The following is a 44872-nucleotide window of genomic DNA, read 5'->3' as shown; positions in this document are numbered from 1 at the left end:
CAACCCGCAAGCAGGCGGCAGCGAGGCTACGAGCCAGGTCACCAGCGGCCAGGATCCCAACCACCGCAACAGCGGCAACACCACCCTGACACTGAGGGAGGCTAGTGATGAGTCGGGGTTTTGGTTCTGCTTCGCGCTGACGGCGGCTCGTTGGGGCAGGTCGGGTGGGTGCGCCGCCTGGAACCTGGTGCGGCGGGGAGGCGACGCGGCAGGTGTGGCTGTGGGGCAAAAGGAGCGGGCGCGGAGGCCGCGGGTGCGGGCGAAGGCGGTGCGGCGGGCGAAGGCGGTGCGGCGGGCGCCGGTAGGGCGAACGCCGGTAGGGCGAACGCCGGTAGGGCGGGCGCTGGTGAGGGGCTCGGGTGGGGGCGAAGCCGGGGCGGGGGCGGCGGTGCAGAGGATGCCGGCGCGGCGGCCCGGTAGGACAGGCACCGGTGCGGCGGGCGGGCGACGCGGGGTCGGAGGGCGCGGGGTCGAGCGAAGCCGGGGCGGCGGGCGGCGGTGCGGAGGGTGCGGGTGCGGGTCACGTGCTCACCGAAAGCGCCAGCGCGGAGGAAGCGGACGTAGGCGGCGCGGGTACCGATGATGCGGAGCGCGAGAGCCGCGAGCGCGAGGGGTGCGCATGCGGGAGTGCCGGGCGCCGCCGCTGCGGCTCCCGGCACTTCTGCTCCCCCGCTCAGGCTCAAGCCGTCCACTCGGGGTTGCGGCCCAGGTACCTCAGCAGCGTTGCCACTGCGTCGTCGGCCGGGGAGGGGTCCAGCGCCGGGGCGTATGCGAAGCCTCGCAGGGGCTCTGCCAGCTGGTGGGCCACCGGGAGGAGGTGGGCCGCCAATGCCGGCGTCAGCGGGGACTTCTGGCCCGTTGCCACCGCGATGTCCCATGCGTGGACCGCCGCGTCCAATGCTGCCGCTCCGACCGCTACCGGGGCCGGGAGGGCTCCCTGGGGCAACGGGGTCGGGACCGCCTCGGCGCCCCGGGACACCGTTGCGAACGCCGCGGTCGCCGCCGCCAGGGTGGGCTCCAAGAACTCCGAGGCCGTCACCGAAAGCGAACCCGAGGGGGCGAACGGGTTGAAGTCCGGGCCGCCCGTTCCGGTGATCGCCGCCGCGTAGCCGAGCTGGTCGCCTGCCGCGTGCTGGAGGACCTGGGTGACGTTCCACTCCGCGCACGGCGTCGGGACCGACCAGTCCGTCACGCCCGCGATCGCCGCGCGCAGGGCTTCGTGGGCGGCCTCGAGAACCGGCCAGCCGGCCTGCACGCCCGCGAAGAACTTGCGGATGTCCGCCACCAGGACCTCCGTGGCTTCGTGCGCCGCGTAGTGGCCCGCCGCGTCGCGGGGGCCGCCGCCGGTCGCCGTGACGTCGTAGGTGTTCCAGCTGACGATGTTCGCGTGGTCGCGCTCGGCGAACCTGCGGATCGACTGGAAGTCGCCCTTGAACATCGCCAGGGCCGTCGGGACCGTCGTCGGGCCCTCCGGGTGCGCCGTCGCGCGGGCGTTCTCGTAGTAGAAGCGGATCGACGAGCCGCCCGTGCGGGTCAGCCAGTACAGCGCCACGTTCGCCACCACGAACTCCGGGTCCAGGTGCTCGCCGAACAGCTGGGCGTTCCACGCCAGCAGGCCCAGCGGCGAGTCCGTCAGCGCGAACGCCAGCGTGTGCGGCTGCTGGCTGTGCAGGATGTTGAACGAGAACATGTTCTCCGAGAACCACTGCAGGTGCGCCAGCGCGGCCTGGTCGGCCTCGCTCAGGTCCGCCATCTCCGCCGGGTCGCCCGACGGGAACGAGAACAGCTGCGTGACGTGCACGCCGACGACCTTCTCCGGCGCGAGCCGCCCGATCTCCGGCGAGATCATCGACCCGCCGTCGTTGCCGACCGCGCCGTACTTCTCGTAGCCCAGCCGGCTCATCAGCTCGGCCCACGCCGCCGCCGTGCGGTGGGTGTCCCAGCCCGCCGAGCGGGTCGGACCCGAGAAGCCGAAGCCCGGCAGGGACGGGATGACCAGGTGGAACGCCGGCTCATCGGCCGACGCCGGCTCGGTCAGCGGGCCGATCACGTCCAGGTACTCCACGATCGAGCCCGGCCAGCCGTGCGTCAGCACCAGCGGCGTCGCGTCCGCCCGCGACGAGCGGACGTGCAGGAAGTGGATCTCCTCGCCGTCGATCTCCGCCACGAACTGCGGGTACGCGTTCAGCCGCGCCTCGAACGCCCGCCAGTCGAACTTCTCCAGCCAGTACTCGGCCAGCGCGCGGACCCGCTCGTTCGTGACGCCGTACTCGGCGGGCAGCTCGTCCGGCCACAGCGCCCCGCGCAGGCGGCTCTCCAGGTCCGCGAGGGCGGCCTGCGGGATCTCGACGCGGAACGGGCGGAGGGCGGGGACCGTCATGGTGAACTCCTCGGAAGAGTGGAACGGAATGCTTCGTTCCGAACTGTATCAGACCGGAACGATCCGTTCCAGTGGTAATCTCGGCGGATGCGCGAGACAGACACCGCCCTGCCCGGCCGCCGCGGTCAGGCCGCCCGCAACAACCTCGTGATCCTCGACGCCGCCCGGCACGTCTTCCTCGGCGATCCGAAGGCCCCGATCTCGCAGGTCGCCGAACGCGCCGGCGTCGGCATCAGCGCGCTCTACCGCCGCTACCCCAGCAAGGAAGCCCTGCTCTGCAAGATCTGCCACGACGGGCTGCTCATGTACATCGGCGAGGCCGAAGTCGCCGCGGAGGAGCCGGACGGCTGGGCGGCGCTGACCGGGTTCCTCGCCCGGGTCGTCGAACTCGACGTGCACTCCCTGACCGTCCACCTCGCCGGCACGTTCACCCCGACCCCCGAGATGGGCCGGGACGCGCGGCGGGCGGGCGAGCTGACCAAGCACCTGGTCGAGCGGGCGCACGCGTCCGGGCGGCTGCGCGCGGACGCCGTCGCCGAGGACATCGGCATGATCCTCGAGTGCTGCGCCGCCATCCGCGTCGACGACCAGGACCGGACGTCGGAGCTGCGCCACCGGTACCTCGCGCTGCTCGTCGAGGGGTTGTCGGCGAACGGTCCGGATCTGCCGGGCCCGCCGCCGCGGCCGGGTGAGATGAACGGCCGCTGGCGTCCCTCCTGACGGCGGCGCCGCAACGCGTCCGGATGGCGGTAACGAATTCCGGGAGTGCGACGACTGATCAGCGTCGGCTGTCCAGAAAAGACCCCAATGCACCATCAGTCAGAGCGGCATTCCCGGACCGGAACAGCGAGATGACGACTATGCAAAGAAGCTGGCGACGGACCACGATCCTGTCTTCGGTGGCCGCACTGGCCACGGCGTTCATCGCAATCGCCCCCGCCGCGCAGGCGGACACGCCCACCAGTTCCGTCGAAGTCAGTCCCACCACGGTGCTTCCGGGACAGACGTTCACGGTCACGCAAACCATTCACAACGACCGCGATTTCACGGTGACTTTCGCGAAGGGCGCCATTTACGGCACGCCGACCGCGATCGTCGACGTCGCCGATATCGTGTCCTGCACCAACACCACGGCGGTCGGCTGTTTCCAGGCCGGCAGCAGCTACCGCGCCGCCTTCGGCGACCTCGAGGCGGGCGGCACGAAGACCACGGTGTGGACCTTGCGCGTCAAGGACACCGCGACGCCGGGGCAGTTCACGCTGCAGCACCAGTTCGTCGGGGACAACTACTCCTTCGAAACCCTCGACGGCCCCGTGATCACCGTCGCCGAGCCGTCCACGCAGGCGGACGTCAAGGTCGCGCTGGGCGCCACCGGGCACGGCGGGCTGAACGCGCGCATCGACTACACGGTGACCGTGACGAACAACGGCCCGGCCGCGGCGACCGGAACCCGGGTCGTGGCCACGTATCCGGCCGGTCTGTCGTTCGCCAGCGGCAGCGGCTGCACCCACGTCAGCGGCACCCGGACCGTGAACTGTGACGTTGCTTCGCTGGCCAGCGGCACGTCGGTGACGCCGAAGTTCTCGGTGAACGGCGGCCTGCTCGCGCTCGGTTCGTACACCACGACGGCGAAGCGGACGGCGAGTTCGCCCGCGGATCCCAATGCCGCCAACGACAGCGCGTCGAAGACGTGCTCGGCGCTCACCGGGCTCATCGTGACCTGCTGAGGGTTCGCGAGAGGTGAACCGGGCTCGTGTCCTCCGCCAGGGACACGGGCCCGGTTCGCGTTTTCAGCCCGTGACCGAGGCGTACAGCTTCGCGATGTCGTCGTCGAAATAGGCGCTGTAGGAAACGTCCGGGGTGTCGCCGCCGAGCTGGTAACCGCCGATCACGCCGATGACGGCGCCGTCGGTGACCCACGGCCCGCCGCTGGTTCCGTCCGGGAAACCGGGGCACGCCACGCGCAACTGATAAGTGTCGGAACGCGTCGTGTCGCCCGCGCAGACCACCGGGGAATCGGTCGTGTCGGGGTAGCCCGTGAGGGTGATCCGGTGCTCGAATCCGCGATTCGTGCCGAGCACGTTCGCGCCGGTGAGGCTTTCCAGCGAGGCGGGGTTTCCGGCCTGCCGGACGGTCAGGAACGCGAAATCCAGATCGGGATCGTTCGACGACGTCCAGCCACCGGCGACGGCCACCGAGGTCACCGCCCACTGTCCGAACGGCGCGACGCCGTCGTGGTAGCCGGGGGCGAAGGTCATGCCGTCCCGGACGCAGTGCGCGGCGGTGAGGACGAGGTCGCCCGCCGTCGAGTGGACGACGCTCGCCGTGCAGAAGTGGCTTCCGTTCGCGAACAGCGCACCGACCGGGGACGCGGCGGGCTTCGCCGGTGCTGCGGTGGGGGTGGTGGGGACGGGAGTGGTGGTGATCGCGCCCGCGGCGTAGGCGTCGTCGGCGGTCGTGCCGGTGCCGAGGACCAGCCCGGTTCCCAGGACCAGCAACGCCGCCGCGGCCGTCAGCGCGGTGCGGGGAAACTTGATCGCCACCGGTCCAGATCACCACAGGGACGCCGTGTCCGCAGCGTGCGCGGGCCGATGCACAGCGACCTCATAGTGACCTCACAGCGCGGCACAGGCTCGGCTGCCGCGAGGGTCACCCATCCTCACCTGCGCTCCTGACTGTCCGCACAGGCCGAGGAACCCACATTCGGCGCCTCCCGCGCACCCATCCCCCTCGGTACGGTGACCGCATGATGCGGAAGGCCGTCGCCGTGCGGCGGGACGAGATCGTGCGGGCCGCTCTCGCGCAGATCCGGTCCCGGGGGATCGCCGGGGTGCGGGCCGCCGATGTCGCTCACTCACTCGATGTCAGCACCGCGCTGATCTTCTACCACTTCGGGACCCTCGAAACGCTCGTCATCGAAGCCTTCCGGCAGGCCGCCGAGCACGAACTGGGCAAGCTGGACCACGAGCTCGGCAAAGGCGGCCCCGCCGACAAGCGGCTGCGCGCCGTCCTCGCCCTGTACGGGCCCACCAAGCACGACAACTGGCCGCTGTGGATCGAAGCCGGCGCCGCCGCGATGCGCGACGCCGCCCTGCGGGCCGTGCTGCAGCGGCTCGACCTGCGGTGGCGGGACGCCGTCGTCGCGCTGATCGCGGAGGGTGTCGGGGCCGGGACCTTCCGGTGCCCCGATCCGCACGGCGCCGCGTGGCGGCTGACCGCGCTGCTCGACGGGCTCGCCGTCCAGGTCGTCGCCCGGCAGGGCACGGTCACCACCGGGGACTGCGAGCGGTGGGTCGCCCAGGCGATGGCGCACGAGCTCGGGTGTTGACCGGGGGATCAGGAGGGGCGATGAGCGGAACGGCGTTGCTCGAAGTGGCGTGGACCGACCCCGTCACCGGGTGCCGCGGCTACCTGGTGATCGACCGGCTCGTGCGCGGCGTCGCCAGCGGCGGGCTGCGGATGCGCCGCGGCTGCTCGCTGTTCGAGGTCCGCGGCCTGGCCCGCAGCATGACGCTCAAGGAAGGCCTCAACTACGACCCCGACGGCCGCTACATCCCCCTCGGCGGCGCCAAGGGCGGTATCGACTTCGACCCCTACGACGAGCGCGCCCGCGACGTCGTCGCCCGGTACCTGCACGCCATGCGGCCGCTCATCGAGCAGTACTGGACCATGGGTGAGGACCTGGGCCTGCGCCAGGACGTCATCGACGGCGTCATCGCCGAAATCGGCCTGCTCAGCCCGGTCCAGGCCGTCTACCCGCTGCTCGAAGACCGCGACGCGGCGACCGCCCGGCTCGCGGAGGCCTTCCGGATCGAGGTCGGCGGCCTGGGGCTCGACGAGCTGGTCGGCGGCCTCGGCGTCGCGCAGGCCACGCTCACCGGGCTCGAGCTGCTCGGCATGGCCGACCGGCCGAACCGGGTGGTGCTCCAGGGGTTCGGCGCGATGGGCGGCGCCACCGCCCGCTTCCTCGCCGACGCCGGGCTGCGCGTCGTCGGCGTCTCGGACGTGCGCGGGGTGGTCGCCAACCCGGACGGCCTCGACGTCGAGAACCTGCTCCGGCACCGCGACCGCTTCGGCGGCATCGACCGCGACAACCTCAAGCCCGGCGACGAGCTGCTGCCCCCGGAAGCGTGGCTGGACGTGCCGGCCGAGGTGCTGGTGCCGGCGGCGATCTCCTACTGCATCGACGCCGACAACCAGGCCAAGATCGGCGCGCACCTCATCGTCGAGGCCGCGAACCTGCCGGTCACCCCGGACGCCGAGGAGCTCCTCGACCGGCGCGGGATCCGCGTGGTGCCGGACTTCGTCGCCAACTCGGCGACCAACTCCTGGTGGTGGTGGACGCTGTTCGGCGACGTCGGCGCGGACGCCGAGGAAGCCTTCGGCAAGGTCCGCGCCCGGATGCGCGGCCTGGTGACCGGCATGTTCGAGGTCGCCACGCTCGACGGCCTCAGCCTCCGCGACGCCGCGCTGCAGCTGTCGGAGAAGAACCTCGAGGCCATCCAGGCCCGGTTCGGGTGAGGGAACGAATCCGCCCCCAAAGTAGTTGAGCGTTGTATGAAACTCGGCATCTACAGCTTCGGCGACCGCGCGCCGGACCCGCGCACCGGCGACCAGCCCACCGTCGCGCGGACGCTGGCCAACACCCTCGAGCGGATCAAGCTCGCCGACGACCTGGGCCTGGGCTTCTACGGCCTCGGCGAGCACCACCTCGACCAGTACGCGATCTCGAACCCCGGCACGGTGCTGGCCGCCGCCGCGAGCGTGACGAGCCGGATCACCCTGAGCTCCGCCGTCACCGTGCTGAGCACCGAGGACCCGGTCCGCCTCTACCAGCAGTTCACCACCCTCGACCAGCTCAGCCACGGCCGCGCCGAACTGCTCGCCGGGCGCGGGTCGTTCACCGAGTCCTTCCCGCTGTTCGGCAACGACCTCGGCGACTACGACGAGCTCTTCGAGGAGAAGCTCGCGCTGCTCCTGCGCATCGACCGCGAAGACCCGCTGACCTGGTCCGGCAAGTTCCGGCCGCCGCTGGAGAACGCGCGGATCCTGCCCCGGCCGTACGGGGAGCGCCTGCGCATCTCGGTCGGCACCGGCGGCAACCCCGAGTCGTCGATCCGCGCCGGCCTGCTCGGCCTGCCGGTGGTGTACGCGGTGATCGGCGGACAGCCCGAGCGCTTCGCCCCGCTCGTCGACCTCTATCGCCGCGCCGGGGAAGCGGGCGAACAGCAGGACCTGCACGTCACCATGGGCGCGATCGGCTTCATCGCCGAAAAGTCTCAGGACGCCAAGGAAACCTTCTACCCGTACTGGCTCGAGACGATGAAGTACGGCGCCCGCGCCCGCGGCTGGGCGGTCCCGACGCGCGCGGAGTACGACGAGTTCACCCGCGACGCGAACGCGCTGTTCGTCGGCAGCCCGCAGGAGATCGCCGAACGCCTGATCGCGGTCGGCAAGCTCACCGGCGCGGACCGGTACGCCATGCAGATGGACTGGTCCGGTGTCCCGCACGCCGAAGTCATGCGGGCCATCGAACTGCTCGGCACCGAGGTGCTCCCGCTGGTGGAAAAGGAGTTCTAGACGTCGTTCGCGGCGATGTAGCCGAACGTCATCGCGGGGCCGATGGTCGACCCCGCGCCGGCGTAGCTGTGGCCCATCACCGCCGCGCTCGCGTTGCCCGCCGCGTACAGGCCGGGGATCACCGAGCCGTCCGGGCGCAGCACGCGCGCCCGGGCGTCCGTGCGCATGCCGCCCTTCGTGCCGAGGTCGCCGGGGACCAGCCGCAGCGCGTAGTACGGCGCCTGCTTCAGCTGGGCCAGGCAGGAGTTCGGGGTCACCGACGGGTCCGTGTAGTAGTGGTCGTACGCACTCGCGCCGCGGCGGAAGTCGGGGTCGGCGCCGGCGCGGGCGAAGCCGTTGAAGCGGTCCACAGTGGACTTCAAGACGGCGGACGGCACGCCGATCTGCGTGGCCAGGCCCTGGACGCTCGACGCCTTGAAGACCGCGCCCGCGCTGTACCAGGCGTCCGGGAACGGCAGCAGCGGCGCGATGTCGCGGAAGAGGTACCGGTTGCGGTAGTTCTGGTCGACGATCAGCCAGGCCGGGATGTCCGGGGCCGCCGGGTTCTTGTCGTACATGGTGTGCACGACGTCGCTGTAGGGCGCGGCTTCGTTGACGAACCGCTGCCCGGCCTGGTTCACGATCAGCCCGCCGGGCAGGGTCCGCTCGGCCAGGCAGAAGTACGGGTCGCCCGGTGTCGGGATGGCCGGGCCCCACCAGGCGTCGTCCATCAGGTCGAGCGCGGCGCCGGCCCGCTGCCCGGCGCGGTGGCCGTCGCCGGTGTTCTCCTTCGCGCCGACGGTCCAGTCGGTGCCGATCGGCTGCCGCTGGTACTGCGCGCGCATCGCCGCGTTGTGCTCGAACCCGCCGGAGCCGACGATCACCCCGCGCCGGGCCCGCACCAGCCCGCTCGGCGTCACCACCCCGGTCACCGCGCCGTTTTCGACGTTCAGGTCGACGAGCGGGGTGTTGAGCAGCACCGGGACGTTCGCCCGCTGCAGGCCCACGCGCAGGCCGGCGGCGAGCGACTGCCCCATGGTGAGCGGCTTCTGCCCGGCCAGCGCGGCAGCGGTGCCGCGGGCGAGGCACTCGGCGGCGACCGCGGCACCCTTGGCGTTCACCAGGGCCAGGTTCAGCCACTTGTAGTCGGCGCTGAAGACGACGAGCCCGGGCGGGGTGGCGAGGTAGGGCGGGTTCAGGTTCGCCAGCTCGGCGCCGAGCAGGTTCCCGTCGAACTGGTCCGGCTCGATCGACCGGCCGTTCGGCAGCCCGCCCGGCAGCTCCGGGTAGTAGTCGCTGTAGCCCTCCATGAAGCGGAACCGCAGCGGGCTGTTGGCCAGGACGAACGAGATCATCGCCGGGCCGTTGCGCAGGAAGGCCTCCTGACGCGCGGCCGGCACGTCCGGGCCGACGACGGCGGCGAGGTACTGCGCGGCCTTCGCGGGCGTGTCCGGGACGCCCGCGGCGAGCAGCACCTGGTTGTTGGGGATCCAGATGCCGGCCCCGGACCGGGCCGCGGACCCGCCGAAGGTCGGCGCCTTCTCGAGCACGACGACGCTCAGCCCGCGTTTGGCCGCGGTCAGCGCGGCGGTCATGCCGGCGGCGCCGGAGCCGACCACGACGACGTCGTACTCCCCCGCCGGCGCCGCGGCGGCCGGGGCCGCGAGCCCGGCGGTGACGGCGAGGCCCACCCCAGCGGCGCTGCCACGGAGGAGCTGGCGGCGGGTCAGGTCGGCATCCATGGCGACTCCTCGCTCGCGGGAACGGCGAGGGTCATGGTCTCCGGCACGGCCCCGAACTGGAACAGGTTCTACCCGAGTGGAGCAGTGCCGCCCGGCGCGGCTCGGCCGCCGGAGTCAATGGGAACGGGCATTCGGCGCAGGCTCACCCCCGCCAGGTCACCGGCACCTCCTCCGGCCCGCGCACCGACAGCGGCGGCCGCCAGGTGATCGTCTCCCACGGTACCGCCAGGTCCAGCCCCGGCAGCCGGTCCAGCAGCGCCCGCAGCGCGATCTCCCCTTCGAGCCGGGCGAGTGCCGCGCCCAGGCAGAAGTGGATGCCGTGCCCGAAGCCGAGCTGCGGTGCGTCCTTCCGGCGGATGTCGAACGCCGCCGCCGACGGGAACGCGTTCTCGTCTCGGTTCGCGGCCCCGACGTGTGCCAGCACCGCCTCCCCGCGGCGCACCAGCACCCCGCTCAGCGTGACGTCCTCCAGCGCGACGCGCAGCAGGGACGAGTCGACCGGGCCGTCGTAGCGCATGATCTCCTCGACCGCCCCCGGCGTCAGCGCGGGATCGGCACGCAACGCCGCCAGCTGCTCCGGGTGCCGGCTCAGCAGGACGATCCCGCAGCCGATCAGGCTGACCGTCGTCTCGTGGCCGGCGAGCAGCAGCTGGGTGGCCAGGTCGATCAGCTCCGGCTCGGTGAGCCGGTCGCCGTCCTCGTCGCGGGCGTGCACCAGCGCGCTCAGGAAGTCGTCCGCGGGCCGGGCGCGCTTCTCCGCCACCAGCGCGGCCATGTCCTCGGCGCCGTCGCGGCGGGCCTGCTCGACGTCGGCGGGCGCGTGCTGCATCGGCGTCACGATCACGCGCGACCACCGCGCGAACCGCGCGCGGCCGGCGAACGGGACGCCGAGCAGCTCGCACATGACCAGCGTCGGCAGTGGGAAGGCGAACGCCTCGACCAGGTTCGCCGGCGGCCCGTGCGCGATCATCGCGTCGACGAGCTCGTCGGCGATCTCCTGGATCCGCGGCCGCAGCGCGGCGATCCGGCGGACGGTGAACGCCTGCGCCGACAGCCGCCGCAGGCGCGTGTGGTCGGGCGGGTCCAGGTTCAGGATGCTGTGCTCGCCGGTCGAGAAATCGCCCGGCTCGATCAGGCACGGCGCACCCGGGTACAGCAGGTTGCGGCTGAACCGCGGGTCGGAGAAGACCGTGCGGACGTCGTCGTAGCGGGTCACCAGCCAGCCTTCGTGCCCGCTGGGGAACGCGATCCGGGACATCGGCGGGTGCCCGGCGTAGACCTCCCCCATCGGGACGGCGGGGTGGTCCTTCTCGGCGGGGTAGACGGCGGTCATGCCGCCGATGATGGGCGCCCTTCCCGGCGTCGCGGAAGGTGCCCGGCCACGGGAAACCCGTCCGGACGCCGGAAACCGCCCGGACGGCCTCACCCGCGGGGTGTCCTATGTGGACATAAGCAGTAAGTTGACGTCCTCCTCAAGTTGTGGCTAAGTTGAGAGCGTACTCAACTTGAGGAGGTTGCTTTGCCGAAAGTGCTCGCCGTCCTGGGGGCCGGCCCCGGACTGGGCCTGTCGATCGCCCACCGGTTCGGCCGCGAAGGCTTCACGACCGCGCTGGTTTCCCGCACCGACACGCGGCACGCGAGTTACCGCGCGTCCCTGGCCGGGATCGATGCCCGCACCTACACGGCCGACGTCACCGAGGAAGACGGGCTTCGCGACGTGCTCGTCCGCATCACCGCCGACGCCGGCGAGATCGACACGGTGTACTTCGGGCCGGCCGACGCTACGGCGGGCCCGGGCATCACGCCGCTCACCGAAGCCGGTGCCGGCACCCTGCGCGCCACGTTCGATTCCGTCGTGCGCCCGGCGGCGCAACTGGTCGAAGCCGTGCTGCCGGGCCTGGTGAAGCGCGGCTCGGGGTCGTTGCTCTTCGCCGGTGGCCTGAGCGGCAAGTACCCGATGCCGATGCTCGGCAGCCTCGCCCCGGCGTCGGCGGCGCTGCGGATGTACGTGCTCACGCTGCACGAGGCCCTGCGCGAAACGGGCGTCCACGCCGGGATCCTCACCATCGGCGGCCTCATCGAGCGCGGCGACATCCACCGCGCGTTCACCGCGCAGGACCACGGCTTCAGCGTCGGCACGCTCGATCCGGACGACATCGCCGAACGGGCGTGGCAGGTCTACACCGAGCGGGAAGCCGAAGCGGAGTTCAACGCGATGGCGGCGGTCTAGGCGAGATAAGCGAGTTCCGGGTGCGCGGCGGCGTAGGCGTCGAGCAGCCGCCGGGCGACCGGCACCGAGCCGACCAGCGGGTGCAGCGCGAACGCCCGCAGCGCCGCCGCCCGCGAACCCGTCGTCGCCGCTTCGATCACGGCCCGCTCGACGGCCTTGACCGTCGTCACCAGGCCGAGCGCGTGGTCGGCGAGGGGCCCGGTGGCGAGCGGGCGGGCGCCGCCGGCGTCGACGGCGCACGGAACCTCGACGACCGCGTCACCCGGCACACCTGGCAGCGCGGAACCGTTGCGGACGTTCAGGATCAGCGTCGTGCGTTCGCCGTGCGCGAGGGCGCGCATCAAGGCCAGCGCGACCTTCTCGTAGCCGCCGCCTTCGAGGTCGTCACGCTCCCCTTCGCGCGTTTCGGCCATGTACGTCGCTTCGCGTTCCAGGCGCGTGCGTTCCCACGAAGCCAGCGAAGGTTCCGCGTAGAAACCGCGTTGCTGCTCGAGGAGGAACGCCCCGCGCGACTCCGAACCCGCGGCCTCGCGGGCGAAGTAGTAGTAATGCAGGTATTCGTTGGGGATCGCGCCGAGCGTGCGCAGCCAGTCCGCGCCGAAGAGCCGGCCCTCCTCGAACGACTCGCACGCGGCGGAGTCGGCCAGCAGCCGCGGCAGGACGTCCTCGCCGCCGACCCGCACCGAGCGGAGCCAGCCGAGGTGGTTGAGCCCCGCGTAGTCGAACTTCGCCGCCGCCGCGTCGATCCCGAGCGCCCGGCCGACGCGGCGGCAGAGCCCGACCGGCGAGTCGCAGATGCCGATCACCCGGCCGCCGAGGTGCGCGGCCATCGCTTCGGTGACCAGCCCCGCGGGGTTGGTGAAGTTGATGACCCACGCGCGCGGCGCCAGCTCGCCGACCAGCCGCGCGAGGGCGACCGCGACCGGGACCGTCCGGAGTCCGTAGGCGATCCCGCCCGCGCCGGCGGTTTCCTGGCCCAGCACGCCTTCCGCGTGCGCGATCCGCTCGTCCAGCCGGCGGCCGCGCAGGCCGCCGACGCGGATGGCCGAGAACACGAAGTCCACATCGGACACCGCGGTGGCGAGGTCGGTGGTGGTGAGGACCCGTGGCGCGTCCGCGACGCCGTCCGCCTGCTCGGCCAGGACCCGTTCGATCGCCGCGAGGCGCCCGGCGTCGACGTCGTGCAGGACGAGCTCGGTGACCTCGCCTCCGTCCAGCAGCGCCCCGTGCACCAGCGGCACGCGGAACCCGCCGCCGCCGAGGATCGCCAGCCTCATGGGCGGCCGCTTCGCTCGTTCGAGTCACAGCCGTGCCGCATTCGCCGACCCTAGCAGCCGGGAGCACGCAATCCGTGGCCGAAACGGCCCAGCTCTTGCGATTCTCCGTTCGCTGACGCAGGCTCGGGCCGACCACCCGAGTGATCGCCGTGGAGGCGCCCGTGCCGGCTGAGCCCACCCCCGAAGTCGACGTCTTCCTGTCCGGCCTGCTGTTCTTCGACCTGGTCTTCACCGGGCTCGAACGCCCGCCGGCGCCGGGCACCGAGGTGTGGACGGGCGGCATGGGCTCGGGGCCGGGCGGGATCGCGAACTTCGCCGTCGCGCTGAGCCGGCTCGGCCTGCGGACGTCGCTGGCGGCGGCGTTCGGCACCGACGTCTACGGGCGCTACTGCTGGGACGTGCTGGCCCGCCAGGAGCACATCGACCTGTCGCGGTCGCGGCGGTTCCCGGAGTGGCATTCGCCGGTGACGGTCTCGCTGGCCTACGCGGACGACCGCGCGATGGTCACCCACGGCCACCCGCCGCCCGTCCCGGTCGCGGAGCTCGCCGGTTCGCCGCCGCCGAGCCGGGCGACGGTGGCGCACATCGGCCTCGACACCGCCGAATGGGTGCACAGCGCGCACCAGTCGGGCAGCCTGGTGTTCGCCGACGTCGGCTGGGACCCGTCCGAGGCCTGGTCGCCGGCGCTGCTGGAGCAGCTGGGGTGCTGCCACGCGTTCGTGCCGAACGAGATCGAGGCGATGCGCTACACCCGCACGGACACGCCCGAGGCGGCGCTGGCCCGGCTGGCGGAGCTGGTCCCGATCGCGGTGATCACCCGCGGCGGCGAGGGGGTGCTGGCGGTGGACGGGACGACCGGCGAGACGGCGGCGGTCCCGGCGCTGCCGGTCGACGTGCTCGACGCGACGGGCGCGGGCGACGTGTTCGGCGCCGGGTTCGTGGCCGCGACGCTGACGGGCTGGCCGCTGGTGGAGCGGCTGCGGTTCGCGTGCCTGACGGCGAGCCTGTCGGTCCAGCACTTCGGTGGCGCGCTGGCCGCCCCGGGCTGGCACGAGATCGCGCAGTGGCACGCGCGGACCCGCAGCCCGGAGTACGCGTTCCTGGACGACGTGCTGCCGTCCGAAACCGTGGCCGGCACCCGCCGCGGCCCGGTGACCCTCGGCTTCGGCGACGACGCCTGGCGCTGACCCGGCCCAGGTGCCGGCCCTGACCAGCTGATGGACGCCGAGCCTGCCTTCCACGTGGACAGCGCGCTGCTGCCGGGGATGGCCGAGGTCGACTGGCTGACGGCGTCGGCCGCGAGGAGACGCGAGAGCACCTCCCGCGCTCTCGCGTCTCCTCGGCGGCTAACCGTCCAAACGGGACCAGAACGCGGTCAGGGCGCGCACCACCGGGTGCGGGTCCGTCACCGGCCACCAGTGCCCGGTACCGGGGAGCTCGGCGATCTCGGCACCGGCGGCCTCGCCGGCGAACCGGTGCTGCGCGGGAGTTCCGCTGGCCTGGTCGGCGTCCGCGAGGGCGATCAGGGCCAGCCCGGGCCGTTGCCGGGCCTTCGCGAGGTCGCGGCCCGCCTCGGCCATCGCGGGCTGGGCGGCCGACCGCAGGAGCGAGAGCACCGCCCGCCCCATGCCGTCGTCCATCCCGGCGGCCACGCGTTCCGCGGCCGGGCCGGTCATCCCGAGCGCGGTGACGACCGCCAGCCGCTGCTCGAAACTGCCGCCGAAGATCTCCTTCACCGAGGCCTCGCCCGCCCCTTCCTGCTGCCACACCTGCGCCCGCGCGTGCCAGACGTAGTCCGGCGCGAAGAGGCCGAGCGCGTCCGAGGCCCAGCTGCGGATCAGGTCCGGGCGGGTCATCGCGATCCGGGCGACGTGCGCGCCGCCCCAGTCGTGGCCGACGAGGTCGACCGGTTCCTTGAACTGCTCCAGCCGCGCGGCGAGCCACTCGCCGTAGCCCGCCACCGTGGCGGAGAAGCCGTCCGACGCGGGCACCCCGAAACCGGGCGGGGACAGCGTCACCGCGTCGTCCCGGCCGAGGGCGGCGATCAGCGGTCCCCACACGCCTGAGTTCTGCGGGTTGCCGTGCACGAGTACCAGGGGAACAGCCATCTCCACTCCTAACTTGCGTGCATGTATGCAAGTAAGTGTAGCAGCGGCCGACGCCGGGCGGTCATGGCCGGAAACTACGGCGCGACGGCGAACGCCGCGCGGACCGAGCGCGTCGCCTCGCGGATGAGGGCGGGGACGTTGCGCACCGGGGGCTGGGCGATGAGCTGCAGCCCGGTCCCCCGGACCAGGGCGACGACCAGCACAGCGGCCGCGGCCGGGTGCACGTCGGACCGGACGGACCCGTCGGCGACGCCCTGGCGGACCACGTCCGCCAGCAGCTGCCGGAAGTCGGCGTCCCGGCGGGCGAACAGCGGCGCCAGCAGGGGGTCGGCCGCGATCGCCTCGCCCCACAGCTGCAGGAAGGCGCGCGCCGACGGGGTGCGCCGCACGACGTTGCGCAGGTACGCCTCGACGATCCGCACCAGGTGCTCCAGGCCGTCCCCGTCGTAGGCGGGGACGTCGAACCGCTGCGCCGCGTCGAGTACGGCTTCCAGCAGCCGTTCCCGGCTGCCGAAGTGGTGGTAGACGATGCCGCGGCTGTAGCCGGCGGCTTCCCCGACCTCGGCGAGGGTGACGGCGCGCGAGCCGCTGCGCGCGATGAGCGCCATGGCCGCGTCCAGCACGCGCCGCTCGGTCTCGGCGCGTCGTTGCTCCTGCGTTCGCCTCGCCGGACGATCGGTCATGCGCGGTGCTCCCCTGCCGGGCGTAGTGGTCGACGAAGTGTGCCACGCTCCGCCGACCACCGGGCCGGCCGGACCTACCCCACCGACACCCGCAGGATCTTGTTGTGGCTGTTGTGCGGTGTGCTGTCCTTGTCGCCGTCCACGCTGGTGGCCAGCCACATCTGCCCGTCCGGCGCGGGCTCGGCCGTGCGGAGCCGGCCGTAGGTGCCGTTGAAGAACGTCTGGAAGTTCGTCAGCGAGCTGCCGCTGATCACCGCGCGGTAGAGCCGCGCTCCGCGCTGGCAAGCCACGTACAGCGCGTCACGGATGATCGTGATGCCGCTGCACGAACCCTGCGCCACCGGGTACGTCTTCTTCGGCGCGATGAACCCGTCGCACGAACCCGACGTCCCTTCGCAGGACGGCCAGCCGTAGTTGCCGCCCTTCACGATCAGGTTCGTCTCGTCCATGACGCTGTTGCCGAACTCCTGCTCCCACAACCGGCCTTGGGAGTCGAACGCCAGGCCCTGGACGTTGCGGTGGCCGTAGCTCCACACCGCGTTGTGGAACGGGTTGTCCGCCGGGATCGAGCCGTCCGGGTTGATCCGCAGCACCTTTCCGTTGAGGCTGCCGGTGTTCGGGGCGTTGCCGCTGTTCTGCGCGTCGCCCGTGCCCGCGAACAGGTAGCGGCCGTCCGGGCTGAACCGCAGCCGGCCGCCGTTGTGGAACTTGTTGCGCGCGATGCCGGTCAGCAGGACCTGCTCGGTGCTCGTGGTCAGCGAATCGGCGGCCGGGTCGTACTTGATCCGCACGATCCGGTTGTCGCTGCCCGAAGTGTGCATGATGTAGAGCCAGTGGTCCGAGCCGAACGACACCGGGTTGATCTCCAGCCCGGTCAGGCCGCCTTCGCCGTCGGTGCTCTGCACGTCCGGGACGGTGCCGATCGTCTTTTTCGCGCCGGTCTTCGGGTTCAGGTGGACGATGGCGTGCGCGTCACGCTGGTTGTAGAGGATCGTGCCGTCCGGCAGGGTCACCAGGCCCCACACGACGTCGTCGTCCGTGCCGACCTGCGTGGCGCCGCAGACCCCCTGCGACGGCGTGCAGTTCGACCCGCCGGTGGTGGTGACGTCCAGGACCGGCGTGCTCGGGTCGCCGAGGTTGCCGTTCCCGTCGACCGCCCGCACCTGGAGGTGGTAGGCGGTGTTCGGGGTCAGGCCGCCGAGCGTGGTGCTCGCGGTGTCGGACGTCCCGATCTGCGTGGTGCCGTGGTAGATCCGGTAGCCGGTGACGCCGACGTCGTCGGTCGACGCCGTCCACGCGAGCCCGATCGAGGTGCTGTTCACGGCGGTGGTGTGCACGTTCGTCGGCGCGGACGGCGGCGTGTGGTCGTCCGACGGCGGTGTCTTCACCTGGAGCGTTCCGCTGGCCTGGGAGACGTTCCCGGCGGCGTCGCGGGCGTTGACGTAGAAGCCGTAGCTGCCGTTCGGGCCGAGGTTGCCGCAGGTCGCGGTGAGCGCGCCGGTGGTGCCGGCGCAGAGCTGGCCGTCGCGGTAGACGTCGTAGCCGGTGACGCCGGTGTTGTCGGTCGCCGCGGTCCACTCGATCGTGGCACTCGTGGGGGTGACCCCGACGAGCGTCGGCGTGCCGGGCGGCGACGGCGACTGGACGTCGCCACCCGAACCGTAGACGCCGAATTCCTGCAGCGAATAGCCCTTCGACGAGTCGGTGCGGCAGCGTTTCGTGCCGTACACCCGGACGTACCGGCCGGTGCCGTCGAGGGCGGTGAGGTCCTCGACGCCGCCCTTGCCCGCGTCCGTCGCGTAGATCTTCGTCCAGGTGACGTGGTCGGTGGACGTGTCGATTTCGTAGGCGGTGGCGCAGGAAGCGTCCCACTGCAGCCGGACGCGGCTGACGTGCACCGCCGCGCCGAGGTCCACGTAAATCCACTGTGGATCGACGCCGGCCGCGCTCGCCCAGCGGGTCGAGCTGTCGCCGTCGACCGCGTTCGCCGCCGGGCAGCAGCCGCCCGACGAGGACGCGGTGACCGGCTTTCCCTGTGACAGCAACGGGTCCGCGGCGGCCGCCGGGGTGCTCGCCGCGGCGGCGAGCACGACCGCGATCGCCCCCGCCCGGATCAGTCGACTCATACCGTCCTCCATGGCTGATGACGACGGCGGAGGTCGGGAAAACCCTACGAGCACGGCGGTCCGGTGGTCAACCGGCGTCCCGGCCAACGGGCAGCACCCGGCCGAGGAAACCGCGGATGTACCCGGCGATCGAATCCAGGTGCGTCTCGAGGGCGAAATGGCCGGAATCGAGCAGGTGGATTTCGGCGTCGGGCAGGTCGCGGGCGTAGGCGCGGGCGCCGTCGGCGATGAAGATCTCGTCGTTGCCGCCCCAGACGGCGAGCAGCGGCACCCGGCTGGTCCGGAAGTACTCGTGGAACTTCGGGTACAGGCCGATGTTGTGGTGGTAGCCGGCGAGCAGCGCCTGCTGGATCGCGGCGGCGCCGGGCCGGTCGAGCAGCGCCTGGTCGTGGATCCAGACGTCCGGGCTGACCAGCGTGGGGTCGGGCACGCCGTCGAGGTACTGCGCCTTGGTGGCTTCGAGGGTGACCATGCCGCGCAGGTCGTCCTCGGTCAGCGTGCCGGCGGCGAGCTTCTGCGGGAGCCCGGCGCCGAGGCCGTCGACGTAGGCGTTGCCGTTCTGGGTGACGATCGCGGTCACCCGATCGGGGTTCGCGGTCGCGATGCGCAGGCCGACCGGCGCGCCGAAGTCCTGGATGTAGAGCGCGAAGCGGCCGAGGCCGAGCTGGTCGAGCAGGCCGAGCGTGAGTTCGGCGAGCGCGTCGAAGGTGTAGGTGAACTCGCTGGTGGACGGGGCATCGGAGGCACCGGCGCCGAGGTAGTCCGGCGCGACGACGTGGTAGCGGTCGGCCAGGGCGGGGATGAGGTGCCGGAACATGTGCGAGCTCGTCGGGAAGCCGTGGAGCAGCACGATCGTCGGCGCGTCGGCGGGGCCGGCCTCCCGGTAGAAGAGCCGGTGGCCGTCGACGGTGGCGTAGCGGTGGTGCACGGTTGCCTCCCTGCGTCTCATGGTTACTTGCTCATTTATCCATGAGACGGCGTAGGCTGTCAACGGTCGGGGACACTCGGGGGACGGACATCGGGAGGCGGACATGGTCACGGCGGCACCGGGCGAGGACCGCTCGCCGGCGTTGGCGCTGGTCAACACCCAGCGCGTGGCGGCGGACGACCTCGCCTCACCCGGCTCGGCGGTTTCGTGGCTGGGCTCGCGCGGGCTGGCGGCGGCGGTGCCGGACGCGGCGTCGCTGCGCCGGCTGACGGAGTTGCGTTCGGCGGTCCGCGAGCTGCTGGCGGCGCTGGCCTCGGGCGGTGCGCCCTCCCCGGCGGCGGTGTCGGCGGTGAACGCGGCGGCCCGCGCGGACGGGGCCGCGCTCGCGCTGACCTGGGGCGACGGGCCGGCCCGGTCGTGGGACAGCGCCCGGCCGGGCGGCCTCGACGCGGCGGTGGGGGCGCTGGCCCGCGACGCGATCGAGGTGGTGAGCGGCGAGCTGGGGCCGTTGCTGCGGCCGTGCGAGGCCCACGGGTGCATCAGGTACTACGTCCGCGAGCACGCCCGCCGCCGCTGGTGCTCGACGACCTGCGGCGACCGGGTGCGCGCTGCCCGGCACCAGCGATTGGTGGTCGAGCAGCGCGACGGATCCCGCTGAGGCCCGCCGGAAGGTCGGGCGCGAGTCAGTCGACCAGGGCGCCGCAGCTGACGTTGACCGTGGCGGCCGTCATCGAGGCCGCCCGGTCCGACGCGACGAACGCCGCCACCGCTCCCACGTCGGCCAGGGTGGCCGCGCGGCCGAGCATCGTCTTGCCCGCGATGTTCTCCTCCAGCTCCGCGCGGCCGGCGAAACCGTCCGGGATCGTCTCCGGGATGCCACCGGTGCGGAGCGTCACCGTGCGGATCCCGTGCGGCCCCAGTTCGGCCGCGAGCTGGCGGCGCATCGCCTCCAGCGCGTGGAACGCCACCTGCAGCCCGCCGACCGAGAACTCCCGCGCCGGGTCGCCCGCGCCGCCGAAGAACAGGATCGCCCCCGATCGCCGGCCGATCATGTGCCGGGCGGCCGCGCGGGCGGTCAGGAACTGGGTGCGGACCGCCGTCAGCACCGGGCGCTCGTAGTCCGCGAGGGCCATCTCCACCAGCGGGGTGCCCTGGACGTCGCCGTGGCCGATCAGGTTGAACGAGACGCCGATCCCGCCCTCGGCCGCCACCGCCGCGGCGTGCTCGTCGACCGCGCGCTCGTCGAGGGCGTCGACCTCCGCCGTCTCGGCCCGGCAGCCGGACGCGCGGATCCGGCCGGCGACCTCCTCCAGCCGGGAGCGGGTGCGGCCGGCGAGGAACACCCGCGCGCCCTCCTCCGCGAAGGCGGTGGCCACCGCCGTGCCGATCCGCCCCGCGGCGCCGTAGACGATCGCGTTCTTGCCGGCGAGCAACGTCATGAAGTCCTCCCGAGTGTCCGGTTTTACCGGTGCGTCGAACGGGCGCGCCCGGAATCGACACGTCAGGGCCGCGGAACCCCGACCGGGTTCGGCATCGTGACCAGCCCGCGGTCGATCACCGCCCGGCTCAGCGGCACCGCCAGCGCCAGCAGCCGGTCGACGTCGGGGCCCAGCGCCGCCACCGGGGCCGCCGCCAGCCGGTCCGTGTCGTCCTCGACGCCGCGGCGCAGGGCACGGCCCGCCTCGGTGAGGACGCCGTCCGCGTCGAGGATGCCGCGGGCCCGCAGCCGCTCGGCGGCTGCGTCCCACTGCGCGTCCGTCCAGCCGCGGTGGGGCTGGATGTCGGCGCGGGCGAGCACGCCGTCCCCGATGTGGGTGAGCGTCGTCTCCAGGCCGCTCAGCCCGGCGTGGACCGCCGCGAGGACGTGGCCGTCGCCGCGGTGCTCACGCAGGATCGTCGCGGCCAGCCACAGGCTCGACAGCGCGTCCGCCGGCTTCGGCACCGCCGCCCACGCCGCCGCGAGCGGGCGGCCGCCGAACTCGCACGCGTCCACCGCCCGCCACAGCAGCGCGCTCAGCTCCGAGACGTCGTCCGCGACCGTGCACAGCGCCGACGCCACCGCGGCCATCCGCGAGCCGACGACGGCCTCGGGCGAGGCGAACGACCAGGCGTCCGGCAAGGCCCGCGCCACCATCGACGGCGCGAAGCCGAACAGCATCGCCGTCGCAGCTTCGGGGCCGATCGGGCCGAGAGGAGCCAGCCGCCCCGCGAAGTAGCCCATCCAGTAGCCACGCAGGCCGGCCGCCTTCGCCGCTTCGGCCGTCTGAGGCGCGAAGTAGACGACGGCGTGCAGTGGTTCCACAGCCGCCCAGAGGCGACGAGCTGTCATGGGCCCTCCTCACGGGGTCAGCCGGTGCCGTCACATGCTCCCGGATTTCACCCCCAGGCGACCGGCAGTTCCCGGACCCCGTACACGAGCGTGTTGTGCTTGAACTCCAGCTCCTCCCGCGTCACCCCCAGCCGCAAATCCGGCACACGCCGGAACAAGCCCGTCAACGCTTCCTGCAGCTCCACCCGGGCCAGCTGCTGACCCACGCACTGGTGCGCTCCGAAGCCGAACGCCACGTGCGTCCGGGGCGACTCGCGGCCGAAGTCCAGCTTGTCCGCGCCCGTGAACACGGACTCGTCCCGGTTCGCCGAGTTCAACGCCGCCACCAGCCACTCGCCCGCCCGCACCGACCGGGCGCCGATCTGCACGTCCGCTGTCGCGTATCGCAGCACGCCCCACTGCACCACCGACAGGTACCGCAGCAGTTCCTCCACCGCGCGGTCCGGCGAGGCGAGCGCGCCGGCGAGCAGGCCCGGGTTCTCCAGCAGGACCAGTGTGCTCAGCGCGATCATGTTGGCCGTCGTCTCGTGGCCCGCCACCAGCAGGCTCAGGCCGAGCACCACCAGTTCTTCCATGGTCAACGCGTCGGAAGCACCGGATGACAGCCTGCTGAACAGATCGTCCTGCGGATTCCGCTGCTTCGAGACGAACAACTCGGCGAGAAACCCCGAAAGCGTGTCGTACGCCTCCTCGCCTTCCTCACGCGTCGCGTCCGTGCTCACCAACGTCGCACTCTGGCGCTGGAAGTGCGACCGATCCTCGTACGGCACCCCGAGCAGCTCGCAGATCACCAGCGACGGGATCGGCAACGCGAAGTCCTGCACCAGATCCGCGTGGCCGGGCCGCGCGAGCATCGCGTCGAGGTGGCTCTCCACCAGCGAACGCACGTACCCCCGCAACGCCTCCACGCGCCGCACCGTGAACTCCGCGATCACCTTCTTCCGGAGCCGGGCGTGCGCGGCCCCGTCGAGCTGGATGATCGAACCCGGGCTGACTTCGAAATCCAGGTCCGCGTTCGGGTTCACGTGCACCGAAGACGCGCCGCGCGAGCTCAGCGTGCGGTCGGCGAGCACCGCGCGGACGTCGGCGTACCGGGTCACCAGCCACGCGTCCATGCCCGCCGGGCAGCGCACCTTGGCCGTCGGTGCGGTTTCCCGGAGGGTGGCGAAGGTCCCGGGCGGGTCGAACGGGCAGCCGGCCGGCCGGGTCGTCGGGAGGGCCGGGGTTTCGGGAGCGGCCGTCACGGCGGATCCCCTCTCTCTTCCGGTGGTTCCAACACTTCCACCATGGAGAGAACGGCGGCCGCGCGCCGCCCATCCGACCCGGATGGCCTAGCGGGCGCCGTACGCGCCGCCGTTCACGGGCACGACCTGGCCGGTGACGTGCGCGGCGTCCGGCGCGGCCAGGAACGACACCGTGGCCGCGATCTCCTCCGGGCGGCCGGCCCGCCCGTTGAACGCCAGTGCGATCCGCGGCTCCAGCCACTCGTCGGTCAGCGTGCCGTGGAAGAACTCCGTGTCGAGGACGACGCCCGGCGCGACGACGTTCGCCGTGCCCGTGGCGCCCAGTTGCCGCGCGAGGTCGGTGTTCCACGCCTCGATCGCCGCCTTCGCCGCGCCGTACGAGCCTGAGCCCTGCTTCGCCGCGATGGAGCCGAGCGTCACAACCCGCACGTTGTCCGCGAAACGCGGCTTCAGCGCCGCGGTGACGAGCACGGCGGAGAGCACGTTGGCTTCGAAGTTCGCCTGCCACGCGTCGGCGAGGCCCTTCAGGTCGCCGGCCGCGGGTGCCTCCCGGACCCGGTCGGTGTTGCCGCCGGCGTTGTTGACCAGGACGTCCACCCGCCCGGGCAGGTCCGCCAGCGCGGCCTGCACCGCCGCCGGGTCGCTCGCGTCGAAGGACACCGCCCGCGCGCCGATCTTCTCCGCCGCCGCTTCGAGGACGTCCTTGCGCCGCCCGGTGACGGTCACCCGCTCGCCCGCCGCCGCGAACCGGGCGGCGATCGCCAGCCCGATGCCGGTGCCGCCCCCGGTGACCACGATTTCCCGCTGTTCGCTCATGCCGCCATCTTCGCCGAGAACTCCCGGCGGCCACCGGATTTTCCCGGCGAGCGGGACACGGGACCCAGTTCGTTAGGAAACTTTACGAACAGGTCTTGACGCACCGGCGAACCCCGGCGAACCTGGACGCACGCCGCAGTCATCGTCCGCCCAGTCCCCCGGAGGCAGCATGACCCGGCGCGCGCTCGTGCTCGTCGTGACCCTGTTCCTCGCCCTGGCCACCGCCCTCGCCGGCGGGAGCACGGCCAGCGCGGCGACCACGCAGCCCACCTTCCTCACCTTCTACGGCTGGTGGGACAACACCCCGCCCGGCGGGGACATCTCCTACCCGCAGATCCACGACACCGCGGGCGGCAAGGGCACCTACGCCGACCCGATCACCTTCGCCACCAGCAGCGACGAACTCAAGCCCGGCACCAAGGTCTGGGTGCCGCGGGTGAAGAAGTACTTCATCATGGAGGACGGCTGCGACGAGTGTTCCGACGACTGGAACAGCCACGGCCCGAACGGCGGCCCCGGCCTGCGCCACATCGACCTCTGGCTCGGCGGCAAGGGCGGCAGCGCCTTCGACGCGATCGACTGCGAAGACGCGCTCACGCACTACAACGCCGACAACACCCCGGTCATGGAGCCGGTCGTCGTCGACCCGCCCTCGAACGAGCCCTACGACGCCACGCCGATCTTCGACACCAGCACCGGTGCATGCTGGGGCGGCGCGCAGCCGAACACCACGGTCGGCCAGTACAAGAACAACTCCACCGGCACCTGCCTGGCCGCGCCGAGCAGCGGGAGCACGCTGAAGGTGGCCGCCTGCACCGGGACCGCCGAGCAGCGGTTCACCTTCCACGGCGCGTTCCTGGTGCTCGACGACAAGTGCGCGGGCATCTCCGGCAGCTCGATCGTGCTCCAGACCTGCACCGGCGGCCCGGCCCAGCAGTGGTCGATCAACCCCGACGGCACCATCTCCGACATCCAGACGAGCAATAAGTGCTTCCGCGCCTCGGGCACCACCCTGACCGCGGGCAGCTGCTCCGGCACCCAGGCCCGCTGGACGTTCACCGCGGCCGGCACCCCCTCGGGCCTCAGCGTGACGCCGTCGTCGGTGTCGGTCGCACCCGGTGCTTCGGCGACGGCCACCGTGACCTCCACCGACGCCGTCACGCTCTCGGCGAGCGGCGCTCCGGCGGGCGTCACCGTGGCCTTCTCCCCGACGTCGGTGCCCGCGGGCGGCTCCTCGACCGTCACGGTCGCCGCCGCGGCCACCGCGTCCCCCGGCTCGGCGACGATCACCCTCACCGGCGGCACGAAGACGGCGTCGCTGGGTGTCACGGTGACCGGCGGCTCGGAAAGCCTGCTCTCGCAGGGGAAGACCGCGACGGCGTCCTCCACCGAATCGTCGTCCTACCCGGCGAGCGCGGCCTTCGACGGCAACGTGACCGGCACGCGCTGGGCGTCCAAGGAAGGCAGCAACGCGGAATGGCTGCGCGTCGACCTCGGCGCCACGAAAGCCGTCTCGCACGTCAAGCTGACCTGGGAAGCCGCGTACGGGAAGGCGTACAGCATCCAGACCTCGCCCGACGGCACCACCTGGACGACGATCTACAGCACCACGACCGGCAACGGCGGCACGGACGACCTCACCGGCCTGACCGGCACCGGCCGGTACGTGCGGATGAACGGCGTCACGCGCGGGACGTCCTACGGCTACTCGCTGTACGAGATGCAGGTGTACGGCGCGGCCTAGTTGCCAAACCGGCAACGAGGTTTGCCTTCTCGGGGACGTCGCCCGCATGCTCGGGGGACGTCCTTGAGGAGGAACCATGTCCCACGACCACCCGATGACCGTCGACGCCATGCTGAAGCAGGACTTCTGGGAAGCGCTGTACCAGCGTGACGAGCACCGGATCTGGAGCGGGAACGTCAACGCCAACCTGCGCACCGAGGTCGAAAGCCTGAAACCCGGGCATGCCCTCGACCTGGGCAGCGGCGAGGGCGGCGACGCGATCTGGCTGGCCAAGCACGGCTGGACGGTCGACGGGGTCGACATCTCGACCACCGCGCTCGCCCGCGCGGCGGAGGCCGGCGCCGAGGCGGGCGTGACGGTGAACTGGCTGCACCGCAACATCCTCGAGTGGCGGCCGGAAGCGCAGTACGACCTGGTCTCCGCGCAGTACATGCACCTGCCGCCGGACCTGCGCCGCGACGTCTTCACGGCGGCCGCGGCGGCGATCCGGCCGGGCGGCTCGCTGCTGGTCGTCGGGCACTCGCCGAAAGCCATGCGGCAGTTCGACGGCCAGAAGCCGCCGGAGGAGCTGTACTTCGAGCCCGAGGAGATCACCGGCTACCTCGGCGACCCGTGGCAGTGGGTGGTCGAGACGTGCGAGACGCGCGGCGAGGGCCACCACACCGACGCCGTCTACCGCGCGCGGCGCCTGGACGCGTGACGTGCGAAGGCCCGCTCACCTCCCCCGACGGCGGTGAGCGGGCCTTCGTCGCGGATCAGGCGAGCTCGAGGCCGTAGGCCTGCAGCTCGAGGGTGAGCGGGTAGAAGTAGCTGGTCACGGTGTCGCCGCCGGACAGCGTGCCGAGCCCCTTGGAGCCGTCGTAGGCCGGGCCGCCGGAGTCGCCGTGGTCGGTGTGCGCGGTGGTGCCGAACTCGTGGTTGAGCACGCCGACGTCGAAGTTGACCGACTCGTCGACCGAGGTCACCTCACCGCTGCCGCCACCGGTGGTCGAGCCCTGCTTCTGCATCTGCTCGCCCACGGTCGGCGTCGCCGCGCTGGTGATCTGCTGGCCGGTGTTGATCTCGCCGGGGCCGGAGCCGTTCGGGCGGGTCAGCAGGCCGGAGTCGGCGCCGGGGCAGTCGCTTTCGACGACCTGCGCGCCGGAGACGTCGCCGCCGGACCAGGTGCCGCCGAGGTTGGTGCAGTGGCCCGCGGTGAGCAGGAACGGCGAGCCGCCGCGCGTCACGTTGAAGCCGAGCGAGCAGCGGCCCTGGCTGTTCTGGATCGCGTCGCCGTCGGCGATGTACAGCGACAGCTTGCCGGTGCGGTACTCGACCCGGACGCTGTCGCCGTACTTCGCGGCGGCCGCGGAGACCTTGTCGGCGGTCTCCTTGCTCGCCGCGTCGTACACCTTCACCACGACCTGGTTGGTCTTCGTGTCGATGCCCCACGCGGTCTGCGGCACGTTCTTCACCGCGTCCAGCTGATTCTTGACACCCGTGAGCGCCGCGAAGGTGTGCTTGACCTTCTTCGCGGTGAAGCCGGCGGCCTGCACCCGCTGCACCGCGGCGTCGTCGACGACGTTCACCACGGCCTTGCCGTTTTCGAGGTAGATGCCGCCGGACGCGGCACCGAGCGCGTCCGCCACCTGGGTGGCGCCGGCGATGGCGTTGGCCTGCAGTTCGGCGAAGGCCAAGGGGGACGCGGTGGCCGCCGAGGCGCAAACACCGCTGGTCAGCGCGGCGGCCGACCAGACGGCGAGGGTCTTGAGGGCGGTCTTCCGGGGAGTCATCAACTTCCTCCAGGTTGCCGTTCGAAGCCTGTGCCGACACCTTCGTTGCCAGGCAACCAACGCACTACCGACGAAGGTTGGTTAATAACCAATGGATCCGGACATACCTCTCAGACCGCCCCGAACGGCGTAACGCGTCTCCCCTTCCGGCCTACTCGCGCGGCCAGCGGACGTGGTCCTCGTACCCCGGGTTCTTCCGCAGGTACCCGGCGATGAACGGGCAGACCGGCACGATCGTCCGGCCGTGGGCGACGACGTCGTCGAGCGCGCCCGCGGCCAGGACCTTGCCGAGGCCCTGCCCGGCGAAGGCGTCGTCGATCTCGGTGTGGGTGAACACCGTGAGGTCGCCACGCCGGTCGTACTGCGCGATCCCCGCCAGCTTCTCGCCCTGCCACAGCTCGTAGCGGTTCTCGTCCGGGTTGTCGGCCACCCGGTTTTCGTCGGTCATCTGCTCTCCTCGCTCGCCGGACTCCCCCATCGTGCGACGGCCCGCCACCGCGTGCCGATCGGGCCGGGAAGCCCGCTGGGCCGGCCGGGGGAAGCGCCCGTCCCGTTCGTGTGCATCCCGGCTGTTCCCCTTGGCGGACACCGCGGCCGGCTGGTTGCCTCGCGGTGTGCCTGAACAGCCGTTCGTCCTCCCCGAGTTCTACCTGCCCCACCCGGCGCGGCTGAACCCGCACCTGGAGCGGGCGCGCGAGCACAGCAAGGCGTGGGCCCGCGAGCTGGACATGATCGACGTGCCGCAGCACGGCACGGTGATCTGGACCGAGCACGACCTCGACGCCCACGACTACGCGCTGCTCTGCGCGTACACCCACCCCGACGCCGGCGCCGCCGAGCTCGACCTGATCACCGACTGGTACGTCTGGGTCTTCTACTTCGACGACCACTTCCTCGAGCTGTACAAGCGCACCGGCGACATCGAGAGCGCCCGCGCCTACCTCGACCGGCTGGAGCTGTTCATGCCCGCCGAGGGCGAGATCACCGCGACCCCGGAGAACCCGGTCGAGCGCGGCCTCGCCGACCTGTGGCACCGGACGGTCCCGCAGCGGTCGGCCGGCTGGCGGCGCCGGTTCGCCGCCAGCACGAAGGCGCTGCTGGACGAGTCGCTGTGGGAGCTGGCCAACATCAACGAAGGCCGGCTCGCCAACCCGATCGAGTACGTCGAGATGCGGCGGAAGGTCGGCGGCGCGCCGTGGTCGGCGAACCTGGTCGAGCACTCGGTGCACGCGGAGGTCCCCACCGCGATCGCCGCGTCCCGGCCGATGGAAGTCCTGCGCGACTGCTTCGCCGACAGCGTCCACCTGCGCAACGACCTGTTCTCCTACCAGCGCGAGGTGCAGGACGAGGGCGAGCTGTCCAACGGCGTGCTCGTGTTCGAGAAGTTCCTCGGGCTGGGCACCCAGCAGGCGGCCGACGCGGTCAACGACCTGATCACCTCCCGGCTGCACCAGTTCGAGCACACCGCGCTCACCGAGGTGCCCGCGCTGCTCGACGACCACTGCGTCGACCCGGAGGCGCGCGCGGCGACGTTCGCGTACGTGAAAGGCCTGCAGGACTGGCAATCCGGTGGGCACGAATGGCATCTACGGTCCAGCCGGTACATGAACGAAGGCGCGCTGGCCGGCCGCGGCACGTCCGCGGCGCGCATTTTCGCTTCGGTGCTCGCCACCGCACCGCAACGGCTGCGGGCGTACGGCTCGACGCCGTTGCGCGCGACCGACGTCCCGCGGCCGTCGCTCGACCTGCCGTTGTCGCCGCGGCTCAGCCCGCACCTTCCCGCGGCCCGCGCCCGGAACGTCGACTGGGCCCGGCAGACCGGCCTGCTCGACGGCGTGGTGTGGGACGAGCGGAAGCTGCGGGCGGCCGACCTGCCGCTGTGCGCGGCGGGCATCCACCCGGACGCGACGGCCGACGCCCTCGACGTCACGAGCGACTGGCTGACCTGGCGCACCTACGCCGACGACCACTACCCGCTGGTGTTCGGCGCGACCCGCGACCTCGCCGGCGCGAAGGCGGCCAATCGCCGCCTGTCGGCGTTCATGCCGGCGGACGGCGCGCACCTGCCGGCGCCGACGACGCCGCTGGAAGCGGGCTTGGCCGACCTCTGGCCGCGCACCCCGGCGGAGAGCCGGCCCGCCGTGCGCCGGGCGGTCGAGGCGATGGCGGCCGGCTGGCTCTGGGAGCTGGCGAACCAGGCCCAGAACCGCATCCCGGACCCGATCGACTACGTCGAGATGCGGCGCCGGACGTTCGGTGCGGACCTCACGATGAGCCTCGCGCGCGGCCACGCGGTGCCGCCGGCCCTGCAGCGCCTGCGTCCGGTCCAGACGCTCGAGCACGCGGCGGCGGACGTGGCCGGCCTGCTGAACGACCTGTACTCCTTCCGCAAGGAAGTCCAGTACGAAGGCGAGCTGCACAACGCGGTGCTGGTGGTGCGGAACTTCCTGGACTGCACGGACGAGCGCGCGGCCGAGGTGGTCGCCGACCTGATCCACGCCCGCCTGACCGAGTTCGACCACGCGGCGGCGACCGAGCTGCCGGCCCTGTACCGCGACGACACGACCGAGCAGGCGCTGCTCGCGTTCGTCCAGCAACTGCGCGACTGGATGGCCGGGATCGTGCACTGGCACGAGAACACGGCCCGCTACACCGAACCCGAGCTCGGCTACCACCCGACACCGGCCCCGGTGCCCACCACGGTCTTCGGCGGCCCGACCGGCATCGGCACGTCCTCGCTCCGCATCTCCGCTCTGCTCCCGACCCCCTGAGTACACAAACCGACCTGCCGGGGTCGCTGAACGGCGTTGCCCTGGCCACTCCGCCGGGCGTTCCCCGCCGGTGAAGGTGATACTCGGGGCGTGAGCGGCTTCAGCCTGCGGTTCCTCGGCCATTCGACCGTCCGCCTGGACCTCGGCGGCCGGGTCCTCCTGACCGATCCCGTGCTCACCGCGCGCGTCGGCGGGCTCGTCCGGGTCGTTCCCCCGCCGCCGCCCGAAAGCTACGCCGATGTCGACCTCGTCCTGCTGTCCCACCTGCACGGCGACCACCTGCACCTGCCGTCGCTCAAGCTGCTCGGCACCGGCACCCGGATCGTCGTCCCCCGCGGGGCGGGCTCGTGGCTCGGCAGGAAGGGCTTCCGCAACGTCGAGGAGATCGCGCCCGGCGAGACGCTCACCGACGGCGGCGTCACCGTCACCGCCACCGAGGCCGTCCATTCCGGACACCGGTGGGGCCCGCGGCTGACGCACGGGCCGCAAAGCCCCGCGCTCGGCCACCTGATCGAAGGCGACGGCAAGAAGGTCTACAACGCCGGCGACACCGACCTCTTCGACGGCATGCGCGACCTCGGCCCGGTCGACGTCGCCCTGCTGCCCGTCTGGGGCTGGGGACCGAACCTCGGCCCCGGCCACCTCGACCCCGCCCGCGCCGCCCAGGCCGCCGCGCTGGTCCAGGCCCGCGCGGCCGTCCCCGTGCACTGGGGCACCCTGGCGCTCCCCGGCGCCCGGCGCACCGCCCGGATGCGCCGCCTGCTCGCCGATCCGCCGCGCGTGTTCGCCGCCGCAGTCGACGGCCGGACCGAGGTGCTGTTCACCGAGCCGGGCGCCGACGTCGTCCTGCCCGCGCCGAAGGACCGCTCGTGAACTGGACCGACCCCGCCGCCATCGGGTACCCCGCGGTGTTCGGCGGCGTGCTGCTCGGCTCGATCGTCCCCATCGTGCCCACCGGCGCGGTCGTCGGCGCCGCGGCCGCCGTCGCGACGACGACCGGCCACCTCTCCCTGCCGCTCGTGATCGTCCTCGCCGTCCTCGGCGCGTACGTCGGCGACGTCGTGACGTTCGGGATCCCGCGGCTCGGCAGCGAAGCCGCCTTCCGCTGGATCAGCCGCCGCCAGCCCGCCGAACGGCTCGAGAAGGCCCGTGAGCAGTTCGCCCGCCGCGGCTGGCAGCTCATCGTGATCGGCCGGCTCGTCCCGGCCGGGCGCATCCCGGTGCTGCTCGCCGCGGCCGCGCTGAGCTACCCGTGGCGGCGCCTGCTGCCCGCCGCGCTCGGCGCCTGCGTGCTCTGGGCCGGCGCGTACGCCGTGCTCGGCATCGTCTCCGGCGGCATCTTCGACTCCCCGCTCATCGCGACGCTGCTGGCGACCGTGCTCGTCCTGCTGGTCACCGTGCTGGCCAACCTGATCGCCCGGTGGCGGCGCAAGACGAAGGAGCCGGTGTGACGACGACCGCGCCGAAGGGCCGGCTGCTGCGCGGCGGCCGGGCCGTCGCCCGCGCGGTGGCGGTCTGGATCGCGGTGACCGGTGCGCTGCGCCTGCTCGACGTCCTCCTGCCCGGCTTCCGGATGACGCACTGGTGGCAGCCGACGGTCTGCGCGCTGCTGCTCGCCCTGCTCACCGCCGTCGTCTGGCCGCTGGTCATGCGGATCGCCTACCCGCTGGCGTTCTTCACCTTCGGCGGCTTCGGGTTCCTGCTGCTCGGCGCCGGCACCCTCGCCGTCTTCCGCACGGTGCCCGGTGTCGAGGTCGCCGGCTTCCGGGCCGCGGTGATCGTGACGCTCGGCATGGCCGCGGTCGGCGCGCTCATCTCCAGCCTGCTCGCCGTCGACGAGGACGAGATCTTCTTCCGCCGCGCCGCCCGCCGCCGGCGACGTCACCACCACGAGCCCGGCGCCGAGCTTCCGCCCGGTGTGCTGTTCCTGCAGATCGACGGCCTCGGGTACGACACCGTCCGCCGCGCGATCCGCGACGGCGACATGCCGACCTTCGCCGCCTGGCTCGCCGAGGACAGCCACGCGCTGGACCGGTGGCACACCGACTGGAGCTCCCAGACCGGGGCGAGCGTCTGCGGCATCCTGCACGGCTCCAACCACGACATCCTCGGTTTCCGCTGGTACGAAAAGGACCGCGACCACGTGATGGCGTGCGCGCACCCGGCCGACGCGGCCGAGATCGAGGCGCGGCACTCCGACGGCCGCGGCCTCCTGGCGGGCGACGGCGCGAGCCGCGGCAACCTGTTCTCCGGCGACGCCGCCCACGTCAGCCTCACCATGAGCTCGATCCCGGTCCTGGTGCCCAAGAAGCTGCAGCGCCGTCACCGGGACCGCGTCGGCGCGGGCTACTACGCCTACTTCGCGAACCCGGTCAACGCGCTGCGCACGTTCGCCGTCGCGCTCGTGGACGTCTTCCGCGAGATCAGCGCGTCGGTGCGCCAGCGCCGCGCCGGCGTCGTGCCGCGGATCCCGCGCGGCGGCTGGTACCCCCTGGCCCGGCCGGGCACGACGGTGATCGCACGGGACGTCGTCGTGTCGGCGATCCTCGGCGACATGCTCGCCGGCCGGCCCGCGGTGTACGCGGACTTCCTCGGCTACGACGAGGTCGCGCACCACTCCGGCATCGAGCGGTTCGACACGCTGTCGGTGTTGCGCTCGATCGACCAGCAGATCGCGCGGCTGCACCGGGCGAGCCGGCTCGCCCCGCGCCGCTACCACGTCGTGGCGCTGTCGGACCACGGCCAGACCCAGGGCCAGGCGTTCTCGCAGCGGTTCGGTGAGACGATCGAGGCGTACGTCGGCCGCCTGTGCGGCGGGTCGCCGTCGCCCTCGGCGGGCAAGCGGCGGCAGGCCGAGAGCTGGCAGATCAACGCGGCCCTGGCGGAGGCGACCAAGAGCGGCGGCCTCATCGCGCGCCGGCTGCGTGCCCGGGTGGAGGACGCGGAGTGCGCCGAAGACCGCCCGCGCACGGTGTCCGGCTCGCCGGGCGCGGTGACCCGCGTGGCGCCCGGCGTGGTGGTGGTCGTGTCGGGGCACCTCGCGATGGTGTCGTTCACCGAGCACGAAGGCCGCGTCGAGCTGGAGACGATCGAGCGGGAGTTCCCGGATCTGCTGCCGTCCCTGGTGGACCACCCGGGTGTCGGGTTCCTGCTGGTCCGCAGCCGCGAGTTCGGCCCGGTGGTGCTGGGCCGCGACGGCCTGCACCGGCTCGCCACCGGCGTCGTCATCGGCGAGGACCCGCTGACGCCGTACGGTCCGCACGCGGCGGACCTGATCCGCCGGGTGGACACGTTCCCGCGCTGCGCGGACGTGATGATCAACAGCCGCTACGACCCGGAGTCGGACCAGGCGTCGCCGTTCGAGACGCACGTGGGTTCGCACGGCGGGCTGGGCGGGCCGCAGCAGCGGGGTTTCGTGGTGCACCCGCGTGAACTGGCGTTTCCTGGCGAGGTCGTCGGGGCGGAGGCCCTGCACCGGGTGTTCCGCGGCTGGCTGACAGAGTTGGGCCACCCCGAGCCGGCGGACGCCGGGGCCTCGGTTTCGGAGGTGGTTTCGTGAAGCTGCTGCGGGAACTCCCGCTCGGCACTCGGGTCGTCGTGCGCTACCGCATCGACGGCGGTTTCACCGACGCGCTCGGCGACCTGGTGGCGCGCGACGACGTCTCCTGCACGATCGAGACCCGGCGCGGCCCGGTCGTGGTCGCGTTTTCCGCGGTCACGCTGGCCAAGCCGGTGCCTCCGCCGCCGGTCCGGAAGTCGAAGTTCGACACGCTGGTGGCCGAAGCCGCGGCGGTGTCCGTCGACGGGTGGGACTTCTCCTGGCTCGACGGCCGCGCTACCGAGGCGCGCCCTTCGTGGGGCTACCAGCGTCTGCTCGGCTCCCGGCTCGCGGTCGTGGAAGCGGCCCTCGACCTGGAGACCGGCGGCGGCGAAGTCCTCGACGGCTGCCCGTCCCTGCCGCCGGTCACGATCGCGACCGAGTCGTGGCCGCCGAACGTCGCGAAGGCGTCGGCCCGGCTGCGGCCGCGCGGAGCCCTGCTAGTGGCGACCGCGGGATTTCCCTTCCGCGACACCGTGTTCGACCTGGTCAGCAGCCGGCACCCGGTGACGACCGACTGGCGCGAGATCGCCCGCGTCCTGCGTCCCGGCGGAACGTACTTCTCCCAGCAGGTCGGCCCGGCGAGCGTGTTCGAGCTGGTCGAGTTCTTCCTCGGCCCGCAGCCGGAGGAGGCCCGCAACAGCCGTCACCCCGACCACGCCGTGCGGGCGGCCGCGGAGGCCGGGCTCGAAGTGACCGACCTGCGTTCGGAGTCGCTGCGCACGGAGTTCTCCGACATCGGCGCGGTGGTCTACTTCCTGCGCAAGGTGATCTGGATGGTCCCGGGGTTCACGGTCGGGCAGTACGAGGAAAAGCTGCGGGAGCTGCACGAGCTGATCGAGCGCGACGGCCCGTTCGTCGCGCACACGACGAGGTTCCTCATCGAGGCCCGGAAGCCTTGACGATCGCGGCTTCGACGCCGTCCAGGAGCAGCTCCAGGCCGGCCTCGAACGACAGCCGCGCCTCGCGCTCCAGGTAGGGCTCGTCGGACCCCGACGCCTCGTACTCGCCCTCTTCCCCCAGGCGGGCCACCGTCGGGAACCGGGCTGGGAGGTCCGGCGCCAGCTCGCCCAGCAGTGCCGACCGCGCGTACCACCAGTCCTCTTCGGACTGTCCGGTCTCGCGCGTCGCCTGCCGGGATTCCGCGGCCGCCTGGACCGATCCGCGCACGATGTTGAACAACGCCGCCACCACCCAGCGCACCCGGGCCAGCGGCAAGCCGGTCGACGCCAAGACCGAAAGCAGCGTCTCCTGGACGTGGAACTCCCCCGGCCCGAGCACCGGCCGCGCCGGCGACACCTGGAGCAGCCACGGGTGGCGCAGGTGCAGGTCCCACAGCGCGTCGGCCAGCGCCAGCGCCGCCGCACGCCACCCCGAAGAATCCGGGAACGACGACGGCAGCTCGCCCAGCGTCCGGTCGTACATGAGGTCGACCAGCTCGGTCTTGCCCGGCACGTACGTGTAGAGCGCCATCGCCGTGCGGCCGAGCCGTTCGCCGACCGACCGCATCGACAGCGCCGCCATGCCGTCGGCGCCCGCGATCTCGATTGCCGCCGCGACGATCGCCTCGACGGACAGGCCCGGCTTCGGCCCCGGGCCGGTGCGCGGCGCCACCACGCGCGGCCCCCACAGCAGCTCCATGGACCGCCGGGCGTCGCCCTGACCCGCGAAGACGACCACCTTGCCGACTCCTTACACCCTAAAGTATTGTACGCTGGCAGATCACTTTACAGCCTAAAGTATCAAGAAGGACGGTATGACTTCACCCAGGCGGGCCGCCGACACCCACGACGTGATCGAGGTCCGGGGGGCCCGGGAGAACAACCTGACCGGCATCGACCTGGACATCCCGAAGCGCCGGCTCACGGTGTTCACGGGCGTCTCCGGCTCCGGCAAGTCGTCCCTGGTCTTCGGCACCATCGCGGCCGAGTCCCAGCGGCTGATCAACGAGACCTACAGCGCCTTCCTCCAGTCCTTCATGCCGAGCCTGTCGCGCCCGGACGTCGACCTGCTGGAGAACCTGAGCGCGGCCATCGTCGTCGACCAGGAGCGGATGGGCGCCAACTCGCGCTCCACGGTCGGCACGGCGACCGACGCCTACGCCATGCTGCGGATCGCCTTCTCGCGGCTCGGCGAACCGTACGTCGGCACGTCCGGCGCGTTCAGCTTCAACCTGCCCGAGGGCATGTGCCCGGCCTGCGAGGGCCTCGGCCGGGTCTCCGACCTCGACGTCGACGCCCTGCTCGACTTCGACCTCTCGCTCAACGAAGGCGCGATCCAGGTGCCGGGCTTCACGCCGGACACCTGGTACGTGCAGACCTACCTCTCCTCCGGCTTCTACGACCCCGACGCGAAGATCCGCGACTTCACGCCGGAGCAGCTGGACGCCCTGCTGCACAAGGATTCCTGCAAGGTGAAGGTCGGCAAGACCAACGTCACCTACGAGGGTCTCGCCGTGAAGGTCCGGCGGCTCTACCTGCACAAGGACGTCGAATCGCTGCAGCCGAAGCTGCGGGCGTTCATCGAGAAGGCCGCGGCCTTCGCCACCTGCGGCGAGTGCGGCGGCGCCCGGCTCAACCAGGCCGCGCTGGCGGCGAAGATCGACGGCAAGAACATCGCCGACTGCGCCGCGCTGCAGATCAGCGACCTCGCCGAGTTCGTGCGCAACCTCGACGCGCCGTCGATCCGGCCGCTGCTGGGCAACCTGCGCGACACCCTCGACTCGCTGGTCGAGATCGGCCTCGGCTACCTCTCCCTCGACCGCGAGTCCGCGACGCTCTCCGGCGGCGAGGCGCAGCGCGTGAAGATGGTGCGGCACCTGGGTTCCAGCCTCACCGACGTCACCTACGTCTTCGACGAGCCGACCGTCGGGCTGCACCCGCACGACATCGAGCGGATGAACAACCTGCTGCTGTGCCTGCGGGACAAGGGGAACACGATCCTGGTCGTCGAGCACAAGCCGGAGACGATCCGGATCGCCGACCACGTCGTCGACCTCGGTCCCGGCGCGGGCACCGACGGCGGCCGGCTCTGCTACACCGGCAGCGTCGACGGCCTGCGCGCGTCCGGCACGCTCACCGGCCGCCACCTCGACCACCGGGTCACGCTGCGTTCCGCGGTGCGCGAACCGACCGGGCACGTGTCGATCACCGGGGCCAAGCTGCACAACCTGAAGGACGTCAGCGTCGACGTCCCGCTCGGCGTGTTGACCGTGGTCACCGGGGTGGCCGGGTCCGGGAAGTCGTCGCTGATCCACGGTTCCCTGGCCCGCCGCGGCGACGTCGTCGTGGTCGACCAGTCGGCGATCCGCGGGTCACGCCGGTCCAACCCGGCGACCTACACCGGCCTGCTGGACCCGATCCGGGCCGCGTTCGCCAAGGCCAACGGGGTCAAGGCGAGCCTGTTCAGCGCCAACTCCGAGGGCGCCTGCCCGAAGTGCAAGGGCCTCGGCGTCATCTACACGGACCTGGCGATGATGGCCGGGGTCGCGTCGGTCTGCGAAGAGTGCGAGGGTCGCCGGTTCACCCCGAAGGTACTGACGTACGAGCTGCGCGGCAAGAACATCAGCGAGGTCCTGGCGATGTCCGTCACCGAGGCGCGGGAGTTCTTCGCGGGCGGCACCGCGCGGACGGTCCTCGACCGGCTCGCCGACGTCGGCCTCGGCTACCTGACCCTCGGGCAGCCGCTGACCACGCTGTCCGGCGGCGAGCGGCAGCGGCTCAAGCTGGCGATCCGGATGGCCGAACGCGGGTCGACCTACCTCCTCGACGAGCCGACGACCGGGCTGCACCTCGCCGACGTCGACCAGCTGCTGGCCTTGCTGGACCGGATCGTCGACGCGGGCAACACGGTGATCGTCATCGAGCACCACCAGGCCGTGATGGCCCACGCCGACTGGCTGATCGACCTCGGCCCCGGCGCCGGCCACGACGGCGGCCGGGTCGTCTTCGAGGGCACACCGGCTTCGCTCGTCGCGGACGCCTCGACGCTGACCGCCCGTCACCTGCGCGAATACCTGGGGAAGCCGTGAAGCCGGCCGGTCTGCTCGAGGTGACGGCGGTGCGCCGGGTGACGCCGCGCGTCGTGCGCGTCACCTTCACCGGCGACGGCCTGGCCGAACTGGAGGCGTGGCCGGACCAGCAGCTCAAGCTGCTGTTCCCGCCGCCGGGCCGTCCGGTGCGGCTGCCGTCGGCCGACGACGACGTCATGCGCTGGTACCAGGCGTACCTGGCGATCCCGGCGGACGAACGCCCGGTGATGCGCAGCTACACGGTGCGCGCGCGGGACGGCGACACGATCGACGTGGACTTCGTGCTGCACACCGGCCACGCGGGCCCGGCCACCGCCTGGGCCGCGCGGGCGGCGGTGGGCGACGTCCTCGGCCGGTACGGGCCGGACCCGGCGTACCGCCGTCCACTGTCCACAGCGGACGGACTGCTGTGCGCGGGCGACGAGACGGCGATCCCCGCCGTCGCGTCCATCCTGTCCGAAGTGGACAATGTGGTGGTCTTCCTCGAGGTCGAGGACGCGGCCGAGGAGCAGCCGCTGCCCGGCATCCGGTGGCTGCACCGGAACGGCGCCGAGCACGGCAGCCGGCTGCTGGAAGCGGTGCGCGGGACGGCCCTCCCGGAAGCGGCGTGGCTGGCCGGGGAGGCGTCGACGGTCCGTGGGCTGCGCCGCCACCTCGTCGAACGCGGTCTGCCCAAGAGCGCCATCGAGTTCACCGGCTACTGGCGGCGCAGCCTGACCCAGGACGACGCCCCGACCCCGGACGACCTGGCCGACGCGGCGGAAAAGCTGGAAGACTCGGCGGGGTGGACGGGGACCTGACGGCCGCGGGCATCGACCCGGCTTCGGTGGTGGCGGCCGAGGACCTCGGCGGCGGGACGTACAACCGGGCGGTCCGGGTGACGCTGGCGGACGGACGGCGGCTGGTGCTCAAGATCGCGCCGTCCGGCCCCGGCCTCACGTACGAGCACGATCTGCTGGCGACGGAGGCGGAGTACTACCGCCTGGCTTCCGGGCCGTTGCCGTCGGTGGTGGGTGCGGGGCCGGGCTTCCTGCTGATGACGGAGGTGCCGGGGACGCCGTGGAACCGCGCGCCCGGCACCGGCCCGCACCTGCGCACCGAGCTGGGCGCCATCGTGGCGCGCCTGCACGAGACGGCCGGCGACGGCTTCGGCTACCTCCAGGACCCCCTGCACCCGACGTGGCCTTCGGCGTTTCGTGCGATGGTGGACGCCATCCTCGCGGACGCCGTCCACTACGGGGTGCGCCTGCCCCGCCCGGCGGCGGAGATCGCGCACCTGGTGCGCCGCCACGAGCCGCTGCTGGCGCCGGTCACGACACCGGTGCTGGTCCACTTCGACCTGTGGCCGGGCAACATCCTCGTGGACGGTGGCCGGGTGTCGGGCATCATCGACGCGGAGAGGGCGTTCTGGGGCGACCCGGTGGCGGAGTTCGTGTCGCTGACGCTGTTCCACGAACCGGACGAGCCGTTGCTGGCGGGATACGGCACGGGCGCCTTCGACGCCCCGGCCCGGCGGAGGCTGACGTTGTACCGGGTGTACCTCGGCCTGATCATGCTGGTGGAGATGGTGCCGCGAAAGGACACGAACGCCGACCCCGAGCGGTTCGTCTTCGGGTGGCTGAACGAAAATCTGGCCGCCTTGGGATGACGTCGCGAATCCGCCAGCCCGCGAAGACCGCGCGCGGTTAGGGTCGCGGGCATGCCGAGCCGCGAGATCGTCGAGAACGCCTGGAAAGCCTTCGCCACCCACGACGCGGACCGGATCGCCGCCGTCTTCACCGAGGACGCCGAATGGCTGGCCCCGCCGGGCAACGCCACCGCGGTCGCCCTCGGCGGCCCCTCGCACCTCGTCGGCCGGCCGGCGATCGTGCGGTTCCTCGCCGAGGACTTCCCGCGCTTCTTCGTCAGCGACGTCACCGTGACGTTCCACGGCTTCCACGCGGACGGCGACCGGGTGGTCGTGGAGGAGACGATGACGGCCACCCTGGCCAACGGCCACCACTACGCCAACGACTACTGCTTCGTCTTCGAACTCCGCGACGGGCGCATCCACCGCGTCCGCGAATACCTGGACACCGCCCGCGGCCACCGCATGGTCTTCGGCGAGGCCGCTGTCACCACGTGACCGGCAGGCTGTGCACGCCGTACACCAGCATGTCGTCCTTGAAGGCCAGTTCCTCCATCGGCACCGCGAGCCGCAGTCCGGGGATGCGGCGGTACAGCGTCCCGTACGCCACCTGCAGTTCCACCCGGGCCAGCGTCTGGCCGAGGCACTGGTGCACGCCGTACCCGAACGCCACGTGGTGGCGGGCTTCGCGCGTCACGTCGAGGCGGCCGGGGTCCTCGAACACCGCCGCGTCGCGGTTGGCTGCGTCGCCCGCCGCGATCACGCCCTCGCCCGCTCGGATCGTCTCGCCGCCGATCTCGATGTCCTCGGTCGCCACGCGGCGGCGGCCCGTGTGCGTGATGTTCAGGTAGCGCAACAACTCCTCGACCGCGCGGCGCAGCACGTCCGCGTCCCCCGTGCGCACCAGCTCCAGCTGCGCGGGGTGCGCCAGCAACGCCACCGTGCCGAGGGCGATCATGTTCGCCGTCGTCTCGTGGCCGGCCACCAGGAGCAGCTGGCCCGTCGACGCCACCTCTTCGGCCGTCATTTTCCCGGTCGCGTACTGCGTGACCGCCAGCTTGCTCAGGACGTCGTCACCCGGTTCGCTCACCTTCCGCTCGACCAGGCCGCCGAAGTAGGCCAGCAGTTCTTCGGTGGCTTTCACCGCCTCTTCTGGCGTCGCCGCCCTCGACACCATCACCTTCGTGATGTCCTGGAACAGTTCGCGGTCTTCGTACGGCACGCCGAGCAGTTCGCAGATCACCAGCGACGGCACCGGCAGCGCGAACGCCGGCACCAGGTCGACCGGCTTCGGGCCGGCCAGCAGCCGGTCGACGAGGTCGTCGACGATACGCTGGATCGCCGGGCGCAGCGCCTCCATCTTCTTGACCAGGAAGTCGCCGGTCAGGAGCTTGCGCCGGGCCGCGTGCTCGGCGCCGTCCATGGTGATGAACGACTTCGCGCGGTGGCGGCGGGCCGCCGAAGCCGCGCTCTGGTGCGGGTAGCCCGGGTGGTCGGAGTCGGCGCTGATCCGCGGATCCCGCAGCAGCGCGCGGACGTCGCCGTAGCGCGTCACCAGCCACGGCGTGCTGCCGTTCCACAGCCGCACCCGCGACACCGGGGGCAGTTCGGCGAGTTCGGCGGGCGGGTCGAAGGGACACCGCCGGGTCATCGGAAACGCGGGCACGCCGTCCACCGGATACCTCCCGGAGCCGTCGGAAATTTACGTAGCCATGCTAAGCATTCTCCCGTGACCCCGCCACCGTCCGATCAGGCGAACACCAGCGACACCAGCTCGTCCACGAACGGCTCCACCAGCTCGGCGCCGGTCCGGTTCAGCGCGCTGTGGAACAACGCGACCCGCCCGTGCGCGCCGACGAACACCACCGCCGCCGCACGGCCCGGGGTCACGCGCAGCTCGCGGCCCGCCTCGACGCAGCGCTCGAAGCCCGCCGTCAGCCGGTCGATCACGTCCAAGAGCGGGCCCGTCGGGCGGGTGCCGGGCTCCAGGTCGGACGCGCCGTTCGCGAGCATCAGCCGGTAATGCCCCGGATTCTGCATCGCGAACGCGCAGTAGGCGTGAATCTGCGCCCGGATCCGGCCGACGGGGTCGGTTTCGCCGATTGACTCCTCCGCCGCGCGCATCGAATCGGCCAGCCGCGCGTATTCGTGGTCGAGCAACCCGCGAACCAATTCCGCACGGTCGGAAAAATGCTGGTAGATGCTCGCCGGGGCGATGCCGACGGCGCGGGCGACACCGCGGATCGTCAGCCCGTCCTCGCCGCCGAGCTCGGCGAGCAGCCGGCCGGCCGCGGCCAGGATCTCGCCGCGCAACCGTTCGCCTTCGCCCCAGCGGTTTCTCGTCCGTCCCATTCCGGCTTCGACGCGTTCCGCCACCCGCCTATTCATACGCCCGCGCCGGAGACCCCGGTATTCCGGGGTCGGCGAAAACGCCTTCAGGAAACCAGCGCGGGGTACAACCCGGCGAGCTCTCCGGCGAGCCCGGCCCGCACGTTCCGGCTGACGTCGTCGGCGAGCACCTCGAACCGGCCCTCCTCGACGCCGTCCAGGGCCAGCCCCGCCACGACCGCCGGGTCGACCTTCGGGCCGTCGACGTCCTTGGCCATGTCGGTGTCCATGTACCCGACGTGCAGCGCGGTCACCTGCGTCTTCTGCGGGGCCAGTTCCAGGCGCAGCGCGTTGGTCAGCGACCAGGCCGCCGACTTCGCCGCGGAGTACGCCGCGACCCGCGGGGCGGTGAACCAGGAAAGCACCGACAGCACGTTCAGCACCGCGCCGCCGCCGTTGCGCTCCAGGACCGGCGCGAACTCGCGCGTCACGGCCAGGGTGCCGAAGTAGTGCGTGTCCATCTCCAGCCGGATGTCCTCGAGGGACCCGCCGAGCAGCGACGCCCCGGTCGACGAACCGGCGTTGTTGACCAGCAGCGTGACGTCGCCGGCCAGCGCGGCGGCCGCCCGGATCGACTCCGGGTCGGTGACGTCCAGCTTCAACGGGACGACCCCCGGCAGGTCGATCGACTCCGGATTCCGCGCGGCGGCGTACACCTTGGCCGCGCCCCGCTCCAGCAGTTCCGCGGCGAACCGGCGGCCGAGGCCCCGGTTGGCTCCGGTCACCAGCGCCACCGCACCCGAGATCTCCATGACGAACTCCTCTCGCACCTGGCTTGCTCGTTGCAAGCTAGCTGAGGACGACACTACGACGTAGACTTGCTCCGAGCAAGTCAGGTCGAAGGGATCACACGATGAGCCGTCGCATCACCTGGGCGGACGCCGCCTGCCCGATCGCCCGCGCCGCCGACGTCCTCGGCGAGCCGTGGACGCTGCTGATCCTGCGCAACGCCACCGCGGGCACCACCCGGTTCGAGGACTTCCGCGCCCAGCTCGGCATCGCCGACAACGTGCTGACCACCCGGTTGGCCAAGCTCGTCGACCGCGGCCTGCTGACGAAGCTGCCCTACCGCGACGGCGGCCGCACCCGCCACGAGTACCGCCTCACCCAGGCCGGCTCGGACGCGTTGCCGGTGCTGCACGCCCTCGGCACGTGGGGACACACCCACACCTCCTCGGAAGCCGGGCCGACGACGCTGGTCCACACCCGCTGCGGACAGGCCACCCGGCCGGGCGCGAAGTGCGACGCCTGCGGAAAACCCCTGGCCAGGGGCGATCTGGCGTGGCGCGGCTCCTGGCTCGGCGAAGGCGAAATCCCACTGGCCGATCCGGTCGGCTGAGCCGAACGGCCCCAAGCCGGTACGAAAGTCGGGTCACAAACGCCGGGCGATTCCGTAAGTTCGACACCCAGCGCGCGCAGACCCGGTTAATTCCCCACGGCAAGGAGTCGTCCCGATGTCCCGGAAATACCTGCTGCCCGGTGCCGCCGTCGCCCTGGCGATGATCGCGACCCCGCTGACGGCCGGCCCGGCCTTCGCGGCCCCGGAAGCGGCCACGATCGTCTACTACGACACCTCGGACGCCCCCAGCTTCCGCGCGGTGATCAACGCGGGCGCGGCCCACTGGAACGCGGCGGTGTCGAACGTCAAGCTCCAGGAAAGCTCCTCGGGTGCGTCGCTGCACTACACCGAGGGCAACGACCCGCGCGGGTCGTACGCCCAGACCGACGGCCACGGCAGCGGCACGATCTTCATCGACTACACCCAGGCCCAGCAGTACGACCAGACCCGCATCGCGGCCCACGAAACCGGGCACGCGCTCGGCCTGCCGGACCACTACGAAGGCCCGTGCTCGGAACTGATGTCCGGCGGTGGCCCCGGCCCGTCCTGCACCAACGCCGACCCGAACGCGACCGAGGCGTCCCAGGTGGAATCCCTCTGGGCCAACGGCTTCACCGGCGCCCGCAAGGCCGCGTCCCGCGTCTACGAAGTCACCATGCCCGTGCGCTGACGGGCTTCACGCGTGATCCAGGGGGCATCACGCGTGATCGGGGCGGCATCTGCGCGATGCCCCCTGGATCACGCGTGATGCCCCGGGGCGCACGTCAGCGACGAGCCGCTCACCGCAGGCCGCCGATCACCGGCCGACGGCCGCGGCCGGGCCGCCTTCCGCGTCGCCGGACAGGCTAGGTTCGGGAGCATGCTCACCACGCTGGCCGTCGAGAACTACCGCTCGCTACGTGACCTGGTGCTGCCGCTGTCCGGCCTGACCGTCGTCACCGGGCCGAACGGCAGCGGCAAGTCGAGCCTCTACCGGGCGCTGCGGCTGCTGGCGGACGCGTCCCGCAACGGCGCGGTGGCGGCACTGGCCCGGGAGGGCGGGCTGCCGTCGACGCTGTGGGCCGGCCCGGAGAACGGCGTCCGCCGGGGCACCACGCGGGTCCAGGGCAAGGTGCACACGAAGGCCGTCGGGCTGCGGCTCGGCTTCGCGGGTGACGAGTTCGGTTACGCGCTCGACCTGGGCCTGCCGGTGCCGGGCGCGACGCTGTTCAACCTCGACCCGGAGTTCAAGCGGGAAGCGGTCTGGTCGGGACCGTACCTGCGGCCGGCCGCGTTGCTCGCGGACCGCGCGGGCCCGTCGGTGCGCACGCGCGTGGCGTCCGGGGCGTGGGGCGACGAACGGTTCAAGATCCGGTTGACCGACAGCATGTTGAGCGAGTTCGCCGACCCGCGGGCGTGCCCGGAGCTGGTGGTGCTGCGCGAGCGGATCCGGTCGTGGCGGTTCTACGACCACTTCCGCACGGACGCCGGCGCCCCGGCCCGCCAGCCTCGCATCGGCACGCGCACGCCGGTGCTCTCCCATGACGGCGCCGACCTCGCGGCAGCCCTGCAGACGATCATCGAGGTGGGCCGGGCCGCGGAGCTCGAGGAGGTGATCGACGCGGCCTTCCCGGGCTCGACCGTGGAGGTCCGGCGTTCCGAGGACGGCCTGCTGTCGGTCGAGTTCCGCCAGCACGGCCTGCTGCGCCCGCTGTCGGCCGCGGAGCTGTCGGACGGCACGCTGCGGTTCCTGCTGTGGGTGGCGGCCCTGCTGACCCCGCGCCCGCCGGAACTGCTGGTGCTCAACGAGCCGGAGACGAGCCTCCACCCGGACCTCCTCCCGGCCCTGGCGACGTTGATCGCCACCGCGGCGAAGGAGACCCAGCTGGTGGTGGTCTCCCACGCCCGCCCCCTGATCCGCGCCCTGGCCGAGGTGACCGACGTGGCCACGGTCGAGCTCGAGAAGGAGTACGGCGAGACGAAGGTCTCCGGCCAAGGCCGCCTGGACCGCCCGTCCTGGCACTGGCCGGCCCGCTGACCAAGCGCCCCAATGTGGCGTTGGTTGCATCCAACGCACCGAACGCCACATTGGGTGCGTCTGACGCACCCAACGCCACATTGAGGTTTTCTCAGTAAGGCTCGGGCGGGTAGGCGTGTTGGCCTGCGATGAGGCGTGGGGCCCCTGGTAGGACTGGATTTGCG

The 44872-nt window shown here is 72.2% G+C and carries 42 protein-coding genes and 1 pseudogene; 23 read left to right on the top strand and 20 right to left on the bottom strand.

All coding sequences use genetic code 11. From position 1 onward, the window contains the following. Positions 1–679 precede the first annotated feature (679 nt). Positions 680–2380 (bottom strand): TIGR03086 family metal-binding protein, encoded by a 1701-nt coding sequence (locus tag ACWEF6_RS32215; RefSeq protein WP_449686370.1) that lies wholly within the window; start codon positions 2378–2380, stop codon positions 680–682. Between the two features lie 87 nt (positions 2381–2467). On the opposite strand from ACWEF6_RS32215, the gene ACWEF6_RS32210 reads away from it, so the two are divergent. Further along, complete coding sequence (locus ACWEF6_RS32210) at positions 2468–3100, top strand: TetR/AcrR family transcriptional regulator (protein WP_449686369.1); 633 nt, start codon at positions 2468–2470, stop codon at positions 3098–3100. A gap of 58 nt (positions 3101–3158) precedes the next feature. Here the strand turns inward: ACWEF6_RS32210 and ACWEF6_RS32205 are convergent, their stop codons facing one another. Next, positions 3159–3398, bottom strand: a complete 240-nt coding sequence (locus ACWEF6_RS32205) for a hypothetical protein (RefSeq protein ID WP_449686374.1) — start codon at positions 3396–3398, stop codon at positions 3159–3161. Between ACWEF6_RS32205 and ACWEF6_RS32200 the strand changes: the two genes are divergently transcribed. Then, positions 3280–4107, top strand: a complete 828-nt coding sequence (locus ACWEF6_RS32200) for a hypothetical protein (RefSeq protein WP_449686368.1) — start codon at positions 3280–3282, stop codon at positions 4105–4107. The two genes, ACWEF6_RS32205 and ACWEF6_RS32200, sit on opposite strands and share 119 nt — an antisense overlap. Positions 4108–4170: 63 nt before the next feature. Here the strand turns inward: ACWEF6_RS32200 and ACWEF6_RS32195 are convergent, their stop codons facing one another. Continuing rightward, entirely contained in the window at positions 4171–4923 is a 753-nt protein-coding gene (locus tag ACWEF6_RS32195) for a trypsin-like serine peptidase (protein WP_449686367.1), read from the bottom strand. Positions 4924–5126: 203 nt separating this feature from the next. Between ACWEF6_RS32195 and ACWEF6_RS32190 the strand changes: the two genes are divergently transcribed. From ACWEF6_RS32190 to ACWEF6_RS32180, 3 genes are read left to right on the top strand one after another with little or no spacing between them, the layout of a single operon-like run. Further along, positions 5127–5708, top strand: a complete 582-nt coding sequence (locus tag ACWEF6_RS32190) for a TetR/AcrR family transcriptional regulator (RefSeq protein WP_449686366.1) — start codon at positions 5127–5129, stop codon at positions 5706–5708. A 20-nt stretch (positions 5709–5728) separates the two neighbouring features. Further along, the gene (locus tag ACWEF6_RS32185; RefSeq protein WP_449686365.1) at positions 5729–6901 is read left to right on the top strand and encodes a Glu/Leu/Phe/Val dehydrogenase dimerization domain-containing protein; all 1173 of its coding nucleotides are present in this window, start codon (positions 5729–5731) and stop codon (positions 6899–6901) included. A 36-nt stretch (positions 6902–6937) separates the two neighbouring features. Next, positions 6938–7960, top strand: coding sequence for an LLM class flavin-dependent oxidoreductase (locus ACWEF6_RS32180; protein ID WP_449686364.1), 1023 nt, complete (start codon positions 6938–6940; stop codon positions 7958–7960). Here ACWEF6_RS32180 and kstD read toward each other — a convergent pair. Next, complete coding sequence (gene kstD, locus ACWEF6_RS32175) at positions 7957–9681, bottom strand: 3-oxosteroid 1-dehydrogenase (RefSeq protein ID WP_449686363.1); 1725 nt, start codon at positions 9679–9681, stop codon at positions 7957–7959. The genes ACWEF6_RS32180 and kstD overlap by 4 nt on opposite strands. Before the next feature lie 142 nt (positions 9682–9823). Beyond that, complete coding sequence (locus ACWEF6_RS32170) at positions 9824–11014, bottom strand: cytochrome P450 (RefSeq protein WP_449686362.1); 1191 nt, start codon at positions 11012–11014, stop codon at positions 9824–9826. 195 nt (positions 11015–11209) lie between these two features. On the opposite strand from ACWEF6_RS32170, the gene ACWEF6_RS32165 reads away from it, so the two are divergent. Then, a complete protein-coding gene (locus tag ACWEF6_RS32165) occupies positions 11210–11911 on the top strand; it encodes an SDR family NAD(P)-dependent oxidoreductase (RefSeq protein WP_449686373.1) in 702 nt (233 codons plus the stop codon). Here ACWEF6_RS32165 and ACWEF6_RS32160 read toward each other — a convergent pair. Continuing rightward, positions 11908–13188 (bottom strand): 6-phospho-beta-glucosidase, encoded by a 1281-nt coding sequence (locus ACWEF6_RS32160; RefSeq protein WP_449686361.1) that lies wholly within the window; start codon positions 13186–13188, stop codon positions 11908–11910. The two genes, ACWEF6_RS32165 and ACWEF6_RS32160, sit on opposite strands and share 4 nt — an antisense overlap. A 161-nt stretch (positions 13189–13349) precedes the next feature. On the opposite strand from ACWEF6_RS32160, the gene ACWEF6_RS32155 reads away from it, so the two are divergent. After that, positions 13350–14375 (top strand): carbohydrate kinase family protein, encoded by a 1026-nt coding sequence (locus tag ACWEF6_RS32155; protein ID WP_449686360.1) that lies wholly within the window; start codon positions 13350–13352, stop codon positions 14373–14375. Positions 14376–14534: 159 nt separating this feature from the next. On the opposite strand, the gene ACWEF6_RS32150 is transcribed toward ACWEF6_RS32155, so the two are convergent. From ACWEF6_RS32150 to ACWEF6_RS32135, 4 genes are all read right to left on the bottom strand, one after another. Continuing rightward, positions 14535–15296: an alpha/beta fold hydrolase gene (locus ACWEF6_RS32150; protein ID WP_449686359.1), complete on the bottom strand. Its 762-nt coding sequence runs from the start codon at positions 15294–15296 to the stop codon at positions 14535–14537. A 74-nt stretch (positions 15297–15370) separates the two neighbouring features. After that, positions 15371–15979: a TetR/AcrR family transcriptional regulator gene (locus ACWEF6_RS32145; RefSeq protein WP_449686358.1), complete on the bottom strand. Its 609-nt coding sequence runs from the start codon at positions 15977–15979 to the stop codon at positions 15371–15373. A gap of 74 nt (positions 15980–16053) precedes the next feature. Beyond that, complete coding sequence (locus ACWEF6_RS32140; RefSeq protein WP_449686357.1) at positions 16054–18105, bottom strand: PQQ-dependent sugar dehydrogenase; 2052 nt, start codon at positions 18103–18105, stop codon at positions 16054–16056. 67 nt (positions 18106–18172) lie between these two features. Continuing rightward, a complete protein-coding gene (locus ACWEF6_RS32135; protein WP_449686356.1) occupies positions 18173–19054 on the bottom strand; it encodes an alpha/beta fold hydrolase in 882 nt (293 codons plus the stop codon). An 82-nt stretch (positions 19055–19136) separates the two neighbouring features. Between ACWEF6_RS32135 and ACWEF6_RS32130 the strand changes: the two genes are divergently transcribed. Continuing rightward, positions 19137–19691 carry a CGNR zinc finger domain-containing protein gene (locus ACWEF6_RS32130; protein ID WP_449686355.1) on the top strand — a complete coding sequence of 185 codons (555 nt, stop codon included), beginning with the start codon at positions 19137–19139 and terminating at the stop codon, positions 19689–19691. Positions 19692–19716: 25 nt separating this feature from the next. On the opposite strand, the gene ACWEF6_RS32125 is transcribed toward ACWEF6_RS32130, so the two are convergent. From ACWEF6_RS32125 to ACWEF6_RS32110, 4 genes are all read right to left on the bottom strand, one after another. Then, the gene (locus ACWEF6_RS32125; protein WP_449686354.1) at positions 19717–20472 is read right to left on the bottom strand and encodes an SDR family NAD(P)-dependent oxidoreductase; all 756 of its coding nucleotides are present in this window, start codon (positions 20470–20472) and stop codon (positions 19717–19719) included. Positions 20473–20534: 62 nt separating this feature from the next. Beyond that, positions 20535–21362, bottom strand: a complete 828-nt coding sequence (locus ACWEF6_RS32120; protein WP_449686353.1) for an SCO6745 family protein — start codon at positions 21360–21362, stop codon at positions 20535–20537. Between the two features lie 47 nt (positions 21363–21409). Beyond that, on the bottom strand, positions 21410–22606 hold the full coding sequence (locus ACWEF6_RS32115) for a cytochrome P450 (protein ID WP_449686352.1): 1197 nt from the start codon (positions 22604–22606) through the stop codon (positions 21410–21412). A gap of 87 nt (positions 22607–22693) precedes the next feature. Continuing rightward, the gene (locus tag ACWEF6_RS32110; protein WP_449686351.1) at positions 22694–23422 is read right to left on the bottom strand and encodes an SDR family oxidoreductase; all 729 of its coding nucleotides are present in this window, start codon (positions 23420–23422) and stop codon (positions 22694–22696) included. A 169-nt stretch (positions 23423–23591) separates the two neighbouring features. Between ACWEF6_RS32110 and ACWEF6_RS32105 the strand changes: the two genes are divergently transcribed. Further along, positions 23592–25166: a discoidin domain-containing protein gene (locus ACWEF6_RS32105; RefSeq protein WP_449686350.1), complete on the top strand. Its 1575-nt coding sequence runs from the start codon at positions 23592–23594 to the stop codon at positions 25164–25166. Between the two features lie 76 nt (positions 25167–25242). After that, entirely contained in the window at positions 25243–25866 is a 624-nt protein-coding gene (locus ACWEF6_RS32100; RefSeq protein WP_449686349.1) for an SAM-dependent methyltransferase, read from the top strand. Positions 25867–25921: 55 nt separating this feature from the next. Here ACWEF6_RS32100 and ACWEF6_RS32095 read toward each other — a convergent pair whose 3' ends face one another. Continuing rightward, complete coding sequence (locus tag ACWEF6_RS32095; protein WP_449686348.1) at positions 25922–26938, bottom strand: S1 family peptidase; 1017 nt, start codon at positions 26936–26938, stop codon at positions 25922–25924. 151 nt (positions 26939–27089) lie between these two features. After that, a complete protein-coding gene (locus tag ACWEF6_RS32090; protein ID WP_310975853.1) occupies positions 27090–27386 on the bottom strand; it encodes a GNAT family N-acetyltransferase in 297 nt (98 codons plus the stop codon). A 166-nt stretch (positions 27387–27552) separates the two neighbouring features. Here ACWEF6_RS32090 and ACWEF6_RS32085 point away from each other — a divergent pair, with 166 nt between their 5' ends. The 6 genes and pseudogenes from ACWEF6_RS32085 to ACWEF6_RS32060 all read left to right on the top strand — a co-directional run bounded on the left by ACWEF6_RS32085 (position 27553) and on the right by ACWEF6_RS32060 (position 34209). Next, positions 27553–29709, top strand: a complete 2157-nt coding sequence (locus tag ACWEF6_RS32085; RefSeq protein WP_449686347.1) for a terpene synthase family protein — start codon at positions 27553–27555, stop codon at positions 29707–29709. Positions 29710–29799: 90 nt separating this feature from the next. Next, entirely contained in the window at positions 29800–30582 is a 783-nt protein-coding gene (locus ACWEF6_RS32080) for an MBL fold metallo-hydrolase (RefSeq protein WP_449686346.1), read from the top strand. Then, on the top strand, positions 30579–31160 hold the full coding sequence (locus ACWEF6_RS32075; protein WP_449686345.1) for a DedA family protein: 582 nt from the start codon (positions 30579–30581) through the stop codon (positions 31158–31160). The genes ACWEF6_RS32080 and ACWEF6_RS32075 overlap by 4 nt, the downstream gene beginning before the upstream one ends. After that, a complete protein-coding gene (locus tag ACWEF6_RS32070) occupies positions 31157–33268 on the top strand; it encodes a phage holin family protein (RefSeq protein ID WP_449686344.1) in 2112 nt (703 codons plus the stop codon). The genes ACWEF6_RS32075 and ACWEF6_RS32070 overlap by 4 nt, the downstream gene beginning before the upstream one ends. Continuing rightward, positions 33265–33396: pseudogene (locus ACWEF6_RS32065) on the top strand (putative acetyltransferase); the annotation flags it as partial. The gene ACWEF6_RS32070 and the pseudogene ACWEF6_RS32065, both read left to right, overlap by 4 nt. Positions 33397–33441: 45 nt before the next feature. Beyond that, on the top strand, positions 33442–34209 hold the full coding sequence (locus ACWEF6_RS32060) for a methyltransferase domain-containing protein (RefSeq protein ID WP_449686372.1): 768 nt from the start codon (positions 33442–33444) through the stop codon (positions 34207–34209). On the opposite strand, the gene ACWEF6_RS32055 is transcribed toward ACWEF6_RS32060, so the two are convergent. Beyond that, positions 34187–34987 carry a TetR/AcrR family transcriptional regulator C-terminal domain-containing protein gene (locus ACWEF6_RS32055; RefSeq protein WP_449686343.1) on the bottom strand — a complete coding sequence of 267 codons (801 nt, stop codon included), beginning with the start codon at positions 34985–34987 and terminating at the stop codon, positions 34187–34189. The genes ACWEF6_RS32060 and ACWEF6_RS32055 overlap by 23 nt on opposite strands. Before the next feature lie 76 nt (positions 34988–35063). Here ACWEF6_RS32055 and ACWEF6_RS32050 point away from each other — a divergent pair, with 76 nt between their 5' ends. From ACWEF6_RS32050 to ACWEF6_RS32035, 4 genes are read left to right on the top strand one after another with little or no spacing between them, the layout of a single operon-like run. After that, positions 35064–37337, top strand: a complete 2274-nt coding sequence (locus ACWEF6_RS32050) for an ATP-binding cassette domain-containing protein (RefSeq protein ID WP_449686342.1) — start codon at positions 35064–35066, stop codon at positions 37335–37337. Next, positions 37334–38137, top strand: a complete 804-nt coding sequence (locus ACWEF6_RS32045; protein ID WP_449686341.1) for a siderophore-interacting protein — start codon at positions 37334–37336, stop codon at positions 38135–38137. Before ACWEF6_RS32050 ends, ACWEF6_RS32045 begins: the two co-directional genes overlap by 4 nt. Then, complete coding sequence (locus tag ACWEF6_RS32040) at positions 38122–38985, top strand: phosphotransferase family protein (RefSeq protein WP_449686340.1); 864 nt, start codon at positions 38122–38124, stop codon at positions 38983–38985. The genes ACWEF6_RS32045 and ACWEF6_RS32040 overlap by 16 nt, the downstream gene beginning before the upstream one ends. A 51-nt stretch (positions 38986–39036) precedes the next feature. Next, the gene (locus ACWEF6_RS32035) at positions 39037–39462 is read left to right on the top strand and encodes a nuclear transport factor 2 family protein (protein WP_449686339.1); all 426 of its coding nucleotides are present in this window, start codon (positions 39037–39039) and stop codon (positions 39460–39462) included. Here the strand turns inward: ACWEF6_RS32035 and ACWEF6_RS32030 are convergent. From ACWEF6_RS32030 to ACWEF6_RS32020, 3 genes are all read right to left on the bottom strand, one after another. Continuing rightward, positions 39452–40615, bottom strand: a complete 1164-nt coding sequence (locus ACWEF6_RS32030) for a cytochrome P450 (protein WP_449686371.1) — start codon at positions 40613–40615, stop codon at positions 39452–39454. The two genes, ACWEF6_RS32035 and ACWEF6_RS32030, sit on opposite strands and share 11 nt — an antisense overlap. A 98-nt stretch (positions 40616–40713) precedes the next feature. Next, positions 40714–41316, bottom strand: a complete 603-nt coding sequence (locus ACWEF6_RS32025) for a TetR/AcrR family transcriptional regulator (RefSeq protein WP_310975844.1) — start codon at positions 41314–41316, stop codon at positions 40714–40716. Positions 41317–41399: 83 nt separating this feature from the next. Continuing rightward, the gene (locus tag ACWEF6_RS32020; RefSeq protein ID WP_449686338.1) at positions 41400–42104 is read right to left on the bottom strand and encodes an SDR family oxidoreductase; all 705 of its coding nucleotides are present in this window, start codon (positions 42102–42104) and stop codon (positions 41400–41402) included. Positions 42105–42205: 101 nt separating this feature from the next. Between ACWEF6_RS32020 and ACWEF6_RS32015 the strand changes: the two genes are divergently transcribed. From ACWEF6_RS32015 to ACWEF6_RS32005, 3 genes are all read left to right on the top strand, one after another. Next, a complete protein-coding gene (locus ACWEF6_RS32015; protein ID WP_449675216.1) occupies positions 42206–42691 on the top strand; it encodes a winged helix-turn-helix transcriptional regulator in 486 nt (161 codons plus the stop codon). Positions 42692–42806: 115 nt separating this feature from the next. Further along, positions 42807–43361, top strand: coding sequence for a snapalysin family zinc-dependent metalloprotease (locus tag ACWEF6_RS32010; RefSeq protein ID WP_449686337.1), 555 nt, complete (start codon positions 42807–42809; stop codon positions 43359–43361). 189 nt (positions 43362–43550) lie between these two features. Next, positions 43551–44708, top strand: coding sequence for an AAA family ATPase (locus ACWEF6_RS32005; RefSeq protein WP_449686336.1), 1158 nt, complete (start codon positions 43551–43553; stop codon positions 44706–44708). Positions 44709–44872 lie beyond the last annotated feature (164 nt).

The organism is Amycolatopsis sp. NPDC004772 (assembly GCF_053601215.1).
This window is presented reverse-complemented; position numbering and strand designations above follow the sequence as displayed.

Excerpts from the sequence above, each read along its gene's own strand:
- ACWEF6_RS32030 (WP_449686371.1), bottom strand. The coding sequence starts at position 40,615 with ATGACCCGGCGGTGTCCCTTCGACCCGCCCGCCGAACTCGCCGAACTG.
- ACWEF6_RS32090 (WP_310975853.1), bottom strand. The coding sequence starts at position 27,386 with ATGACCGACGAAAACCGGGTGGCCGACAACCCGGACGAGAACCGCTAC.
- ACWEF6_RS32035 (WP_449686339.1), top strand. The coding sequence starts at position 39,037 with ATGCCGAGCCGCGAGATCGTCGAGAACGCCTGGAAAGCCTTCGCCACC.
- ACWEF6_RS32140 (WP_449686357.1), bottom strand. The coding sequence starts at position 18,105 with ATGAGTCGACTGATCCGGGCGGGGGCGATCGCGGTCGTGCTCGCCGCC.
- ACWEF6_RS32105 (WP_449686350.1), top strand. The coding sequence starts at position 23,592 with ATGACCCGGCGCGCGCTCGTGCTCGTCGTGACCCTGTTCCTCGCCCTG.
- kstD (WP_449686363.1), bottom strand. The coding sequence starts at position 9,681 with ATGGATGCCGACCTGACCCGCCGCCAGCTCCTCCGTGGCAGCGCCGCT.
- ACWEF6_RS32170 (WP_449686362.1), bottom strand. The coding sequence starts at position 11,014 with ATGACCGCCGTCTACCCCGCCGAGAAGGACCACCCCGCCGTCCCGATG.
- ACWEF6_RS32050 (WP_449686342.1), top strand. The coding sequence starts at position 35,064 with ATGACTTCACCCAGGCGGGCCGCCGACACCCACGACGTGATCGAGGTC.
- ACWEF6_RS32015 (WP_449675216.1), top strand. The coding sequence starts at position 42,206 with ATGAGCCGTCGCATCACCTGGGCGGACGCCGCCTGCCCGATCGCCCGC.
- ACWEF6_RS32120 (WP_449686353.1), bottom strand. The coding sequence starts at position 21,362 with ATGACAGCTCGTCGCCTCTGGGCGGCTGTGGAACCACTGCACGCCGTC.
- ACWEF6_RS32100 (WP_449686349.1), top strand. The coding sequence starts at position 25,243 with ATGTCCCACGACCACCCGATGACCGTCGACGCCATGCTGAAGCAGGAC.
- ACWEF6_RS32130 (WP_449686355.1), top strand. The coding sequence starts at position 19,137 with ATGGTCACGGCGGCACCGGGCGAGGACCGCTCGCCGGCGTTGGCGCTG.
- ACWEF6_RS32110 (WP_449686351.1), bottom strand. The coding sequence starts at position 23,422 with ATGAGCGAACAGCGGGAAATCGTGGTCACCGGGGGCGGCACCGGCATC.
- ACWEF6_RS32180 (WP_449686364.1), top strand. The coding sequence starts at position 6,938 with ATGAAACTCGGCATCTACAGCTTCGGCGACCGCGCGCCGGACCCGCGC.
- ACWEF6_RS32005 (WP_449686336.1), top strand. The coding sequence starts at position 43,551 with ATGCTCACCACGCTGGCCGTCGAGAACTACCGCTCGCTACGTGACCTG.
- ACWEF6_RS32185 (WP_449686365.1), top strand. The coding sequence starts at position 5,729 with ATGAGCGGAACGGCGTTGCTCGAAGTGGCGTGGACCGACCCCGTCACC.
- ACWEF6_RS32020 (WP_449686338.1), bottom strand. The coding sequence starts at position 42,104 with ATGGAGATCTCGGGTGCGGTGGCGCTGGTGACCGGAGCCAACCGGGGC.
- ACWEF6_RS32215 (WP_449686370.1), bottom strand. The coding sequence starts at position 2,380 with ATGACGGTCCCCGCCCTCCGCCCGTTCCGCGTCGAGATCCCGCAGGCC.
- ACWEF6_RS32125 (WP_449686354.1), bottom strand. The coding sequence starts at position 20,472 with ATGACGTTGCTCGCCGGCAAGAACGCGATCGTCTACGGCGCCGCGGGG.
- ACWEF6_RS32010 (WP_449686337.1), top strand. The coding sequence starts at position 42,807 with ATGTCCCGGAAATACCTGCTGCCCGGTGCCGCCGTCGCCCTGGCGATG.
- ACWEF6_RS32135 (WP_449686356.1), bottom strand. The coding sequence starts at position 19,054 with ATGAGACGCAGGGAGGCAACCGTGCACCACCGCTACGCCACCGTCGAC.
- ACWEF6_RS32190 (WP_449686366.1), top strand. The coding sequence starts at position 5,127 with ATGATGCGGAAGGCCGTCGCCGTGCGGCGGGACGAGATCGTGCGGGCC.
- ACWEF6_RS32025 (WP_310975844.1), bottom strand. The coding sequence starts at position 41,316 with ATGGGACGGACGAGAAACCGCTGGGGCGAAGGCGAACGGTTGCGCGGC.
- ACWEF6_RS32150 (WP_449686359.1), bottom strand. The coding sequence starts at position 15,296 with ATGGCTGTTCCCCTGGTACTCGTGCACGGCAACCCGCAGAACTCAGGC.
- ACWEF6_RS32210 (WP_449686369.1), top strand. The coding sequence starts at position 2,468 with ATGCGCGAGACAGACACCGCCCTGCCCGGCCGCCGCGGTCAGGCCGCC.
- ACWEF6_RS32145 (WP_449686358.1), bottom strand. The coding sequence starts at position 15,979 with ATGACCGATCGTCCGGCGAGGCGAACGCAGGAGCAACGACGCGCCGAG.
- ACWEF6_RS32160 (WP_449686361.1), bottom strand. The coding sequence starts at position 13,188 with ATGAGGCTGGCGATCCTCGGCGGCGGCGGGTTCCGCGTGCCGCTGGTG.
- ACWEF6_RS32095 (WP_449686348.1), bottom strand. The coding sequence starts at position 26,938 with ATGACTCCCCGGAAGACCGCCCTCAAGACCCTCGCCGTCTGGTCGGCC.